Raw genomic sequence first — 56,664 nt, 5'->3', positions numbered from 1 at the left:
CTGCACGACCGGCGACTTGAGAACTTGGTCGCCCGCTGATGGACCGGCATCCGCGCCCCTGTGATTCAGTAGTGGTCTCGCGCCTGCAGTATGACGATGTGGTCATCGGTCACGTAATAGACGAGTCGGTTCTTCTCGTCGATGCGACGAGACCAGGCGCCGGAAAGAACGTGACGGAGCGGTTCGGGTTTCCCGATGCCGTCGAACGGATCACGAACGACATCCGCGATCAGCAGGTTGATCCGCTTCAGCGTCTTGCGGTCCTGTGTCTGCCAGTAGACGTAGTCCTCCCACCCGTTCGGGTCGAAGGCAAGCGATCGCGTCACGCGTCAAGGAGGTCGTGCTGCTGAAACTCGCCGCGGCGTGCGCGCTCGACAGCCTCGAGCAGTCGCTCCGCGTTCGCAGGGTTGCGCAGGAGGTAGGCCGTCTCGGTCAGTGCGTCGAAGTCGTCCTTGGACATGATCACAGCGTTGCCGCGGCGGGAGACGACTTCAACGGTCGTGTGGTCCTCGTTGACCTGCTGAATGAGCCCGAACAGGCTCTTTCGCGCTTCGGTCGCGGTGATCGCGGACATGGTGGCACACCCCTCGTTGAGTAGTACGTAAAACGGTACCACTCTACGACCGGTCGAGGACCGACAAGCGTGCGCGACCTGTGGACTCTCGCTCGGCGGCAGAAAGCATTTGTGCCCGGTCGGCTCGGTACCCTTCAGCCATGCGATCTCGCTCGTCACACCCTAATGAGTATTTCGCCGTCGACCCCCGAGTGCCGCTACCTGCTACTTGGCCGACCGTCGGGATCGTTGGACGCATCGGACGCGGCGAATTTGCTGGCCATTGGGTTTACGTGGACCCATATTGGGAGGATGCGGTGGGCGAGGGGCTGCCTGTCGGATACGCGCTCGAGCTTCCCGCCGGTCGACTGCGCGACGTCGCCGGCAGACCGCTACTCGACGACGGCACATACGACTCCTTTCGTTCGGCCGGACAGGGAGGATTCATCGACATGCTGACGACCGCCCTGGAAGTCGTCTGGTTCACCGATCCAGAGACCATCGCGGATGTCATGGCAACCATGCGCGGATGATGAGTGACGTCGCACGCTGAGCCACCGCCATGCGGTCACGTACTCCCCACCCGAAGGCCGGACTGATCTGGTCCGCAGTCGGTAGCCTGAGGAGAGAGAAGCGATCCAGGCAGAGTGGAGACCCCGGGTGACAGGTACGTCGATCATGAGCCGAGCCGGCTTCACGTCCGATCCTTTTGCGACTTGGGACTCCGACCGTGAGGAGTATCTCGCAGACTACTTCGTGCCTCCGCCCTACTTTCCGAGCGTGCTTGGCGACCCGACGGCTCCGGAACCGACGATCGTCTTTTCGCCGCGCGGCACCGGTAAGTCCGCGCTTCGACGAATGCTCGAGGTGAAGTCAGTTAGCGATTCGGTACCGTACCTGGCGATCGCGTACATGGACTTTGAGTGGGCGGGCAGCGGGACCCCATCGGTTGAAGAGCATCACGTTGAGATCGCTCGACTCGTTGCGCTGGCCATCCTGTCCGAGATCGAGGCGGAGCCGACGGAAGCGTCGTTCCATATCAACGATTACGACCGGGGTGTCCTTAAGACTGCAACGACCGCGCTCCTGTCCACGCTGACTGCAACCCAGTTTCGCGCCGCGATGGGATCGATCAAGAATCGTCACGACAAGGCCAACGATTGGGACTGCTGCACGGATAGGTGACATCTGATCTGGCTTGCCCGCAGGGTGGGCCTGGAAGGATGTTGCTGTGCCCAAGCCCTACCCGTCCGAGTTCCGTGACGACGTCGTGCGTGTCGCGAGGAACCGCGAGCCCGGAGTCACGATCGAGCAGATCGCGAAAGACTTCGGGGTCCACCCCATGACGCTGCAGAAGTGGATGCGTCGCGCCGACATCGACGAAGGTGCCAAGCCCGGTCAGTCGCGGACCGAGGCCGCGGAGATCCGTGAGCTGAAGAAGCGGAACCGGCTCCTCGAGCAGGAGAACGAGGTCCTCCGTCGTGCGGCGGCGTATCTGTCGCAGGCGAACCTGCCGGGAAAAGGTTCTACCCGCTCGTGACAGAGCTCGCCGCCGCAGGGATCCCTGTGACGGTGACGTGCCGGGTGCTCAAGCTCTCCCGTCAGCCCTACTACCGGTGGCTGGCGAACCCCATCACCCCGAGTGAGGTGGTGGAGGCGTATCGCGCGAACGCGCTGTTCGACGCGCACCGTGACGACCCGGAGTTCGGGCACAGGCTGCTGGCGGACGAGGCCCGCGACGCGGGTGAGGCGATGTCGGACCGCACCGCGTGGCGGATCGCGTCGAGCAACGGCTGGTGGTCCGCGTTCGGGAAGAAGCGGGGCCGTAACGGCAAGAAGCCGGGACCGCCGGTCCACGACGACCTGTGCGCGGTCGTCGACGAGGACGGCCGAACCCGGCACGTCTTCGCCGCCGATGCCCCGAACCAGCTCTGGCTCGTCGACATCACGGAGCACAAAACCGCTGAAGGCAAGCTCTACTGCTGCGCAATCAAAGACGCGTGCTCCGGCAAGATCGTGGGGTACTCGATCGACTCGAGGATGAAGTCCCGGTTGGCAGTTCAGGCGCTCGAGAACGCTGTCGCGATGCGCGGCGACGTCGCCGGCTGCGTGGTCCACAGCGACAGGGGCAGTCAAGGCGGATTCAACTGGTCGTCGCAACACCTCGTGATCGCGGAGGTGTCAGATGGTTCGTCGTCAGCAGGCAGCAGATCGGGCGGAGCGGCCGAAGCTTCGGTCGCCTGGGCATCCGAAGTTCCAGCGGCATGTCGAGGCAGCGTTCTGGGCCGAGATCGCCAAGGGGTTGCTGCCCATCGAGGCTGCTGCCGTGGTCGGCGTGGCGCAAGCGGTCGGTCAGCGGTGGTTCCGCAACGCTGGCGGCATGCCGCCGTTCGACCTGAAGTTCACGCCAACCGGACGCTACCTGTCGTTCGCTGAGCGTGAGGAGATCGCGCTCCTGCGTGCTCAGGGAAGCGGGGTGCGCGAGATCGCCCGAACTATAGGCCGTGACCCGGGGACGATCTCCCGTGAGCTGCGCCGGAATGCGGCCGTCCGCTACGGAAGTCGCGGGTATCGAGCATCGGTCGCGCAGTGGAAGGCTGACATGGCCGCGAAGCGTCCGAAGGCGGCGAAGCTGGTCACGAACGCCCGGTTGCATGCCTACGTCCACGAGCGGCTATCCGGGCAGATCACCACACCTGATGGCAAGATCATCGTCGGTCCCGAGCCGCCGCGGTTCACGGGGATCAACAAGCCGCACCGCAAGCATCGCGGGTGGTCGACGGCGTGGAGTCCGGAGCAGATCAGCAACCGACTCAAGGTCGACTTCCCCGATGATGAGTCCATGCGCATCAGCCACGAAGCGATCTACCAGTCGCTCTACATTCAGGGCCGTGGCGCGCTCAAACGCGAGCTCGTCTGGTGTCTGCGCACGGGCCGGGCGCTTCGCGCACCGCGGGAACGCTCACGTCGTAAGACGTGGGCGCACGTCACTCCCGGAACCCTGATCAGCGAACGCCCTCCTGAAGCTGAGGACCGCGCTGTTCCCGGCCATTGGGAAGGCGATCTGCTGATCGGGCTGGAGCGTTCCGCGATCGGCACCGTCGTCGACCGCATGACCAGGTTCACGATGCTCGTCCACCTCCCACGCGAGGAGGGATACCGGCACAAGGAGACACCCAAGAATGGTCCCGCCCTGGCTGGCTATGGCGCGATCACGATGAAGAACGCGCTGGCGAACACGATGTCGACACTCCCCACCCAACTGGCACGGTCGTTGACCTGGGATCGCGGCAAGGAGATGTCCGCTCACGCAACGTTCACGGTCGAGACCGGCATCCCGGTGTTCTTCGCCGATCCGCAGTCGCCCTGGCAGCGCGGCACCAACGAGAACACCAACGGCCTGCTACGCCAGTACTTTCCCAAGGGCACCGACCTGGCCCGGTGGAGCGCGGAAGACATCGAAGCCGTCGCTCACGCCCTCAACACCAGGCCCCGCAAGTCACTCGGATGGAAGACCCCCGCCGAAGCCTTCAACGAGCAGCTACTGTTGCTCCAACAAGCCGGTGTTGCAACGACCGGTTGAACCCGGTCAATTTCGCAGTCGGAAGTTCCTGCGTGCGCTGGCCCGTCATCACCTGGTCGGATCCATGGGCCGGGTCGGGTCGAGCGGGGACAACGCGGCCATGGAAAGCTTCTTCGCGCTGCTGCAGAAGAACGTCCTCGACCGGCGCTCCTGGACCACTCGCGAGCAGCTGCGCATCGCGATCGTCACCTGGATCGAACGGACCTACCACCGCCGACGCCGTCAGGCACGCCTGGGCCGTTTGACGCCCATCGAGTTCGAGACCATCATGAACACGACCGTCGCACTGGCGGCGTGACTAGGAACCGTCACCTATCCGTGCAGCAGTCCCGATGCTCGACCTCCTACCCTGACCTCCCGCCGGCTGCGACATCACACCGGTGTCACCCGGGAGCGGTTGGAACACCACCGTCCCTCAATGCGCGTTGCCCGCAGCGGGATCCTGTGACCACTCACGGTGCATGCCGCTCTTTTGCCACCGACTAGGTGAACGAAAGGTTCCAACCGTGATCCCGAGCAATGAATGTCGCATCATCGACTCCGGCTACAGCCGCGGCCACACCGGTCGGGAGCGGAGGGCTCGGATTCTGTGCCGGACAGTGCATGAAACGCCGGCGATATTCGCCCGCCTAAGCCTCGATCCACCGATGAGCCGTAGTTGCGCCGGGGCGGCATGATCGGTGCGCGGTGACGTGTCGAGGGCAGGGTTGAGTTCCGGGCGTCGCATCCCGGTCGTCCACGTGGTCCTCGGTCGTGCCGCGTTGCGGCGATGGTCAGGTGGTTACCGTTGGCGGTGGTGCGTGCGTGATCTTGAAGAGTTGTGTGAACGCGTGCTCCCAGGGCCAGGCCTCGGGCAGGTGGAGCGTGATCCGGCGCGCGGAGCGTGCCAGCCGTGCGGGGACGTTGATCAGGGTGCGGCGGATCGTCGCGGTCGTTGCTCTCGCGAGCCGTCCCACCCGGTCGGCGATGACCCCAGCGGTCCGGGTGAGGTTGAACGCGATCACGGCGAGCACCAGCCAGGCGCTGTTCGCGGTGAACACCCCGGAGGGCAGGTGCGCGAGCGGCCCCGCTTTGAGGTCGGCGTGGACTTGCTCGATGATCGCGTGACCGCGGTGCGTCTTGTCCGCGGCCACCGTGTCCATCACGTCCTTCGCTGTGGTGGTGAAGAACGCGTGATGCCGCCAGACGTCGAACAGCGTCGGCTGCTGCACCTGTCGCGGGTTCAGGTCGGGGACCCGGCGCACCACCAACCGTCCTGCGACCTGTTCGGCCTTCTTCCTCGATCGGAACGCAGTGAACGGGACCTCGGCGACTTCGGCTTTGGAGATCAGCTGCCCGGTGGTCTCGTCACGGATCGAGTCGGTGTACTCGATCATCGTCCACGCGTCATCGGGGATGGTCGCGATCGCGGCCTTCACTGCGGGGTCCATCCTGACGGTCACCGACACGTCGGCGCCGGCTGTGATCGCGGTGCCGACGGTCGCGTGTCCGTAGAACGCGGAGTCCGCCCGCAGCAGCGGCCGAGTCCCTGCGGCGACACCGGTGCGGCGCAGGGTCGCCAGAGCATCGCCGACGATCCGTGCGGCCCCCTTCGGGGACCCGGTCTTCCCTTGCCGCAGCCGCTGCCCGAGGATTACCGGCGCCGACGAGGTGGTCGATGCCGTGGCGAGGAGGGCGTTCAGGCCGCGGACGCCGGAGTATCCGAAACCGGCGCCCTGCTTCTGGTATCCGTGGACCTCGATGATCGTGTCGTCAAGATCGACCATCACCCGCTCGCCATCGCCTGCTCGGAGCAGCGGCGCGTTGACAGCGAGATTCGCGAACACCCGGGAGGCGACGGCGTCGAGCTGGCGGACGTGTCCGAACCGGAACTCCCGCAGGAACGACCCGAGCGTCGACGGCGCATACGTCCGGTCGAACAACCGGCCAATTCCGCCATGGCGGAGCAGGTTCATGTCGTCGATCGAGTCCGCCCCGGCGAGCATGCCCGCGACCAGTGCCATCACCTTCGCACCCGCGTTGGCGCCCTTGTCCGCCGGGACGCTCAACCGCTCACGCGCGAGCTCGTCCAGCCCCGCGGAACGCGCCAGACGGAGCATCGGCACCAGCCCCGCGGCCGACACGAGATTCGGATCGTCGAACACCGCGGACACCCCAGCAGGAGCGTGCTTGAATTGCATCTACGAGATGCCTCTCGGATCGGGTGAATAGGGGCCTTAGACAAGCTCTATTCTTCCTGATCAGAGGGGCATTTCTACGTCACGACGCTCGCTCAGCGCCCCCGCCCATCGGTGGATCGAGGCTAAGCCTCGATCCACCGATGAGCCGTGGGTTGGTCGGGCCGGCGTGATTGGCGTGATCGGCGCGCGGTGACGTGTCGAGGGCAGGGCTGGGTTCCGGGCGTCGCATCCCGGTCGTCCACTGGCTCCTTGGTCGTGCCGCGGTTGCGGCGATGGTCAGGTGGTCGTGACTGGTGGCGGTGCGTGTGTGGCGGTGAACAGCCGGTGGAGGGCGTTCTGCCAGGGCCACGCCTCCGGGAGGTGCAGGATGATGCGGCGGGCGGAGCGAGCCAGCCGTGCCGGGACGTGGATGAGGGTGCGGCGGATCGTCGCGGTCGTGGCTCTCGCGAGCCGACCGGCCTTGTCGGCGATGACTCCAGCGGTGCGGGTGAGGTTGAACGCGATCACGGCGAGCACGAGCCAGGCGCTGTTCGCCGTGAACACACCAGAGGGCAGGTGCGCGAGCGGCCCGTTCTTGAGGTCGGCGTGGACTTGCTCGATGATCGCGTGAGCGCGGTGCGTCTTGTCCGCGACCACCGTGTCCATCACCTTCTTGTCGGTGGTGGTGAAGAACGCATGGTGCCGGTAGACGTCGAACAGCGTCGGCTGCTCCACCTTGTTCGGGTTCAGGTCGGGGATCCGCCGCACCACCAGCCGCCCAGCGACCTGTTCCGCCTTCTTCCGTGAGCGGAACGCGGTGAACGGGATCTCGGCGACCTCGGCTTTGGAGATCAACTGTCCGGTGGTCTCGTCACGGATCGAGTCGGTGTACTCGATCATCTCCCACGCATCATCCGGGATGGTCGCGATCGCGGCCTTCACCGCAGGGTCCATCCTGACCGTCACCGACACGTCGGCGCCGGCGTTGATCGCGGTGCCGATGGCGGCGTGCCCGTAGAACGCGGAATCCGCCCGCAGCAACGGCCGAGTCCCGGCCGCGGCGCCAGTGCGGCGCAGGGTCGCGAGCGTGTCACCGACGATCCGTGCCGCGCCTTTCGGGGACCCGGTCTTCCCCTGCCGCAACCGCTGCCCGAGGATCACCGGCGCCGACGATGAGGTTGATGCCGTCGCGATCAGCGCGTTCAGGCCGCGGACGCCGGAGTACCCGAACGAGGCGCCCTGCTTCTGATACCCGTGGACCTCGATGATCGTGTCGTCCAGATCGACCATCACCCGCTCACCGTCTCGCACCTGCAGCAGTGGCGTGTCGGCGGTGAGGTTCTGAAGGACGCGGGAGGCGACGGCGTCGAGCTGGCGGACATGGCCGAACCGAAACCCACGCAGGAACGATCCCAGCGTCGACGGCGCATACGTCCGGGCGAACAGGCGGCCCATGCCGCCGTGGCGGAGAAGGTTCATGTCGTCGATCGAGTCCGCCCCGGCGAGCATCCCCGCGACCAGCGACATCACCTTCGCACCCGCGTTCGCGCCCTTGTCCGTCGGGACACTCAACCGGTCGTGAGCCAGCTCCGCCAGACCGGCCCGCTGCGCGAGCCTGAGCATCGGCACCAGCCCTGCCGTCGACACGAGACTCGGATCATCGAATGCCGCAGATACCGCGGTCGGAGCGTGCTTGAATTGCATCTACGAGATGCCTCTCGGATCAGTTGAACAGTTGCCCTAGACAAGCTCTATTCTTCCTGATCAGAGAGGCATTTCTACGTCGCGACGCTCGCTCAGCACCCACGCTCATCGGTGGATCGAGGCTAAGATGCTCGCATGAGGAGCAGTCCCTATGGTCAGGCGCTGAGATCGCCGCGGGGGCTTGGCGCAGTGTGCGGTGCTGCCAGCGTTCTCGCGGTCGCCCTCACTCTCGGTGGCTGCGCATCGGAGGTGGCGAATCTCGGTGTAGCGAGTGCCTCCCCTTCGCCGACATGCGCGGTTGCTGAGCAGCCGGGCATCGAACCGGCGCCTGGCTGCGTCGCCTACGACGCGGAGAAGAACATGGCGAGCAACGAGCTCTACCGTCAACGTATGGAGCAGCCGCAAGATGGACGAGAAGCAGGATCGCACCTCATCGCGCCCGTGACCGCGGCACTCGAGGCCGTGCGCGTCTCGAGCGCTGGGATCAGCGAAACCGCCGTGCGCGCCGCACTGGTCGAGGCGGGCGTGACCGAAGCGAACATCCAAGGCTACGAGCGCAATGGTGACGTGCCGTTCGGCGTGGCCGTCGTCGGTGGCGGATGCCTCTTCGGCGCCGTGACACCCGAAGGGGTGCAGGTCGAGGTCGGCGGATTCATCATGGACGGCGGGTGCCTGCCGGCTCCGGGCCACTAGCTACCCTGACCTCAACGGGTCCACCCCTCCCACGTGCCCACGTCGCCGCTTCGAGGATTGAAGCGCCGCACCGCCCTCGTGCATTCATGCCCCGATGAACCCGGGCATCCTCGAAGACGCACCCACCGCCCCCGCCGCGCGATGCCCGCTGACTGTCTCACGGCATCGCTTCTACGCCGATACCGCTGTAGGCAACGCCGAGGCGGAACATTGCCCACATAAGACCCATGACGGCCGAGGCGATCAGCGCGAGGCCGACATCGGGCTGGAACACCAGGATCGTCCCGAGCGGCGCGCCCAGCAGGTTCGGCATGATCCAGAGGAGCACGGCAGCGGCGGCGATCGTGGTGGCGAGCGGGAACCAGAGGCTGAAGAGGCCGAATCCGCGCCGCTTCGCGCGCAGCGCGGTGCGATGCCGCCACGCCCAGACCATGCTCACCGCATACGCGATCGGCAGGAGAACAAGTCCGAGGAACAGTGCCTGTTGCGCCCACCGCGACCCGATCTCGGGCTCGGGCGTGCCGAGGGCTGTGGCAATCACGCGATCACGCAGCTGCGTCGTCTCCCCGAACCCCAGACCGCTGCCGCCGTTGACGAACACGAGCGCGGCTCGACCCTCGTCGGGCGACAGTGCTGCGAGGGTCTCGACGCCGGGCGTCGACCCCGAATGCCAGACGGTCCCGGCACTCGTATCGATGAACCAGCCGAGTCCGTAGAACGGCGAAGCCTCGCTTGCGGGGCGCATCATCGTCGCTTTCGCCTCGGCGCTGAGGACGTCATCCTCTCCGTTGATCATCACCTGAAGGTAGAGAGCGAGGTCGGTGGCGGTCGCGACGACGCCGCCCTGCGCTGCGGTTTCGCGTGAGGTCGTGCGGTCGTCGATCGGGCGCTTGGTCCAGAACCACGAGGTGTGGCCGACGGCCATATCTTCGTGCACGGCGCCGTCGGAGACGAAGCTGTCGTCCATGCCGACCGGTTCGAGGATGTGCTCTTCGACGTAGGTGGCGAAGTCGTCACCGCTTTCCGCTTCGATGAGGCGTCCGAGGATCTGATAGTTCGTGTTGGAGTATTCCCATATCTCGCCGGGCCTGTTCGCGGGGGCGTCTGAGGGTGCGGCCGGTGAGCTGTTGCCCTGGAGTGTCGAGTACCCACTTGTATGACTCAGCAGCTGCCGCACGGTGACATCCGCGCCCGGGCCGCCGGCGAAGTCGTCGAGGTGCGCCGAGATCGGGTCGTCAAGGCCGACGGCTCCCGCTTCGACCAGCTGCATCACCGCGAGGGCGGTGAAGCTCTTCGAAATGGATCCGGTGAGAAACGGGGTGTCGGGGGTGACCGGCAGATCAGTGCCCGCTTCGCGCACTCCGCGCGCGCCCGTCGTCACGGTATCGCCGTCGACGATCGCGTAGGCGAGCCCGGGTACCCCGGACGCCGGCATCTCTTCATCGATGATCTGCTCGACGGATGCCGCAGCGTGGCTGCCCGGCGAGAGCGCTGCACCGAGCAGCAGGACGGTGGTGAGGAACGTACGCATGAGGCACCTTTCGGTGTGAAGGCCCGCCGCGGGTCACTGGAGGACGGGCACGCGAGGCTCTTCGCGTGTGGTTGCGCTGGATCGGCGGCCGGAGAGAAGCAGCCAGATCGTGAAGGTGAGTTCGGCGACGATAGAGGGAATCGCGACGATGCCGAGCATGACGCTCGAGATGGCCGCGTAATCGGTGACGAGAATGTGCGCCAGGGTGTCGACCGCGTAGGCGGCCCCGGCGACGATGAGGATGCCGCCGATAAGGCGCGGCGCGAGACCCGATCGGATGATCAACACGCCGAGCAGCACAAGGTGACCGCCGAAGGCGATCAGGCCGACGAACCACGCGAAATCGAACGCTTCGAACATCAACAGCGCAGCGTCGGCGCCCAACGAGGTCGTGCCATTGGCGACCTGCAGGCCGAGGAACATGAAGACGGCGCCGACACCGAGGAAGACCGTGTAGATCAGGCGGAACCACGCCACGAGGAGGGAGCGGGTGCGACCGGCCGGGGCGAACAGGACGTAGAGCGCCCACGCGACGGCAATGTCGATGAGGAAGACGACCACGAAAGCGGCGAGCCCGACGCGGAACAGCCCCTCCTGCGCCTGGATGTTCGCCACGGTCGTCTCGGCGCTCGACGCATCGATGAGGCCCTGTTTGACGACGAAGTTCGCGAAGATCGCCAGCACGAACAGGCCGAGGTATCCGGCGCCCGCGACGCGGGCGGCGGTGCGGCGGGTGGTGTCGATCGGGGTGATGGTGGACATCGTGGATTCTCCTTGGATGAAGGCGTCAGCGAGGGTTGTGGATTCAGGCGGCGACGCGGATCACGGCTTTGCCGCGGACGCGTCCATCCGTGAGGTCGGCGATCGCCTGACGGACCTCGGCGAGCGGGCGCATCGTGGTCGCGGTCGAGCGGAGAGCCCCGGTCTCGACAAGGCGTGCGAGCTCCGGAAGGTCGGCGCGTGTCTCGGAGGAGATGAAGAACCCCAGACGCCGCCGCGTGAAGGCGGAGCGGAGCCGGGCGCCGAACTGGCGCTCGATGCCTCCGGTCAACCGACCCCCGTTCTCGCCACCGACGATGACGAGGGCGCCGGCGGGTGTGAGGATGCGGACGAGGCGACCCAGCGGCAGCCGACCGTTCACGTCGACGATGAGGTCGTACCGGTCGGGCAGATCTGTCACGACGGTTGTGCCGTAGTCGATCGACCGGCCGGCCCCGAGTGAGCGGACGAAATCAGCCTTGACGCCGCTGGCGACCCCTGTCACGTCGGCACCGGCCGCTGCGGCCAGCTGCACGGCGTAACCGCCGACTCCACCCGACGCTCCGGTCACGAGCACACGCTGTCCAGGCTGCACGCCGCCGTGGGTGTGCACGGCCTCGAACGCGGTGAGTCCCGACACCGGCAGCGCTGCCGCATCCTCGAAGCTCACCCCATCGGGCAGGTGGGTGATAGAAGTCGTGGTCGCAACGGCGTACTCCGCGAAACTCCCGGCCGCGATGCCGAAGACACGGTCGCCGACAGAGAAGCCCTCAGCCCCAGGGCCGAGCGCGACGACCGTGCCGGCGACGTCGAGACCGGGGATCGGCTGCCGCGGAGTGCTCATCCCGAACATGGGTCGGACCAGGTAGGGCAGCCCGGCCATGAGGTGCCACACTCCGCGGTCGAGGCCGGCCGCCGCGACCCGGAGGAGAACCTGACCGGCGTCAGGCGCGGGAACCTCGATCTCCTCTCGGTGGAGCACCTCGGGACCGCCGTAGCCGCGCTGGACGATTGCGGTCATGGTAGCGGGGACCGTCTCGGCATCCGCTGATGGGGTCGTGCTCAGCTGTTCAGTCATCGATCTCTTCTTCGGCTAGATGGTTGCGGGGCGCCGTACTTAGTACGGCAATTAGGAGTACCGTATGCGTACTTAGTACGATTCGTCAAGGCACTCGAAGAAAAGGAGGCAGGATGTCGCCGTCAGATCCGCCGTCGCGGGGATCGCTCAGTCGCGACCACATCATCGACGGGGCGATGGCTCTCGCCGACGAGATCGGTCTCGAGCCCCTCACGATCCGCCGCCTGGCCGACCATCTCGGCGTGCGACCGATGACGATCTACCACTACGTGAAGAACAAGGACGACATCGTCGACGGGATGGTGGGCCGCGTCTTCGACGAGGTCGAGCGCCCCGCGGCAGACACGCTGTGGAAGGACGCCATCGCGAGTCGCGCACGCTCACTGCGCGACGCCCTCCGCCGGCACCCGTGGGCTATCCCCATCATGGAGTCGCGACGCACCCCCGGTGCTGACATCCTCGATCACCACGAAGCGCTCGTGACGACCTGGCTCAGCACCGGCTTCTCGCTTGCCGTCGTCGCACATGGACTCGCGGTCGTCGACGCCTTCGTCTACGGCTTCGCGCTGCAGGAGGCGGCACTCCCGCTCGGTGACGCCGGCGGCGACCTGACCGAGGCCGGCGATCAGATCATCGCGCCGCTCTCGCCCGAGGCATACCCTTCGCTGGTGCGCTTCACGAGCGAGCACGTCATGCAGCCCGGATACGATTTCCGCGACTCGTTCGAAGCGGGACTCGAGATCGTGCTCGACGGCATCGAGCGTCGCGGCCGCAACGAGTGACCGCCGGGACGGCCGGCTCGGTTCACTCCACGTCGACGCGCCGCTCCTCCCTGCCCGCAACGGGATGGCTGTTTTCGGACGGTCGCTGTCGCACCGGGCTGTGTCGGGGGTCCCCACGCGCCCGCAGGATGTATGCATGCGCATCGCGGACTTCACTGTGCCCGACACACTGGCGGCACGCGGTGCCCTCGAGCTCGCCACGCAGTACCAATCCCCCGCGATCACCGCTCACGCACTGCGCTCGTGGCTCTGGGCCGAGGCCTTCGCGCGGGTCGACGGCATCACCGACATCGACCACGAGCTGCTGTATGTGTCTGCCGTGCTGCACGACATCGGCATCGCGACGGAGTTCGATAACCACACAATCTCCTACGAGCACGCCGGCGGGCACGTCGGTGTCGCGCTCACCGCGGGAGCAGGCTGGCCGGCGCACCGGCGCAATCGGGTGCTCGAGGTGATCGTGCGCCACAACTGGCCGGGTGTCGATCCGGCGTTGGACGCCGAGGGCCACCTGCTCGAGATCGCCACGGGTCTGGACATCTCCGGCGCGAGGCCGGATGCTCTGTTGGAAGTCTTCCGACGCGAAGTGCTTGCCGCCCACCCGCGAGGAACGCTCGCCGCGGAGTTCGGCTCATGCCTGAGCGACCAGGCATCACGAAAACCCGATACAGCCGCGAAACGACTCGTCGACGGCGGCCTCATCGTCAAGCTCGCGGCCAACCCCCTCGAACGTCTGGGCTGACTCGACCAGCGACGGAACAAGACGGTTGATGGCGTCATCACGGGCGGTGGCGAGCGGGTCGGGGGGATGAGGCGACCGACGGTCGGTGGCCTGTCACCTCGGGCACATAGAGTGTCCGAGTGGCGCAAGCGGCGACCGCGCAGGCGCGGACAAGATCGATGACGAGCGTGGCGCTCGCCTCAGCCGCGGTGCTCGCGGCGAGCCTGGTGCTCGGCGGCGCGACGGCGTTCGCGCAGGCGTTCCTGCCCGAGTGGTTCGTGTCGTTCGCGAACTCGGCGAGCGGCTGGACCGTCATCACCGCCGCGCTGGTCTACGGGGCTCGAGTGCCCTGGTGGCTGTCCGCCGCGCTCGGGGCGGTGAGCTTCGTGCTGCTCACCGTCGGGTACGCGATCGTGTCGACGATGCGCGGCTACGCGTATGACCCGCTGATGTTCTCGGTGATCGGCCTCGTCGTCGGACCGTTCGTCGGCGTCGCCGCGTGCTGGCTGCGCGCGCGCGGGCTGCGCGCCGCGCTCGGTACGGCCGCGCTCGCGGGAGTCGGAATGGGCGAGGCTGCCTATGGACTCACGGTGGTCGGCGAGACCACGAGCCCGGTGTACTGGATCGTCATCGGGATCATCGGAGTGGTGTTGCTCGGGGTGATGCTGTGGGGTCGTATCCGTGGAGCCCTACCCGTCGTGGTCGCGGTCGGCGGCACGGCGGTCGTGGCGGTCGCCTTCGTGGCGGCGTACAGCATGGTGGGGCTGATCTGACAGCGGCGTTCGCGGTTCCAACGGCGTTCGCCGCTCAGCGCGGCATGCCGCGTCCCCGCGAGGATCACGACGTGCTTCTGCGCTACAGCAGAGCGGCGGCGGTTTGGAGGCTCTGCGCATCGGATGACGCCCATCGAGCCACGATCCGTCTGGCGCGATCGGCCTCAGCGCCCCGAAGCCGAGCGAGCAGCGGACGCACCACATCGACCGTGAGCGGCTCGATGAGGTCGGCGACGCGCGCATCGCGAAGGAACCCCTCGATGCGGGTGAGGTCGTTGCCGGTGAGCGACTCGACGTATCGCTGCAGCAGCACGATCGTTGCCAGCCGGCGCTCGAGGACGGGCACCGACCACAGTTCAGACGCGACGGCAGTCACCTCATCATGCTGCAGGTCGCCGTATCGGCGGAGCGCGTCACGAACGGTGCCGCGCACCGCCCCCACCGATGCGCCGTAGACGCGCAGCCCGCCGACCGACGCGTCGCCGTCCGCCCACGTGCGCCACTCCGTCGCCTCGGCCCGCAGCGTGCGGTCGATGAAGTCGGCGGGCGAATCCATCCCTCCATTCTCGCCTTCGCCCCGCCGCATCTGTCGAGCGCAAGGGGTTCTGAACGACTGCGGCGCAAGGCACCATGACGACATGACCCTCATCACCACTCTCCACGGCGACATCACCGCGCAGCAGGTCGACGCAGTCGTGAACGCCGCCAACCGCGCCATGCGCGGAGGCGGCGGCGTCGACGGAGCGATCCACCGCGCCGGCGGTCGGGCGATCCTCGACGACTGCATCGCCCGCTTCCCACGCGGTCTCGACACCGGGGATGCGGGATGGACGACCGCCGGCGACCTTCCTGCGCGATGGGTCATTCATACCGTCGGACCCAACCACGCCGCCGGGGAGCGCGACCGGCGCCTTCTGGAGTCCTGCTATCGACGATCCCTCGAGGTCGCCGAAGAACTCGGCGCCACGAGCATCGCCTTCCCGCTGATCAGCGCCGGCATCTATGCGTGGCCACTGGATGATGCCATCGACGCCGCCGTCGAGACCATCTCTCGCGCCGACACCGGCCTGGAGGAGATTCGGCTGGTGTCGTTCGCCGCAGCCACACACGAGCGGGTACGGGCACGAGTGGAGCGATAGCTGCGACTCACGGCTCAGACCGATCTCATTTCGAGCGCGCTGCGTGAACTGCACCAACCGATACTTTCGAAGCAATGTCCGAGGTCGGTGAGACGATGACGTCATGACCGAAACAGCCACCGCACCCGACCAGGTCGCCGCCGCGCGACTGGCGCCGGTGGTCACCGAGGTCGTCGACATCCGGCGTCAGATCGCCCAGCTCCAGGCGCGCGAGGCCCGTGCGCTCGCACACGCGGGCGAGATCGCAGACGCGTGGGCGGCCGCAGAAGAGAACATGTCCACCGCCGACCTCCCCCGGCGCTCCGTCGCCGCTGAACTCGCGACCGCCCTTCGGGTGTCCGACCGCACCGTGCAGCGTCAGATCGGCGAGGCCGCGCGGATGGTCGAGATGTTCCCCGAGACGGTGCGCTCACTCGGGGCCGGCCGCATCTCGCTCGCACACGCGCGCGTCATCGTCGAGGCGGGCGACCGCATCGAGCACCCCGAGCTCGCCGCCGAGTACGAGAACAGCGTGCTCGGATACGCCGAGGCCGAGTCCGCGTCACGCCTGCGGCCGATCGCCAGGCGACGAGCGCAGTGGTTCCTCAACGAGACGATCCGCGAGCGCCACGCGAAAGCCGCCGCGACCCGCTCGGTTCAGGTCCACGATCTCGACGACGGCATGGCCGAACTGCAGGTGACGGGGCCGGCCGTGATCATCCACGGCGTCCACGACCGCCTCACCCGCATGGCTCGCGATGTCGCCGAGGCCGATGCCGAGGCCATCCGCAATGCCCGTGACGCCGTGCAGGCCGCAGTGAAGGCCGAGCGCGCGGAATCGAGAAATGGGGCCGAGCCGACGGGATCGGGAGCGAAAACCGAGCGGAACGAACAGAGCGCGGTCGACCGGGCGGAGGCCCACCTCGACGAGCTCCTCGCCGCCCGCCGTGTGCTCGACGCCATCCGGGTCGATCTTCTCGCCGACATGCTCCTCACGGCAGCCCCCGACGCACACATCGGCACGACCGCGACCGGACTGGGCGCGATCCAGGCGCACGTGCGGGTCACCATCCCCGTGCTCACGCTCCTCGACTCCCCGGCTGACGACCCGTTCGAAGCCGTCACTCTCGCCGGACACGGTCCGATCGACCCGAATACGGCCAGGGAGCTCGCAAGAAACGCTCCCGGATGGGACCGAATTCTCACACATCCCATCTCCGGCGAAGTGCTCGGCGTCGACCGATACCAGGCGTCCAGTCAAATGCGCCGCACCCTCGACGTTCGAGATCAGCACTGTCGATTCCCCGGGTGTCGACTGCCTGCCGCGGTCTGCGACCTCGACCACACGCTGGACTGGCAATTCGGGGGCACGACCACCGTGTCGAATCTCAGTCATCTCTGCCGACGACATCACACCCTGAAACATCAGACGCCGTGGACGGTCGTGCAGAAGCCGGGCGGCGTTCTGGAATGGACAAGCCCCACCGGACGGGTCTACCCCGACCACCCCGTGTCCAGCGTGCAGTTCGTCACCGATGCCGAGTTCGATCCGGCGCCGTTCTGACCCGCCGAAGCGGTCCCCTTCGGGAAAGTTCGGGAAAGATAACGCTTTCCTTGACCTTGCCTTCGGGTGGCGTGACAATGGATGAACCGCGTCAGCAAACGCTTTCCCGCAGGTGCGGCGTGGGGAGGAGCACCGACGCTCCTCCGGAAGTCACCGTTTCGAAGGAGATTCAGTGCCCGATCCACGTCGCCCCAGACGACTGAGAACAACCATCGCCGCCGTCGCCGGAGGTGCGATCGTCGCCTCCGGCGCCCTCGCGGCTTCCCCCGCATCCGCCGCCGACGAGATCGACCTGCGCTTCGACTTCGGTGGGTCCTCCTCGCCCACTCCGGAGGGCTGGATTGCGATCCACCCGGGCTCGGCATACGACGCTGACACGGGTTACGGCTTCACCGCGGCTCCGGGAGCGTTCCGCGACCGCGGCGGCGACGACCTGGTCGCCCGCGACTTCACCATCGGAGACGGTTCGGCCTTCGCCGTAGACGTTCCCAACGGCACCTATGAAGTCACGACGTGGGCCGGCGACCTCATCGCCGGCAACCGCACCAGCTTCGATATCGAGGGCACGGCATTCTCGGGTCCGCGCACCTCGAGCGGCGACGTGCACGAGGAGTTCTTCCCCGCGATCGAGGTCTCCGACGGACAGCTGAACATCTCCGCCTCCGGCGATGCGCGCATCAACGGCATCACCGTGCAGACTCCGCTCGCCGCCCCCTCGACCCTCGCCTCGTCGGTCGACGCCGACGAGTTGAATGTCGCCCTCGGTTGGCAGCCCGTCGAGGGCGCCACCGGCTACACCCTCTATCGCTCGGCACCCGGCGGCGACCTGAGCGAGATCGGCACGGTCAGCGCCCCGGCCGATCCCGCGGAATCGCCGACATTCGTCGACTCCGACGTCGAGCTCGGCGAGACCTACGACTACGCCGTCGCCACGGTCAAGGGCGAGCGCACGTCACGCCCCGGCGAGCGCCTCGCCGTGTCGGTGATCGACGAGTCCGTCGCACCGCCCGCCGCACCTACCGGACTGACGACCGAATCCATCGACCGCAGCCAGGTCACGCTCACGTGGGATGCCGCCGACGACGTCGCGCTCTACAAGGTGTTCCGCTCGACGCGCGACGACATCCCCTTCGAAGAGATCGGTCAGGTCTCGGAGCCCGCCTACACCGACGACGACGTGCTGACCACCCGGCCCTACCTCTACAAGGTCGTCGCACTGAACGCCGGTGGCGCCTCGGAGGAGTCGGAGGTGCTCTCGACCGAGATCGCCACGACACTCGTGCGCGACGTCGAGTACCTCGACCGCTCCCCCGTCGCCGTGTCCACCGACGACGGCGTCTACCTCGGCTGGCGCCTGCTCGGCCTCGACGATCGCGCGATGGGCTTCGACGTCTACCGCGACGGCGCGAAGATCACGGATGCGCCCCTCACCGACACGACGAACTTCGTCGATGTCGAGGGCACAGCCGACTCGACCTACCTCGTCACAACCCAGGTCGACGACCGCGAGGTCTCGGTCACCGACGAGTTCGGCGTCTGGGCATCGGACTACCTCGACGTCCCGCTCGACAAGCCGGCCGACCAGACCATGCCCGACGGCAGCACCGCCACGTACGCGCCGGGCGACGGCACCGTGGGCGACGTCGACGGAGATGGCGAGTACGAGCTGGTCTTCCTGTGGAACCCGTCGAACGCGCAGGACAACTCGCGACCGGGATACACCGGCAACGTCTATATCGAGGCGGTCGAGTTCGACGGCACGAGCCTGTGGCGCATCGACCTCGGGCGCAACATCCGCGCTGGCGCGCACTACACGCAGCTCGAGGTCTTCGACTACGACAGCGACGGACGAGCGGAAGTCGCCGTGAAGACGGCCGACGGCACGGTCGACGGCGAGGGCACGGTCATCGGCGACGCCGACGCCGACTATCGCAACAGCAGCGGCTACATACTCTCCGGCCCGGAGTTCCTCACGGTCTTCGACGGGCAGACCGGCGCCGCGATCGACACCGTCGACTACCTTCCGGGCCGCGGGAACGTCGGCTCATGGGGCGACACCTACGGCAACCGCGTCGACCGCTTCCTCGGCGGCGTCGCCTACCTCGACGGCGAGAACCCATCGCTGGTGATGAGCCGCGGCTACTACACACGCACGGTGATCGTCGCGTGGGATCTCGTGGACGGCAAGCTCGTCGAGCGCTGGACCTTCGACTCCGACGAAGCCGGCTCGGAATACGAGGGGCAGGGCAACCACCAGTTCACCGTCGCCGACGTCGACCGTGACGGCCTCGACGAGATCGTCTTCGGCGCACTGACCATCGACCACGACGGCATGCCGCTGTACAACTCGCGCCTGTTCCACGGCGACGCGCTTCACGTGAGCGACTTCGTGATCGACCGGCCCGGCCAGGAGATCTACAGCGTCTTCGAGTCGCCCAGTGGCAACGGCAACATCATCGCCGCGATGCGCGACGCCGAGACCGGCGAGATCCTCTGGTCGAACGAGGGCACCGTCGACACCGGTCGCGGCGCCGCCGCCGACATCGACCCCACCTCCCCGGGAGCGGAAGCGTGGAACGTCGGCGGGAACGCCGCGTGGGACTCCCCCGTCGGCACGCTGAACGCCTCGACCGGTGAGGTGCTGTCCACCGACATCCCCGCGGCGAACTTCGTCACGTGGTGGAACGGCGACGTCGTGCGCGAGATCACCGATCACGACTACGACGAAGACACCATGACGGGCGTGCCGACGATCTCCACGTGGGATCCGGCGGCACAGGAAGAGGTCGAGATCAAGCGCCTCGAGGGCACGTCGACCAACAACACCACCAAGGGCAACCCCGTGATCCAGGCCGACCTGTTCGGCGACTGGCGCGAGGAGCTCGCGGTGCGGCTGGAGGACGGCACCGGCATCCGCATCTACACGACGACGGACGTCACCGACACGCGCATCCCCACCCTGATGCACGACTCGCAGTATCGCCTGGCGGTCGCCAATCAGAACTCCGCCTACAACCAGCCCCCGCACCCGTCGTACTTCATCGGCGCCGGGATGGGCGAGCCACCCGTACCGTCGATCTCGTACGTCGGCGCGCCCGACACCGACGAGTCGGCGCCGGTGATCAGCGGGTTGCCCTCGGGCGTGGTCTCGGTGGACGAGCCCTTCGAACTCGCGATCACCGCCGATGACCCCGAGAGCGGCGTGCGGTCCGTGACGGTGACCATCGACGGGGTCGATGTGCCGGCATCCGGCGACGTCGTGCTCGCCGACCTCGGGATCTCCGGCGACGGGCAGGAAGCCGAGGTCGTCGCCACGGCGACCAACAACGACGGCTTCGTCTCGACCGAGACCAGCACGGTGCTGCTCGTCTCCGGCGACGAATACGACGCGGCGCCCGGACGCGGCACGCTGTCCAACACCAGCGGGTGGGCCTACGGGCTGCACGACGGCACCTACGACGTCGTGATGAACCTCTGGTGGGGTGTTCCCGGCACGGTGTTCCGCCTGTTCGAGACCCGCGTGCTCGAGCCGACGCAGGGCATGTCGCAGACCACGGGGGTGAGCTTCGAGGGCAAGCCGAACGGCACCTACGAGTACACCGCCGAGCTCGTCAACAGCCACGGCATCACCGAGACGAGCTCGACAACGGTCGTGGTAAACGCTGCGGCACCCGGCACACCGGTCGTGTCCCACGACAACTGGGACCGCGACGGGGAGTTCACCGTCACGGCGAACCTGCGGTGGGGCACCAACGCCGACGCGTACGACATCCTCCTCGACGGCGAGGTGGTCGACTCCGGCGAGCTCGCCGCGTCGACCCCCGACGCCCAGCGGGCACAGGTCGAGCTGGAGGGAGTGGAGCCCGGCGACCACGAGCTGATCGCCGTGTTCCGCAACGCCAACGGCGAGACCGCATCGAAGCCGGTCACGGTCACGGTGCGATAGCACGCCACACCGTGAATCCTCCCCGGCGCGCGCGTCGGGGAGGATTCACGGTCGCACCCACCGCTCGAGAGCGTCGATGCTCTCCCGCAGCGCGAGGCCGCGATCGGTCAGCGCATAAGCCCGGGTCTTGTGCCGGAGCGGCAGGCGGGTCAGCACGCCCGCCTGTTCGAGTTCGCGCAGTCGGGTGGCGAGGATGTTGGTGGGCACTCCGAGGTCACGCTGCAGATCACCGTAGCGCTGTGGTCCGTCGAGGAGCCGGCCCACGATGAGCAGGGCCCACCGGGCGCCGACGACATCGAGGGCGGCGGCGAGGTCGCTCACTCCTGCGGACCGGCCTCCGGCTTCATCCAGAACGGCGAATAGTGATATCCGTCGGGGTCGTCGAACTGGCGCTGATACATGAACGGGTAGTCGTCGGTGTCCCCGACCCGCCCGCCCGCGGCGCCGGCGCGCTCGGTGAGTTCGTCGACCGCCTCACGGCTGCCGAGGTCGAACGAGACGGTCACTTTCGACGGTGTCTCGGCCCCGCCGATCAGGTCGTCGGTGCCGCCCACACTCGCGTACATCTCTCGACTGCCGAGCACGACGTACTGCCCTGGCGCGACCGCGAAGCACGACACGTTGTGGTCGGACATGTCAGGATCCATGGTCCACCCGAGGGCGGTGTAGAAGGCGGTCGAGCGTTCGACGCTCTCGACGGGGCACGTGATGAAGAGGCTCATACGCAAACACTTGCAAAAAGCAAGTATGCCGTCAAGATCACGGCGTCTGCGAGCCCACGGGCGACCTACGCTGGAAGACCGCGCGGCGCAATCGCGCCGAGACGGCCGACGAGAGCGAGACACCATGCGCGCAGCAATCCACCGCACCTTCGGAGCCCCGGAGGAGGTGCTCGCCATCGATGAGATCGACCGGCCCGAACCGGGCCCGGAAGAGGTGCGGGTGCGCATCGTGCTCGCCGCCATCCACAATCACGACCTCATGACCGTGCGCGGGCAGTACGGCGTCCTGCCTGATCTTCCGGCTCGCGCGGGAACCGAGGCGATGGGTCTGATCGATGCCGTCGGTGCCGACGTCGGAGACCGACAGGTGGGTCAGCGTGTCACCGCGAGCGGCCACGGCGTCTGGGCCGAGGAGGTCGTCCTGCCCGCCCGTGCGACGGTTCCCGTCGACGACGAGATCCCCGATGAGGTCGCCGCGCAGATGTTCGCGATGCCCATGTCGGCGCTCACGCTCCTCGACGACCTCTCGCTCGAGGCAGGCGAGTGGATGGTGCAGAACGCCGCCAACGGCGCCGTCGGACGACTGGTGGCGAGCCTGGCACCGAGTCGCGGCATCCGCGTGATCAACCTCGTGCGCCGGGCCGAGGCCGTCGACGAACTTGCCGCGGCCGGCATCCACGACGTCGTCGCCACTGATGACCACGACTGGCGCGAGCGCGTCGCCGCGCTGCTCGACGGCGCCAGCCCGCGCGCCGGCGTCGATTCCGTGGGAGGGAGCGCGGCGGGCGACGTGCTGTCGCTGCTCGGCGAGGGCGGCGAGCTCGTGGTCTTCGGAGCGATGGCTTCGCCCCGGCTCGATCTCGCCGTCGGTGACGTGCTGTTCCGCCGGACCAGGGTGCGGGGATTCTGGGGCGCCCGTCCCCGCGTCACCCCCGCGCGCCGCGGTGAACTCGCCGCGGAACTGCGCGCACGTCTGGCCGACGGCACGATCAACCTGCCGGTGTCATCCGTCCACGCTCTCGACGACATCACCGACGCGGTGCGCGCGAGCGGTGAGGCCGGCCGTGTGGGCAAGGTGCTCCTTCGCCCGTGAGCGCGGGTGAGGGATGCTGCTGCAACCCCACGTCCGCGGCAGCATCCCTCCGCTCAGACCTCCAGCCCCACAGCCGCCGAGCATCGGGAGAGCTCGTCGTCGCTCAGCTGCAGGTCGGCCGCCCGGGCACTGTCGGTGATGGACGCGGGTCGACGGGCGCCCGGGATCGGGATGACCACGTCCGCCAGCGACAGCTCCCACGCGAGCACGACCTGCTGGGGGCTGACGCCATGATCATCGGCGATCGCCGCGAAGGCGCCGAACCGCTCTCCGACGTCACGCGCCCCGCCGCCGGTGCCGCCGAGCGGGCTCCACGGCAGGAACGCTATGCCGTGTTCGGCGCAGTGCTGCAACTCGTCGTAGCTGCCGGGATGCTTCGGGGAGAACTCGTTCTGCACACTGACGAGCACTCCCTCGCCGAGCACCTGCCGGGCGATGTCGATCTCTTCCACGCTCGCGTTCGAGATGCCGATCTGCTGCACTTTGCCCTCCTCACGGAGGGTCTTGAGGTTGTCCATGATGTCGCCATAGACCATCCACCGATCCGGCCGGTGGTACTGGTACAGGTCGATCGCATCGATGCCGAGGTTCCGCAGCGACTTCTCCACCGCAGACCGCAGGTACGGCAGCGACCCGTCGCGACCGACACCGCCGTCCGCCTGGCGGACGATACCGCCCTTGGTGGCGACGACGATGCCGTCGGTGTCGCCGCCCCACGAGGCGAGGGCGTCGCGCACGATCTGTTCGTTGTGGCCCATCTCGGCATCGGCGGGCGCGTAGATGTCGGCGGTGTCGATCAGCGTCACCCCGGCGTCGAGGGCAGCATGGATCATCGCGATCGCATCATCGCGCGCGGGGTAGGTGTTGTCGCGATTCATCGACACCGGCATCGCACCGAGGCCGATCGCCGAGACGGTGTACGGGCCGAGCGTTCGATTCTTCATGGTTCTCCTTCGTCTCGCTCTCTCGAAAGAGGGATGCATCGCTCAGCCTCGCAGGTCGCTCAGCGGTGCGGAGGGGGTTGACGCGTTAACGTGGACCGGGGCGGAACCCGACCCGCCCTCCCGCCACACGAGGGCACCACGCGCACGGTCACGCCTCTCCTCCGGCCGGATGCCTCCCGAGAAAGACGCCATGCCGAACCGACGCTCCCCCTTCACCCGCCGCGCCGCGGCCGTCGCTCTGGCGACGGGGCTTCTCCTCACCGCGTGCACTGCGACCGTCGAAGACGACGCCGCGCCGACACCCACTCCCACGGCATCCCCTGATGCATCCGAGGGAAGCGCAGCGCCGCTCCCTGAAGCCTCCGCGACACCGACTCCCACGGCGACGACCACGCCGACGCCGTCACCCGAGGAGGATGTCACGACGCCGTGGACGCGTCCGTCCGCGCCCTACGGGGGAAGTCGCACGGTGCCGGCTCAGAGCGTCGACACCCACGAGGCAAGCGGATCCTCGCGCGACAACGGCTCCGGTTCGCCGTCGACCGGCGATGTCGACCCTGCACCCGAGCCCGTTCCCGCACCCGAACCCGATACGGATCCCGAGCTGTCGAAGACCCACGACGACACCGTCGAGATCCGCAGCGACCTGGGTGAGATCTCGTTCGCGTACGACGGCGCATCGTCCGGCGAGGACTTCGCCTACCAGGGACAGAGCTGGGACAGCGGCGACAATCGTCTGACCCTCGATGTGCAGGGAACGCACGACGGTGAGGACTCCGTCGCATCCTGGTACAACGGCCAGACCGGGGGCGCCGCCGTGCACACCGACATCGACACGAACGACGAGCCGCAGGAGCTCCACTACGCTTTCTGCGGCACGCTGACGTTCCTCGACTACGGCTCCGCATCCGTCGAGACCTGCTTCGGGCAGGGTGACAGCGGTCTGGAGAACAACTGGTGGATGGGCGGAGCGGACTTCGGGCGAGTCGGTGGCATCTGCCACGTCGATGCCCATGCCGCCGACGCCCAGGCCACGAGTCTCGTGGCCTGCCTGGACTCCGACGGCCTGTCCTCGAACGAGTTCGAGGTGAGCATGGGCGATGCGCACGCAAACTACTTCTCGCTCTACAGCCTCTCCGACCTGCCGCCGCTTGCTCTGGCCCCGCTCGGAACGGCGATCACGAACTTCGTCGACAGCGATCCGCCGAACCTCACCACGGCTGAAGCGATCGCGCTGAAGGCGTTCGCCGCCAAGCTCGCCGACGCGAGCCTCGAGCTGCCGACCTCGTGGTCGGTGTCGTGCGACGGATGCGCATGGTCGATCACCGACAACCAACTGTGGGCGGGAGTGCACGACACGACCTCCTACGCCGGAGTTGCGTGGAACACGTTCCTGCACAATTACGAGGTCAACAACTACAGCGTCAACGTCACAGCGAGCCGCGAAGCCAGCTCGGGCGTCGCTGAGTGGTTCGACGGGCAGGTCGGATCGGACGGCACCATGATCGGTGCGGGCGTCAACCAGGGAACGACATCCCCCGGCGAGCTGAATTTCGCGTTCTGCGGCGAGCTGGCCGCGCACGGCGGCACGCTGTCGGGCAGCATACCGCTGTGCCTGGGCCAAGGGTCGAACCACGACGACGGCGAATCCAACAACTGGTGGGTCGGCGGAACGGGCTGGCAGGCGCCGCACGTGGACTCCGACGCCGCCGTCGAGATGCTCGCCGCCGCGATTCCCGGGGCGGATCCGGAGATGTTCCTCGGCACCGAAGTGCGGATGATGATCCATCCCGAGCACGCGACGGCCGTCTTCGTGCTCAGTGGCACAGCGGCTCTCGGCGCCGCGGTCGACGGATTCGGCTTCGTGGTCGGGCTCGGTTGACCACGATTCACCGGAGCACGTGACGCGAAGGCCACGCCATCCTCTCCCGTGTGCCGCGCGGATGCGGCCGTGCTCAGAGACCGACCAGCTCGGCGCTGCGGTCCCAGAGGGCGCGCGCGAGCGCCGGATCCTCCGCGTCACGATGCGGCCGGGCGAGGCGATTGTTCACGTAGTACCCGCCGCGCTCCCAGTCGAAGCCGGGCTTTCCCATCGCCATCCACGTCAGCTTCGACCCTCCGACGTCCGTGCCGTCGAGGATGCGGTTGAACAGGTCGTTCTGATAGAGCATCCGCCACGGACCCCGCGCGGCAGCCGCGAAGCCGGTCGCCACCGCGCCCGGGTGGAACGACACCGCCGACACTCCCGCCTCCCCGAACCGACGATGCAGCTCCTTCGTGAACAGCACGTTCGCGAGCTTGCTGTTGCCGTACGCGCGCCCCGCCGAGTAGCGCCGGCGCGCCTGCAGATCGTCGATCGCGAACCGAGAGAAGCGCTGGGCCTGGCTCGATGTCTGGATCACCGACGCCTGTGAGGTGCGAAGCCGCTCCACGAGCAGATTCGTGAGCAGGAACGGCGCGAGATGGTTCACCTGGAAGGTGAGCTCGTATCCGTCCCGGGTCTCCGTGCGCTCGCCGAACACGCCTCCGGCGTTGTTGGCCAGCACGTCGATGCGCGGATACTGCTGCAGGAGCGTCTCCGCCAGATCACGCACCTGCGCCAGATCGGCGAAGTCCGCGACGTGCGACGGCACATCCAGCCGCTTCGCGACGGCCGCGGTCTTGTCGGGATCGCGGCCGACCACGATCACCTGCTCCCCCGCCTCGTGAAGCTGGCGCGCCGATGCCGCGCCGATTCCGTCGCTCGCCCCGGTGATGATGATCGTGCGTGTCATGATTCTCCGCTCGTTCTCGACTCGCGGCCATGCTTCGCGAGCGCGGCGACGGTGGCAAGGCCTCCCTCCCGGCCCCAGCGATGCGCTATGGCGCGGTGCCGCCGACGGACACCGCGCCATGGCGACGGTCAGGAACCTGTCTGCTCGCGACGAGCGCGGCGGAGGGAGGCGACGACGAGGGCGCCTCCGAGAGCCAGCAGTCCGAGCGCACCCGCCAGCGCACCCGTCATGCTCGGGGCTCCGGTCTGCGCGATCTCGCCGGAGGGCGATCCCGAGACCCCACCTTCCGCTTCCTCGTCGGTGCCGTCGCCGCTCGAACCGTCGGTGTCGCCGCCGGTTGCGTCTGCGTCGGAACCGCCCGACCCGCCGTCGGATCCGCCCGAGTCGCCGTCACCCGTATCCGTTGCAACGAGCGTGAAGGCGTCGAGGTAGCCCCAGTCACCGTCATCCCCGAGACCGCGGACGCCCACCGTGACCGTCGCGGCCTCGTCGAGCACGATCTGAAGCGTGGGTCGGTCCCACGTCGGCCAGCCGCTCAGGGTGAACGCCTGCGTCTGCTCCACACCGCCGACGCTCGCGACGAGGTCGATCTGAGCCGGATCGCCCACGTCGCTGCCACCCATCGCCGCGGCGGACAGCTCGTAGGTGCCCGCAGGCAGGTCGACATCCTGGAGCGCGGTGAACGCGTACGGCTGCCCGTCGACGTAGTAGTTCAAGGCGTATTCACCCTCATCGCCGTCGGAACCCGCCGACGCGGTGACCCAGAAGGAGCCCTCGTCTTCCGGCCAGGGGTCCGCTTCGATCGTCCACGGCGTGACGTCGTCGATACCCTTCTCGAACCCGCCGTTGGCGATCTCGTTGCGCGCCGTCACGACGATCTCGGCCCGAGCCGTCCAGCCGTTCTCGGTGACACCGGTCACGGTGTACGTGCCGGGACCGGCGATCGCGTCCAGTCCGTCGTTCCAGGTCACCGCCTCGGTGGTCGTCGAATCGTCGTAGGCGACCACGGTGACCTCGTCGGGAAGGTCGATCGGCTCGCCGTCCACGACGGTCAGTTCGACGGTGCGCACGGTCGGATCGGGGATGCTTCCGTCTCCGGCTTCGAGGTCGTCGATGGCCGTGCGCAGGGCCGCGGCCGCAGCATCCACGGATGCCTGGCTCGGCGACGACGCGTCGAGGATCACCTCGGCGCGGGTCATGGCCCGGTCGAAGGCCAGCAGCGAGGCCGCCGTCCACCCGTCGCGGTCGATGGCCGCGCCCTCCGTGTACACCGCCTCCAGAGCTGACGTGTCGGCTTCGACCACGGGGGTCACCTCGACGAGCTCGAACTCGTCGATCGTGCCCCAAGCGCCGTCCTTGAGGGAGAACGTCGCGGAGACCGTGACGCTCTGCCCCTCGGCGACCGTGACGATCGGCGTGCGCGGGTTCTGCCACCCCTCGTAGCCGCTCAGCGTGAACGGCGCCGACGCGCTCTCGATGCCCGAAGCCAGCGAGATCGAGGTCGCCTCGCCGGCGACCGCGGCGCGTCCCTGCGCCTGCGCCGAGAGGCGGTAATCGCCGGCGGAGACACCGGTGATCTCCTGAGAGATCGTGAACGAGAAGTCGCCGCCGGCGCGATACCAGTGCGTCGAACGCGTACCCGCGAACGGGTCGTCGGTCGCGCTGATCGTGTAGCCCGTGCCCGTTCCCGTCCACGGAGCGACGCCGTCTTCGAACCCGGGGTTCGCGAGGAGATTCTGCCCGTCGGCGTCGCCGTCGAGAACGGTCACCGTCAGCGTCGACTCGAGGCCCGCATCCGTCGTTCCCGGCACCTCGTAGGTGCCCGCGCCGACGAACCAGGACTCGTGCCCCTGCCAGGTCACATCCTGCTGCTCGGTCGTGCCGTCGGTGTACGACACCGCGACCGTCTCGGGGAGCGACCACGACTGGCCATCGACGACAGTGATCTCCGGCGAGGCGACGGTATCGACATCGCGCGGGCCGACGGTGCCGTAGCGCACGTAGTCCCATACCCGCAGCGACTCCAGCGGTCGACCCTCGAAGTCGAACATCGCCTGGTTGTCCCAGCCGGACCCGCCGTAGTTCGCCGCCGCGTCGGCGCTGTAGTCGGCGGCGTGAGACGAGGCCCAGCCCGATCCGAATTCCTCCCACAGCAGCCGGTTCTGCTCGATCTCCTCCGGCGGACCGACGGGGAGCCACGCCGGCTCCCAATAGAAGACGCCGAGACCGGCATCCCCGACCTTCGCGACCGCTTCGATGACATCGCGCACCGCGAGAGCCTGGCCCTGCACCGACGTGGAGTACTGGTCGTACGCGGTGCGGATGTTGTTGGGGTACCCGTCGCCGTCTTCGAGCGTGTACGCCCACGAGGTCTCGGCGACGATCACGTCCTTGCCATAGGTCTCGGCGACACCGGCCAGCTGGCTCGTGAGGTTCTCCAGCGTTCCGTGCCAGTACGCGTAGTAAGACGACGCGAACACGTCGTAGTCGATGGGCTGCACGCCCTCGGTGGCCGGATCGGTGTCGTACGTGGCGAGACTGTCCGCGAGGGAGCCGTAGTTGCCGCGCTCGGGGTTGGTGAAGTGGATCGCGATCTTCACGTCGTCGCCGAGCGCATCCCGCACACCCCGCGAAGCGGCGTCGAAGAGCTGCCCGGATTCCGGCCACGCCGTCTCGGCGAGCAGCAGACCGGAATTCTCGTTCCCGATCTGAACCATCCCGACATCGACGCCGGCGTCGTCCATGCGGCTGAGGGTGTCGACGGTGTAGTCGTACATCGCGTCGGCGCGCTCGGCGGTCGTCATGCCCTCCCACGCCTTGGGCAGCGGCTGCTGCCCGGGATGTGCCCAGAAGTCGGAGTAATGGAAGTCGACGAACACGCGCATCCCGGCAGCGGTCGAACGCAGCCCGATCTCGGTCGCGCGCTCGGCGTCGACGGTGCCGCCGCCGTAGCCGTGCCGTCGGCGTCGTAGGGGTCGTTCCAGACGCGGATGCGGGAGTAGTTCACGCCCGCATCCGCGAAGACGTCGAACACGTCGGCCTCTTCGCCGTCGAAGTCCCGGAAGGTCACCCCCGACTCCTCGAGCGACAGGATCGACGAGGCGTCCACCCCGTTCATGAAGTCCGCGCTCAGGCCCTCGACCACCGGGACCGTGATCCCGGCTTCGACCGGCTCGTCCGCCGCCGCGGTGGCCGCGGTGGCGAAGGCGCTCACCGTTCCCGCTATCGCCGCTGCCGCGACCAGGCGTGCTCGCTGACGTGTGACCATGAAGGTTCCTCTCGATCGTCGTTGATCCGGCAAGCCGCGCAGCGCGCGGGTCAGGTCGATGGCGGCATCTCGGCTCCCGGCGTGACCGGCGCCGTCGACACGTGACTGTGAGCGGTCACAGGATTGGGGGCACGAATGCCTGTGACCGGTCACAGTCAAACACACGCGATGCGCGATGCCAAGGGTGAATTCGGGATGCGCGACCAGAAGCGTGCTCGTGCTCGGCATCGTCTGTCTGCAGGTGTGCGCCGTCTGCATCCTGATCCTTCTCACACGGGTACGTCGCGGATCGGTCTTCCGCCCCTCGTCGTTCCGCTACGTGGACGCGATCGCGTGGTCCGTCTTCGCGGCGGCGCTCGTCAGCGCTGCCGTCGCCGCGCTGCTCGCCCCCGGCGGCATCGCGCCCGGCGTCGTCGCTCTCATCTGCGGCGTCGCGCTCGTGCTCGGCGGTGTCGCCTCATCGTCGTGATCATGAAAGCCCTGCTCCGGCAGGCGACGCAGCAGGAGGTCGATCTCGGAGTGCTCCGCGCCCAGCTCGACGAGGTCGTCTGATGCCGATCGTCATCGACATCGACGTCATGCTCGCGCGCCGCAAGATGGCCGTCGGCGTGCTCGCCGAACGCGTCGGCATCACGCCGGCGAACCTGGCTGTGCTGAAGAACGGACGAGCCAAGGCGGTGCGCTTCTCCACCCTCGACGCCCTGTGCGATGTCTTGGAGTGTCAACCGGGTGACCTGCTGCAGTGGGTCCCGCCCGAGCAGGCGGCATCACCGGCAGAGACGTCGTCGGCCGATGCAGCCGCTCCCGTCAGCCTTTGAGGTATACCGTCGCGGTCTCGGTGAAGAAGTCCCGTGCGGCGGCACTGTTGAAACACATGAAGGCCCCGGGATCCGCACGCCGTGACGCGGGATTCCGGGGCCTCCTCGAGGTGACAACGGTTGTGGAGATGGGGGGAATCGAATGAGGCTTGGGGCATGTGAACGACCCGCATTCGGCGCCGAAAACCGCTGAATCCTGCGGCTGTCGAGGGCATGCGCCGACAGGAACATGCAAGAAGAATCGCCCACATTCATGGCAAATGCGGGCGATATGTGGGCGATCCGACGGAGGAGATTTCTCAACATCGAATCGATGGAGATCGGGGAGTTGACCAAGGCCGCAAACGCCGCCGCGTGGCTGATCCCCGGCTTCAGTCAAGGCTACGCCGCTCGCGCTCGCGAATCCATCCGAGTCGCAGCGACGCGGGAATCACATGCCGATCGAGGGGCCGGAACGCGAGGGGCTCGAGCCCGGCACCCGGTGTGGCCCCGTCATCCGTCGCTGCTCGTCCTGCTGCATGCGGTTGTAGGTCTCACGGGTGATCAGATCTGCAGCCAGCCCCTGCTGGCGCGCCCGAGCCATCATCCGGGTCGCAGTGCTGACGCTCACGTTGAGGTAGTCCGAGACGAACTTGAGCGGAGCGAGATTGATGGTGGATGCAATCCGGTACAGGACGATCGCCTGGTCGCGAGCCTCGGTCGGCGTGCGATCGCTGTGTGCCCTCACGTCTGCGAGATAGGACGACAGCGGCTGGAACTCGCCGCCCTCTCGTGCGACCGTGACAATCCGGAACGCGGATGCCGCGACGAGCCACTGGACCCGCGCTTCGCGCAGCACCTGCGCCGTGACCTCATCGCCCTCGCCGACGCGGTCGACACGAACTGTCGCGGCTACCGCGCGACGCAGGGCGTGGTCGTATTCGCCGTGGAGTCGGATGGCGCCAGGCACGCCGGGCTCACCCGTCACGATGACGTCCCAGGCAGTCGGGATGCTGATGCCATCGCCTACCTCGACTCGCTCGGGCGCGATCGACTCGACGACAAGTTCGGTCATGCGGCGAGTCTGCCATGCGCATTTCTGGAGGGCAATGCGTGACGTGAAGAATTCATGTCGCGCATTGCTCACTTCGGGTGTACGGTGTGCGCAAGTGCTGTCACGCACTGCGCAAACACCATGGGAGATGGAACGATGAACCAGACATCGACGTCGCTCGCGTTGACGATGAAGGCTGCTGCAGAACTCGTCGGCGTGGACTACCGCACGATCAAGCTCGGCATCGACAGCGGGACGATCCCGACTGTCCAGCTGGGTCCCCGGCGAATGATCCCGAGGGCTGCATTGCTGAGGATCTTCGGCGTCGAGCCCTGACTACTCGGGTCAGCCTTCGCCGGCGAGCATGCTCACGAGAAGAGCGATCATCAGTTCCTTCTCTTTCGGGTCGCTCATCGCGACCATGAGCGTGATCGCTGCCAGCGCGTTGTTGGAGATCCGCGCCACGCCGCGCGCGTCATCGAGCACCTGGTTACGGGCGAGGAAGTGCACGAACAGCGCCGCCGCGCTGCGCTTGTTCCCGTCGGTGAGCGGGTGGTCCTTCACGACGAGGTAGAGCAGATTCGCCGCCTTCTCCTGCACCGTCGGGTACAGATCCACTCCCCCGAATCCCTGATAGATCGTCGCCACCACACCGCGCAGCGCGTCGCCCCGTTCGCCGCCGAACAGCGCGTCGACCGGAAACTCCGCCCCGACTTCGTCAATCACCGCCCGCGCCTCGTCATAAGTCAGCGTCCAGGTCGGCACATCGCCGTCAACAACCGGGATCTCGCCCTCGTCGTAGTCGCGGAGCGCGCGCAGGCTCGGCAGATATCTGGCGACGACTTCGGCTACCCCGGCAACGAGCTGATCAGTCGACCGCGACAGAACCTTCACAAGCGAGTCGAGCTCCAGGAGCCGGCGCTCGTTGGTCGCGACTCCCTTCAGCATGTATCTCTTGAGCACATCGGTCGACCAGCGGCGGAACTCCACAGCGCGGGCGGAGTTTGCGCGATACCCGACTGCGAGGACGACGTCGAGGCTGTAGAACGTCACCGGCCTGGCGACCCCAGCAATATGCACTTTTTGCATATTGCTCTCGGAGTCCACCTCATCCGACCGCAGGATGTTGCGGATGTGGCGCGAGACGCCCGACTGATCGATCCCGAACAGCTGCTCGATGTCAGCCTGCGACGCCCACACGGCCTCACCCTCCGTGCGCAGCTCGAGGGACACCACACCATCCATGGACTCGAAGATCTCGATCGCCGACGTCATTCGCCTAGGGCGTGTTGATCAAGAAGGTGCGGGGTGGCCAGCCGCCGTGAGTTGCGCGGGAGAATGGGCGTGTGAAGATCCAGGTGCTGCATATCGAGGATTGCCCGAATTGGCAGGAGGCGGGCGATCGAGTACGGCTGGTGCTCGACTCGATCGGACGGGGCGATGTTCCGGTGGAGTTCGTGTTGATCCGCACCGAGGCTGAGGCGGTGAGCTCTGGTTTCGCGGGCTCGCCCACGATTCTTCTGGACGGTCAGGACTTGTTCCCGTCCCAGGGGAACACTGCCGACTTGGCGTGCAGGGTCTATCTGACCGAGCGCGGCTTTGCGGGTGCGCCGACGGTGGGACAGCTTGAGCGCACGCTGCAGGAGCGCGAAGCGCTCAGCGGAGATCGGTCTTGATCCAGATCAGCGCCGCGGCGAGGCTGACGGCGGCTCGGTAGTTGCGGGCGAGTTTGTCCGAGCGCATCGCGATGCCGCGCCACTGCTTGAGACGGTTGAAGCAGCGTTCTACGACGTTGCGTCCCTTGTAGCGTTCCTTCTGCTTGTCGCCGAAAGCGATCGGCCGGCCCGGCTTCTTGCGGCGGTGCGCGATCTGGTCGTCCCGCTCGGGGATGGTCGCCGCGATCCTCCGGTCGCGGAGCCAGGCGCGGTTCGCCCTTGAGGGGTACCCCTTGTCGGCGAGCACCCGGTCGGGGCGGGTGCGGGGGCGGCCCTTCCCGTCGCGGGGAACGCGGATGTTCTCCAGCACCGCGCTCATCATCGTGGTGTCGTTGATGTTCCCGGCGGTGATCATCATGCTCAGCGGCCGGCCGCGGCCGTCGCAGACCAGGTGCAGTTTGGTCGTCAGCCCGCCGCGGGAGCGTCCGATCCCGTGATCAGGCGGCTCGGACCACGGATTCTTGTGATTCGGCACAGCCCCCTGTGTCCCGGGCGAGGGTCGCGCCGTGCTGATGCACGCGCGCGATCGTGGAGTCGATCGAGACGACCCAGTCGATTTCCCCAGCGGCGTCGGCCTGCTTCTGCACCTCGGTGAGCAGCTTCTGCCAGGTGCCGTCCCCGGCCCACCGGTTGAACCGCTTGTAGATCGAGTTCCACTTCCCGAACCGTTCCGGAACGTCACGCCACGGCGCACCGGTCCGGTACTTCCACGCCATCCCCTCGATAGCGAGCCGGTGATCCGTCCACGGCCGCGACCGACCGGTCACCGTCGGCATCAACGGCTCCATCACGGCCCACACCTCGTCAGAGATCTCCTGTCGCGTCACCGTTCAAGACTCACCCACCGAGGAGCGGAACCTCTTGATCAACACGCCCTAGTTCACCATGAGCGGCCGACAACGGAGCGCGATCGCACCGGGTCTGTTGCTCCGACGTCTTTCGCGCGGGCGATGGCATCGGTACGCGAGTCAGGACTGCCTCCGTCAGATCGACATCCCACGCCCCGCGCTCGGCGCAACGTGAGGCCCGCGGGTGAAGGCCTCGTGTCGATCTCGAACCTGCGCAGCCCGCTGCATCTCTGCCTGGGCTGCGCGCACGGCGTCCTGCATCGTCAGCTCCGTGGTGCCGCGCAGCATGCAAGTCGCGACGTTCGCGCGCGCGGCGCGGCCGGTGGGTGCGACAGTGACCACCTCGTTGTGCTCGCGTCCACGGGTGAGGCCGACGTAGAGGCCGGCGGCGTCCACGTCAGGGCCGACGATCGAGGCATCCACCGTCTCGCCCTGGATGCCGTGCACGGTCGACGCGTACGCGAGTTGCACGTGCTCGAGCGCGTAGACGCGTGTGACCTTCCGCACGTCGCCGCTGTCGTTGACGGATCGCAGCAGCAGCGAGTCTTCGGCGATCTTGCTGACGACCCAGGTGGCGCGATTCTCCACCCCCACACGACGATCGTTGCGGCGCGTCTGAACGGTGTCGCCGACGAGGATGCGCTGCTCCCCCATGCCCCACGCGAGAACGGTCGGGTCCAGTTCCCCGCGATCGACCCGCCGCTGCTGGATCTCGTCGTTGAGTGCGCCGGCGTCGCTATTGGCGCCGGTGACGAGCGCGACACGCTTGCCGCGCGCCTGCCATGCGAAGTAGGCGTCGATCATGTGCCGATGGGCATCCTCCGCATGGTCGACTCGTGTCAGGTGCCCGCGTTCGTCCAGTCGGCTCGCGATACGCGCCGCGTGCTCGGCATCGTCGGGATGCCGCAGCTCGAGCGTGAGGGCCGCGTACTCGGCATCCGCAAATCGGTGCACCGCGTCCAGCTCGACCGCGGCGCAAGCGTGCCGGACGGCGGCAGCCATGGCACCCACGTGTCCGACGGGGAGGGCTTGATAAGGGTCGCCGACCATGGCGACGCCGACACCGCGCTCGTGGGCGAGTTCTGCGAGCGCGTTCGCGACCTGCAGGTCGACCATGCCGGCCTCGTCGACGACAATGCGGTCCCGCGCGCGCAGGACGAAGCTCGTCGGGCCGTCGTAGATCGCTCCGGTAGCAGCATCCACGTCGCCGATCGACAGTCGATGCCAGGTCGTGGCACCCGCGGCATCCGTGCCCCACCGGAATCCGTGATCCGCGAGGAGCGCGTGGATGCTGGTTGCGGCCGCGCCGACCTCGCGCGCTGCAACCGAAGCCGCCTTGCGCGTGGGCGCGACGATGAGCATGCGTCGGCGTTGCGCGCTCAGCGCGCGAAAGACGACCCGCAGCATGGTCGTCTTGCCTGCACCGGCCGGCCCGGTGACGGCGACCAGGCCGTCGCTTCCGGCGATCGCGGCTGCGGCGACGAATTGCGCCGAGTCCAGTTGGCCGCACTCCCCACCGGCCTGCTTTCGCAGTTCGGTGGGGAGGAGGGAGCGTCCGGGCGTTGCGATTCGGTCGAGCCGGTGCGAGAGGAAGATCTTCGACCTCATCGTTTCGGTCGCCATGAAGACCTTGACGTGCGCGGGGGCGTCGGCCCCGCCTCCGAGGTCGACCGACTCGCGCAGCGCTCGTGCGGTGACGTCGTCGATCACCTGATCGAGGTCGGCACGCGCGGCGACGATTCCACTGCGTGAGAGCGCGCGGATGGCGCCGGCGCGCACGTCGAAAGCACTGAATCGCCCACTGGAGCCCACAGAGCGCCCGTCCGCGTCGACGATCGCCATCGCCGCGAGCAGGTCACGATCGAGCACCGCAGGATCGACGTGATCGAGTTCGACCGTGGCGCGCTCCTGGCGCAGGGTCTGATCGATCTCGGCGATCTCGTCGCGCACGACTGCTTCCCACGAGCCTTCATCGAGGCCCTGGGGCTTGTTCGGCCTCGACACCGCCCACGCGCGCCGATCGATCTGCGTCAGCGCGTCCATGCTGGGCGCGGACCCGCCGTGAGCAGACGTCCATTCAGCGATCAGGCGTGCACGGTTGGCTTCGATCTGCGCGGACCGACGAGACAGCGGGCGCACGGTAGCGGCCAGCTCAGCGATCTCGCCGTCGATCCCGATCGTGTAGCCGTGGCGGGCCAGCGCTGCGATCCACTCAGGATCGGTGCGCGCAGCAAGCTCACCTTCGGCATTCACAACGGTGTGCAGCTTCATCGCGACTCGGGAGTCGACGTTCGACCACCTGCCGTCGGCGCCGAGCACCTTCACGTTGAGCCACAGATGACGATGGATGTGCGGGTCAAGCGCGCGCGAACGGCGGTGCTGCAACTCGACAACCTCGAGCCGGGTGATGTCTTCGCGGATGAGCCCGTTGTGTCCACGTCGGGCATTGAGTTGCCGCTGCCAGGTGAGGAGCACTTGGTCTCTCAGCCGGTCCTGCAGCGCTTCGAACTCTCGTGCGAGCCCAGGATGCAGAAGCGCGGCGATGCTGTAGGACTTCGGGTGATTGATCGTCCCGTCGAGCACCAAGTCAGCGTCGGGACTCAACCGCTGACGGCCTCGTTCCTCCCCCGTGATCGGATCGTGGCCGGTCAGCCATACGCGGAGTCCACCGGCGGTCAACTCGTCGCTCGAGATGGCACCGTTCTCCACGATGAATCTCGATACGGTCGCACCTGAGACATCGCTGTAGTTCTCGAGCGCTTCGACACCGTAAAGGTGCGGGAGGTGAGCATCGCAGGTGCCCTCCATCGCGTACGCGATCGCGTGGCGGACCCCGCGCGAATTAGCACCCCGTTTCCAACGCTCCAGGCCACCTCTCATGGCGCCAGGGTACGACCGGTTTTCTCGATTATCCAGGGATTTTTCCGAAGTGTAGCCAAGTGGCGGCGGATGCAGATTTGTGCATGCGGACCGGCCGCGGTCATCCCGTGATGCCTGCGTGCATCGTCATTCGCCAGGTGATCAGTTCGATGCTCGTCTTCGCCGTTCGGTCACCTCGTCGCGGCACTGCGTCGCGATGTGTCGGAGCCCCCTGTCTCGCAGCGGCGAGTCCGTTCGGAAGCCTAGAGCGATCATCTCGCGGTCGCGTTTCGGTAGCTCGGCAGCGGGGAGGCCCACTCGTTGCTCCAGCGAGGTGCCCGCAGTCGCCCGGAGCAGGGCGGGCACTCCATCGGCCGGGCAATAGCAACGCGGCACTGGGACGACGCGGCGACGGTGTCGCGGCGGATCTGGCGACCGAAGTCGCCCATCGCCGGCATGCCCTTGCCGACCCCCTCCACGCGCCCGGTCAAGGACCCTCCACTAGTTCAACGCACGGATGGGTAACACTGCCTAGCAGCAGTCCTGGTCACACAGTTCAGGCGGGCAGCTGAAGGGCTCGCAACAGTAACTAATCACGACACCTCCTCTGCTTCGAATTCTTGATCGCCGTCGTCGTTCTGGAGCAATTCGAACGGTGATTCGATGTCGCCGCGCCAGGCCTCGATTCCCTCGCGCATCGCGAGCGCAGCGATGATTAGTGCGGCGATCGAGTCGGCCCACGTCCAGCCGAAGAGCGAGTTCAGCAGCAGGCCGATCAGCACGGTGCCGGACAGGTAGATGCACAGCAGCAGTTGCTTGGCGTCTGCCTGGACGCTCTTGGACCCGAGTTCGCGGCCGGTCCGGAATTGGAACCACGCGAGTGCGGGCATGACGACAAGGCTCGCGACCGCGATACCGATGCCAAGCGGGCTGTGCTCAACCGGTTCGACGCCGGCGAGGGCGATGATCGCGTCGACGGTGACGTACACGGCAAGCGCGAAGAACGCGATGCCGATCGCCCGGACGGTCGGCTTCTCCCACCGTTCGGGATTCTTCCGGGTGAACTGCCATGCCACCGCCACGGCCGAGAGGACCTCGATGAATGAGTCCAGACCGAACCCGATCAGCGCAGCCGACGACGCGGCCGCACCCGCAGCGACCGCGATAATGCCCTCGAGGATGTTGTAGGTGATCGTGAACGCGACGATCAGTCGCACCCGCCGGTGCAGCGTCACGCGGCGATCAGCCGTGATCGCCGCGCTCATTGGACATCCTGCACACAGCAGCCAGGAACGGTACAGGCCGGGTCGATACACGGTGCGCTCTCGTCCACCGCGAGCGTCACTTCGAGCAACGAGGTCAGCGCGTGGGAAAGATGCGGATCGGCGAGGTCAAGTCCCGTGGCGTGGTGTCACTTCGGTTGTTCCTGATGGGTGGGGTCAGGCGGTGAGGTAGAGCTCGGCGCGGGGTGTCTCGGTGTGCTCGTGGAGGGTGTGGATGAGCTTGCGCATGGAGATGTCGGAGAAGTAGCGGCGTTCGCCGTACTGCCATTCCTCGTGCTGCTCTTGCAGGACGGCGCCGATGAGCCGGGTGACGCTGTCGCGGTCGGGGAAGATCTGGACGACGTCGGCGCGACGTTTGATCTCGCGGTTCAGTCGCTCGATGGGGTTGTTCGACCAGATCTTCTGCCAATGCTCGCGTGGCATGACCGCGAACCCGGTGAGGTCTGCCTCGGCGGCGGCGAGCATGTCGGCGATCTCGGGGAACGACGAGCGGAGCCCGTCGGTCACGGCCCGGTATTGCGCGGTGACGGCTTCGGGGGTGGTTTGCGCGAAGATCGTGGTGATCATCGCGTTGACCGGCTTCGAGCGGGCCGATCCGAGTTTCTGGGTCACGTTTCGCGCGAAGTGGACGCGGCAACGCTGCCACCCGGACCCGGGCAGGATCGCCTTGACCGCGGCTTTCAGGCCGGCGTGCGCGTCGGATGTGACCAAGGCGACGCCGAGCGGGTCCGCGTCGGTCGCGACCTTCAACCCCCGGTCGCGCAGGCCGCGGAGGAACTCGGTCCAGAAGTCCGTGGTCTCCGCGTCGCCGAGCGCCATCCCGAGGATCTCCCGGCGGCCGTCACCGCTGACGCCGGTCGCGACGACGAGGGCTTGCGAGACGACGCGGCCGCGGACCCGGACGTCGAGGTAGGTGGCGTCGAGGAACAGATAGGGGAACCAGGTGTGATCGATGCGACGGTGCAGGAACTCCTGCACGGCCTCGTCGATCTCCCCGCAGATCCGGGACACCGTCGACCTCGAGATGCCGGTGTCGTTGCCCAACGCTCGGATCAGCTGGTCGACCTTCCGTGTGGAGACCCCATCGATCCAGGCCTGGCAGATCACCGCGTAGAGCGCTTTGTCGACCCGGCGGCGCGGGTGCAGCAAGCTGGGGAAGAACGACCCCTCCCGCAGCTTCGGGATCGCAAGGTCGACTTCCCCGGCCGGCGTCGCGAGGGTCTTCGGGCGGGTCCCGTTGCGGCGGGTGGTGCGCTCCGGGGTGCGCTCGTGCGGGGCCGCGCCGATCTTCATCGTCGCTTCCGCGTCGATCAGGTCTTGCAGGCCGGCCTGCAGCATCCGACGGAACACGTCCGAGTGGGCGAGGTCGGGATCGGCGAGGACTTCGCCGATCAAGGTCGTCAAGGCAGACTGGTACTGGGTCATCGTGGGATCACTTTCAGGGTTCTTGGCGGAACAACTGGTCTCCCACGATGGCCCTCACTTCGTCAACGACGACGAGGACCCTGTGGGAAGTGACACCACGCTATGGGACTCACCCATCGGCGATCTCGTACCGGGTCTGCCGGCCCTCAGGCTCGGCGACCACGATGCCACAGTCACGCAAACACGCCAGGTGGTTGGACACATTTGACCGGGTCAGCTCAAGCTCCCGCGCAAGCACAGCCGTGTAGCTTGGCCCATTCAGCAGAGTGAATCGGCTGCACTTTCGTTCCGTTCTTCAAGCAAGGATGGAACTCGATGAACAGGAAGTACTCGCCGGAGATGCGTGAGCGTGCGTTGCGGGTGTTCGCGGAGGCGCGGCCGGAGCACCCGAACATGATGAGCGCGGTCCGTCATGTCGCCGGTCTGCTCGGGATGAGCCCGGAGACGCTGCGCCTCTGGCGGCGCCGCTACGAGGTCGACGCCGGCACCAAGCCAGGCGTCTCGACCGACGCCGCTCAACGGATCAAGCAGCTGGAGAAGGAAGTCTCGGAGTTGCGGAAGGCGAACGAGATCCTCAAGGCTGCGAGCGTGTTTTTCGCGAAGGAGCTCGACCGCCCCTGACCGAGATGATCCGGTTCATCGACGAGTACCGGGATCGCTTCGGGTCGAGCTCATCTGCCGTGTCCTGCGACCGGCAGTGCAGGGCTTCCTCACCTCCCGCGGCTACCGCGCGGCGCGAAAGACCGCGCCCCGTCGGCCCGACAGCTGAAGGACGAACTGCTGGTGCCGGAGGTCGCGAGGCTGCATGCGGAGAACTACGGCGTCTATGGGCGCCGTTCACCACGCGGTCCGACAAGACGACGCCGCTGCCGAGTGATCTCGTGAACCGAGGGTCCAGACACCTCCGTCTCCAGCTCTTCCCAAACTCTTCCCAAGCGGCCGCTGGAACAGCAAGAACTGCGGAATCTCGCGGGAGAGCTCCCGATTGAGAAGCGCGATCCCTTCGTCTTTGAAATCTCAAACGGCCAGATTAGCGCTAGTTTCCGTCGTCGAGCGTGACCGAGCAATGCTCTGAAATGTCGGAAAGGGCTTTCATGGCGGAGACGGAGGGATTTGAACTCTGAAGGTTCGACATTTCCAACATTTCGACGGCCACAGTCCCGCATGATTCCGCGGAATCACTGCATTCCACGCTGTGCTCAGTGACGGTCGTTTGCGGTCGATTCTTCCCAAACGTTTCCCACGTGCCGGAGCCGTTCGGGCGAGCGATCCCGGGGATGTGCGGCCAGGCTACCACCCGCGTCGATCACGTCTCCGGCCACTCAGTGTTAGCCCGTGCGCGGCCGCAGGTCGGGACGTTCGTCCCGACCTGCGCCGTCCGTATCGGACGTAGGGTGGACGTGTCCTCGATACCCACTCAGGGTATGCGCGAGGTCATCGCAGGTCTTGGTGACCTGTCCAGAAGGAGTGGTGTTCTGATGATGTGGGATGACGGCGACGGCGGCTACGACATGGGCTTCGGGATGGGCATGGGCTGGGGCTGGGGTTGGCTGTGGGTCATCCTCATCCTGATCGGGATCGGGCTGCTGGTGTTCGTGGCGATCCGGCTGAGCACGCGCACGAACGCGGCCCCGCCCGCCGCCGCACCTCCCGCGGTCGGCACGCCGGCCCCAGGGGCTGAGGTGTCGTCGGCGCGGCGGATCCTCGAGGAGCGGTACGCGCGCGGTGAGATCGACACGGATGAGTTCAACGAACGTATGCGTACTCTCAACGGCGCATGAGCGGGGGGATCACACGCCGGCAGGCTCTGACGATCGGCGCTCTCGGTGTGGGCGCGCTCGGCATCGGCGCGACCGGGTTGGTGTGGACGACGGTCGGATCGCAGACCTCCGGGAGCGGAACGGCGACCGCGACGTCGGGGGCGGCCGGGTGGGTCGAGCCGTCGGTGCTGGAGTCGGTCGACGGTGTGCTCGATGTCACGTTGCAGGCGGCCGAGCGGGAGGTGGAGGTCGGTGGCGCGTCGGTGCGGATGCTGACCTACAACGGCACCGTTCCCGGACCCACGCTTCACCTCCGTCCCGGTGATCTCCTGCGGGTGCGGCTGCAGAACGACCTCACCGACCCGACGAATCTGCACACGCACGGTCTGCTGGTGTCGGCATCCGACAACAGCGACAACCCGTTCCTGCGCATCGGTGCCGGGGAGAGCTTCGACTACGAGATCCAGCTCCCGGACGATCACCCGGCCGGAGTGTTCTGGTACCACCCGCATCATCACGAGCTGGTCGCCGATCAGGTGTTCGCAGGCCTGTACGGGGCGATCGTCGTGGACGAGGAGGACTGGACGGTCACGCCCCCGCGGGTCGTGGTCGTCTCGGACGTGACCGTCTCAGGCGGCGCTGTCGCATCGGTGTCGGGAGTCGAGCGGATGCTGGGACGCACCGGCGAGGTGCTGCTGGTCAACGGCCAGCCCTCCCCGACGCTTCCCGCGCCCGCGGAATCGGAGCAGCGACTCCTGATCGTCAACGCGTGCACGAGCCGCTACCTCGACCTGCGACTGGGCGATCTGGACGCCCGGGTGCGCGGTATCGACTCACACCGCCGCACCCCGCAGTCCGCGGATCGGCTGGTCCTCGCCCCGGGGAACCGCGCCGATGTCGTGATCACCACTCCCACAGCGGCGACGGACCTGATCGCCGCCGCCTACGACCGAGGGCAGGCGGGGATGGGGATGATGGGCGGTGGTTCCACGACGTCTTCCGAGGCTGTCGTGCTCACCGTGGTCCCGGATGCCGGAGCGACGCCCCCCGTGGTCGCCGACCCGGTCGTCAGTGCCCGCCGCGACCTTCGCGAGACCGCGGTCGACGGCACGCGGACGCTCACGATGAGCATGGGCATGGGCGGCGGCGCGGGCATGCGGTTCCTGATCGACGGGCGCGCGTTCGATGCGGGCCGGACCGATCAGAGTGTGACGATCGGGACCGTCGAGGACTGGACGATCGTGAACGTGTCGCCGATGGACCACCCGTTCCACCTGCATGTCTGGCCGATGCAGGTCCTCCGCACGGGAGGCGCCGACGTTACCGGTCTCGACGTCCGAGACGTCGTCGACGTGCCCGCGGGGACGTCGGTCACGGTGCGGATCGCGTTCGACCGGTTCCCCGGCCAGACGGTCTACCACTGCCACATCCTCGACCACGAAGACCTCGGCATGATGGGCGTCGTCGACGCCGCGTAACCCCGCGCTCGCCCCGCGGGCTCGCCCGCCGGCCGAGCGCGGTTACGATGGCTGGGTGCCGAAGGGGCAGCGGATGAACGAGTGGTCGAACGCAGCGGGTGGCGGCAGCGCCTACCGCCGGTGGTTCGCCGTGATCGTGGTGTCGCTGCTGATGGCCGGGCTGGTCGGCATGCACGCATTGTGGACCGGGTCCTCGACAGCACACGCCGGAACGACGTCGACGCTGATCGCGGTCGACTCGACCGGGGGAGACCACGACGCCGCTGCCACGTCGGCATCCGTGGCCGCGTCGGCACCGTTGTCGGCGCCCGCCGATCTCAGCGCCGACTGCGCGGGGTGTGCGACGGTCGGCAGCCATGATGTCGCGGCGATGTGCGTGACCGCGCTGATCCTCATCGTTCTGCTCGCCGTTCGAGCTCTGCCCAGAGAGGTGCGCATCGAAGTCGCTGCGATGGCCCTCAGCCGGCTGCGGGGCGCGATGCGCGCGAGTGCGCGCCCCTCCTCGCCGGATCTGACGGCGCTTTCGATCAGCCGCACGTGAGGGGAGTGCCCGACGTGTCGGGCCCACCCGGTCTTCGCCGTTTCGGCGCCACCCCTTCACATTGATAGAGAGAAACCCCATGCACTTCCGCGTTCGCGCGGCGGCGGCTCTTGCCGCTGTCGCCACCCTCACCCTCACCGCCTGCACCGCACAGACCACGACCGCGGGCGACTCCCACTCGTCCGCCCTGTCCACACACATCCACGCGATCATCACCGACCCGGCCACCGGCACCACGATCCTCGGCACCCACGACGGTCTCCTCCCGGTCGATGCCGACGGCGGCGTCGGGGACCCGATCGGCGGGTACGAATTCGACGCGATGGGGCTCGCCGTCACCGGCGACGCCTTCGTCGCGTCCGGCCACCCCGGCGCGAACACCCCCGCAGAGTGGGGATCCCCGCACCTCGGCATCATCCGCAGCGACGACGCCGGCCAGACCTGGTCCCCCATCGCGTACACGAGCGAGAAGGACTTCCACGCCCTGACCGCCGGACCCGACGGCACCCTGTACGGGCTCTCCACCGACGAGCCGGCTGTGCTGACCAGCACAGACGGCGGTTCGACCTGGACAGCGGCAGGCGCGAACATCTCCGCCTACGCGCTCACCGTCGACGACACCGGCACCGTCTACGCCACCACCCCCGGCGGGGTTCTGTTCAGCGTTGACGGCGCAGCCACCTTCGCGCCCATCGCGGATGCGCCGGCACTGTATCTGCTCTCGGCAGCCCCCGACCACTCGACACTGGTCGGCGTCGACGTCGAGGGCACGATCTGGACCAGCGCGGACGCCGCCGCATCGTGGGTCGAAGCGGGCAGTGCGGACGGTCAGGCGCAGGCGGTCGCTCTCACCTCGTCGGGAGAGATCGCCGTGGCCGACGACAGCGGGCTCCGGCTCCTCGGCGGCGACCAGTAATCCGGAACCTGCGAATCGGGAGGCGCACGTGAGCGAGCAGGACACGAAGATCAGCCTCGTCGGCTCGGTGGCGCTCGGCACGGGAGTGATGATCGGCGCGGGCATCTTCGCGCTCGTCGGACAGGTCGCCGGACTCGCCGGCGACTGGTTCCCGGTGGCGTTCATCGCCGGCGCCGCCGTCGCCGGTGTCAGCTCGTACGCCTACGCACGGTACTCGAGCGTGAACCCGTCGGCGGGCGGCATCGCGATGCTGCTGAAAGACGCCTACGGACCGGGCGTGGTCGCCGGGTCGTTCTCGCTGTTCATGTACGTGTCGATGGTGGTCGCCGAGAGCCTCCTCGCCCGCACCTTCGGCACCTACCTGCTGCGACCCTTCGGGCTCCAGGACTCCGTCGTGCTGGTGCCGCTGCTGGGCATCGTCGCGATCGCGGCCGCCGCGGCGGTCAACCTCGTCGGCAACCAGCTCGTCGAACGCTCCGCACTCGTCACCGCCGTCCTGAAGATCGTCGGCATCGCGGTGCTCGCAGCGGCCGGTCTCATCGGTGCAGCAGCGACCGGGGCGGGGTTCTTCTCGCACAGCTCGGACAGCGGCGACGGCATGCTCGGGGTGGTGGCCGCCGTCGCGCTGTGTGTGCTGGCGTACAAGGGCTTCACCACGATCACCAACCAGGGCGATGACCTGAAGGACGCCAAACGGAATATCGCCCGGTCCATCACGATCTCGATCGCGATCTGCGCCGTGCTGTACCTGCTGATCACCCTGTCGGTCGGGGCGAGCATCGGAGCATCCGGCGCGATCGACGCCCGCGACTACGCCCTCGCCGAAGCAGCCGACCCGCTGTTCGGCGCGTGGGGCGTCGGCATCACCGTGGCCGTCGCGGTGATCGCGACCCTCTCCGGACTGCTCGCCAGCCTGTTCTCCGTGTCGCGCCTGTACGGGATGCTGCAGGACATGAAGCAGGCACCCGCGCTGCCCGCGCGGGTGCCCCACCAGCCCCTGCTGATCACCGCCGCGGCCGCGATCGTCCTCACCGCGGTGTTCGACCTGGGCCGCATCGCAGCGCTGGGCGTGTTCCTCTACCTCACGATGGACATCGCCGTGCAATGGGGAGTGCTCCGTCGCCTGCGCGACAAGATCGACGCGCACCGCTGGCTGCCCATCGCCACCATCGTGCTGGACGTCGCGATCCTCGCCGCGTTCACGATCAGCAAGGTGCAGTCCGACCTGCTCACCGTCGGCGTCGCGGCAGGCCTCGCCGCCGTGATCTTCGCCGCACAGGCGTGGGTCGTCACCCGTCGGCACCGAACCGAGACGAGCGACCGATGACCCGACGCACACCGACGACACTGCGGCGTCTCACCGCCGCCAGCGTTGCCCTCGTCCTCACAGCCTCCCTGGCATCCTGCTCCGACAACCCCCTCTCCGACCAGTACCGGGCGGGCGACAACAAGGGGTTCATCGCCGCCGACGGCTTCCGAGTCGTCGAGATCCCCACAGCAGACCGCAGTCGACCCGTCACGTTCCAGGGAGTGCTCGACACCGGCGACACCGTCACCAGCGACGAGTACGCCGGCGATGTCGTGGTCGTGAACTTCTGGTACGCCGCATGCGCGCCGTGCCGTGTCGAGGCGCCGGAGCTCGAAGCCGCGCACGAGGCGTTCGCAGACGATGACGTGTCCTTCCTCGGCGTGAACATCTACGACAGCGCCGCCGCCGCGACCGCGTTCGCCGACACCTACGGCATCACCTACCCCAGCGCCCTCGCGACCGTGGATGGGTCCGTGAAACTCGCATTCGCGGAAGAGACACCGTTGAACGCCGTCCCGACGACGATCGTGCTGGACCGCAAGGGCAGGGTCGCCGCCCGCATCATCGGCCAGCTCAGCAGCGCCTCGATCCTCAAAACACTCATCTCCGAGACACTGGACGAATCGTGACCCTCGTCGACTCCGTCGCCGGCGGATCCCTGCTCGTCGCCATCCCGATCGCCGTGCTCGCCGGGCTGGTGTCCTTCCTCTCCCCCTGCGTCCTTCCCCTGGTGCCCGGCTACCTCGGCTACATCGGCGCCGCCGCAGCACCCCGCACGACACACACACCCGCGCCTCGAGCACACCTCGACGAGCCGGACAGCACCACCGACGCGGAGTGCCACGACCCGACCGCGGCCGCCCCGGTATCCGCCGCTCCGACCCCGACCGCGACTCTCACGACCGGTCGGCACCGTGTTGTGATCGGCGTGGTGCTGTTCATCGCCGGATTCACCGTCGTGTTCATCAGCGTGGCTATGCTCGGCGGCACCGCCGGAAGGCTCCTCCTGGAATACGCCGACCCGATCACCCGCGTCCTCGGCGCGTTCATCATCATCATGGGCGTGGTCTTCATCGGCGGCCTCCGGTTCGCGCAACGCACCATGCGGCCACGCGTGCGCGGAAGGATCGGATTGGCGGGAGCCCCCCTGCTGGGCATCGCTCTCGGCATAGGTTGGACACCCTGCATCGGCCCCACCCTCGCCGTCATCCTCGGGATGTCCTTCGATCAGGCATCCGCTGCACGCGGCGCGCTCCTCGGCCTCGCATACTCGCTCGGTCTCGGCATCCCGTTCATCCTCCTCGCCTTCGGATTCGGCTGGGCGACCCGATCCGTCGGAGTGATGCGCCGCCACATCCGCCTGATCAACATCATCGGCGGCACACTCCTCATCGCGCTCGGCACGCTCATGGTCACGGGCCTGTGGACCGCGCTGATGTCGAACCTGCAAGGCGTGTTCTTGAGCGTCCCCCTCCCCATCTGACGACACAGCAGTCCCCGCACCCGACGTGGATCCCCTCCCGAGGGAATACCCCTAGGGGGTATCGTGGTTGGGGTGAGCAAGTCTTGTGAGGGACGAGTGGGCATCACCCATCCCACTCCAAAGCGAGGGAGCACACCATGACCGACCCACACGCGCACCACCACCACGCGCGCACCACCACCGACCACCCAGACCCGGCGGCCAAGCCGACCGACGCGGCCGTCCACGACGAGCACGCCCGACACGGCGGCCATGAGGCGCACGCCGACCACGGTGCGCACGCCGACCACGGTGCGCACGCCGACCACGACGCGCACGCCGACCACGGTGCACATGACAGCCACGGGGAGCATGCCGGTCATGACAGCCACGCCGACCACGGGGAGCATGCGGGCCATGGCGGGCACGCCGGACATGGCGCACATCATGTCGCCCAGTTCCGGCGGCTGTTCTGGATCAACCTGATCCTCGCCGTCCCGGTCGTGGCGTTCTCCGGCATGTTCGGGATGGTCCTGGGCTACTCGGTTCCCTCGTTCCCCGGAGCACAGCTGATCTCTCCCGTGCTGGGCACCGTGATGTACTTCTGGGGCGGCTGGCCGTTCCTCAGCGGCGCGGTCAGCGAACTCCGAGCCCGCAAACCCGCGATGATGCTCCTCATCGGTCTCGCGATCACCGTCGCATTCTTCGCATCCTGGGGCGCCACCCTCGGACTCCTCCACCGTGAGCTCGAGTTCTGGTGGGAGCTCGCGCTGCTGATCGTGATCATGCTGCTCGGCCACTGGATCGAGATGCGGTCCCTCGCGCAGACCACCTCCGCACTGGACTCCCTCGCCGCGCTCCTGCCCGACGAAGCGGAACGCGTCGAAGGCGACCAGGTCGTCACCGTCTCCCCCGCCGACCTCCGACTCGGCGATGTGGTCGTCGTCCGCCCCGGCGGCAGCGTCCCCGCGGACGGCAGGGTCGTGGAGGGCCGCGCCGACATGGACGAATCCATGGTCACCGGCGAATCCCGCCCCGTCAGCCGGACCGCGGGCGACACGGTGACCGCCGGAACCGTCGCAACAGATTCAGGCTTGCGGGTCGAGGTCACCGCTACGGGCGATGACACCACCCTCGCCGGCATCCAGCGGTTGGTCGCCGACGCGCAGAACTCGACCTCGAGGGCGCAGCGGATCGCCGACCGCGCCGCCGGCTGGCTGTTCTGGTTCGCGCTGGGTGCCGCCGCACTCACCGCGCTCGTCTGGACGCTCGTCGGAGACCCGGACACCGCGGTGATCCGGACGATCACCGTGCTGGTGATCGCGTGCCCCCACGCGCTGGGTCTGGCCATCCCCCTGGTCGTGTCGATCGCCACCGAGCGCGCAGCCCGCGGCGGTGTTCTCGTCAAGGACCGCCTCGCCCTGGAGAGCATGCGGACCATCGACGCGGTCCTGTTCGACAAGACCGGCACCCTCACCAAGGGCGAGCCGACCGTCACCGGCATCTCCACCGCCGATTCCGACTCCGCCGAGACCGTTCTGGCACTCGCGGCCGCCGCCGAAGCCGACAGCGAACACCCCCTCGCCAAGGCCATCGTGCGAGCTGCCCGCGAGAAGGATCTGACCATCCCGTCCGCTGCCGGCTTCACCTCGTCCCCCGCGGTCGGGGTGACCGCGACCGTCGAGAACCATGAAGTCCGCGTCGGCGGCCCCGCTCTCCTCGAAGAGCTCGGCCTCAACGAGATCGAGGATGCCGACGCGTGGCGAGCGGAAGGCGCGATCATCCTCCACGTCGTCCGAGACGGTCGGGCCATCGGCGGCCTCAAGCTCGCCGACGAGGTCCGTCCCGAGTCGCGCGATGCCGTCGACGCGCTCCATGCCCTCGGCATCGAGGTCGTGATGATCACCGGCGACGCCGAAGCCGTCGCCCACGCGGTCGGCGAGGACCTCGGCGTCGACCGGGTGTTCGCGCGCGTGCGCCCCGAGGACAAGTCCGCCAAGATCGCCGAGCTGCAGGCCGAAGGCAAGCGCGTCGCGATGGTCGGAGACGGCGTCAACGACGCGCCCGCCCTCGCCCGAGCGGACGTCGGCATCGCGATCGGCGCCGGCACCGACGTCGCCATCGCCTCCGCGGGCGTGATCCTCGCCAGCGACGATCCCCGGTCCGTGCTGTCTGTGATCGAGCTGTCCCGAGCGAGCTACCGGAAGATGAAGCAGAACCTGTGGTGGGCGGCCGGCTACAACCTCATCTCCGTGCCCCTCGCCGCCGGCGTCCTCGCTCCCATCGGATTCGTCCTCCCCGTGTCCGTCGGGGCGATCCTGATGTCGCTGTCCACGGTGGTGGTCGCCCTCAACGCGCAGCTGCTGCGGCGCCTCGACCTCACCCCGGCGAACAGCGCCCGCACGATCCTCGGCCGCTGACGCCACCCGGCGAATCACCACGCAGACGGCAACGGCGCTCCCCTCAGGCAAAGATCCCGAGGGGAGCGCCGTTCGTCGAGTCAGCCCGTGGTCGCCATCACTGAACAGCCCGCGGAGTCACCCCGTTGCTGTGGAGACCGCATCACCGACCCGTGCTCATGACGTGGACGCAAGGCTGTACCCGGCCTCCTCGACCGCATGCCGCACCTGCACCGCATCCACCGGCGCCGTGCTGGTCACGGTCACCGTCGATACGCCGCCCGCCTTCAGATCGACGTCGACACCGGAGACACCATCGATCGCGGACACCTCCTCGGTGACGCTGCGCACGCAGTGCGAGCAGGTCATGCCCTCGACCAGGAACTGAGCCGACGCCTCGTCGCCCTCGATCGGCTCCGCAACGAGGGCGGCCGCGTCCTTGGTCGCAGTGCTGTGGGAGGTGGGGCTGCAGCACGCGCAGCCGCCACCGTTGGTCGACCGCAGTCCGAGGTCCCGCAATCCCTGTCCGGCCATGATGTGCTCCCTTCGCGAGCGTTGAGTGAATGTGAGATGCGCGCTTCTATGAGCGCACCAGGCGCGCGATGGCCGCGTTCGCCTCACGCAGCTTCTCCTGCGCGACCGGCCCGCCTTCGCCGACGGCTTCCGCGACGCAATGTCCGAGGTGGTCTTCCAGCAGAGTCAGCGCAACCGACTCCAACGCCTACGTGACCGCGGAGACCTGGGTGAGGACGTCGATACAGTAGGCCTCCTCGTCGACCATTCGCGCGATCCCGCGCACCTGGCCCTCGGCCCGACGCAACCTCATCAGCAGCGCCTGCTTGTCGCCCGAATATCCGTGTGCCATCCCGCACCTCCGTCGCACCATCCAATGTACCCGCTAGGGGTATGGGGTATAAAGAGGCGCGACTGGGCGGATCCGAGTCAGAGCCTGTTGTCGACGGAAACAGCCATTGCCGCATCCCACCCACGATGTGGGTATATCTAGATAGGTAGATATACTTATGCCCTTGAGGAGCACACTGTGACGATGAAGACGACGCCCGTTCGCGGGAACGAGCCGATGGCGGCGGGCCAGGCGTCCGCCCTGGCCGAGTTCCTGCGCACCCTGGGCGACGCGACCCGGTTGCGGATCCTGACCGCCTTGGACGGCGTGTGCGTGCCGGTCACCGCGATCGTCGAGGCCACCGGGGAACGCCAGCCGACCGTGTCTCACCACCTGCGCATCCTGCGCGACCGCGGTCTCGTGGTCGGGGAGCGGCGCGGCGGATACGTCTACTACTGCCTCGCGACCGAGGGCATCCGCGACGCTCTTGACGTCCTCCAAGGTCTGGCCGGCGGCGAGCCAGCCGAGTGATCTCGATCTCCCCCACCGCCGACCCCGAACACCAGCCGAAAGGGAACCATCCGATGACCGCCCAGATCTCGCCGACTGCTCTCACCGTCGACGGAGGCGTCGACCTGCTCCTCCCCCGTGAGACACCGCTGGAGGTACTGGACGCGTTCGTGGCCTCGTGCAACGTCGGCGCGTGCGGGTGCGGCGACACCTTCGTCTCGCGCATCACCAATGTGGAACTGCACGACGAACCCGGACGCCGCAGGGTTCGGATCAGCGGCGACATCACCCCCGACGAGGTCCTCAGCGAGCTTGCCACCACCTCGCTGTCGCAACAGTCCTGACGACCCGACTGCGACTCGAGACCACCCCTCAGAAGCAACCCACGAGGCCCCCCTTGTTCGACTACGCCCAGCCTCCCCGCACAACAGGCGCCTCCCCCGCCGCATCCCGCTCCGCAGCTGACTGCTCGCCCATCATGGCGGACTCCGCGCGCCGAGCACCCAGCGGGAAGCCCGCGGGCAGACGAGTGCCGCGACGAATCGCATGACCGCCGCTACGCCGCCGCCGCGCCTCGGATTGCGGGAGAACGCTCCGCAGTTCGCGCTGCTCGTCGCCGTGAACGCACTCGTCGGGGGCATGGTCGGTCAAGAGCAGACCGTCCTGCCGTTGCTCGCGCGCGACGTGTTCGGGATCACCGGATACACCATGGTGCTCAGCTACGTCGCCGTGTTCGGAGTCACCAAGGCGATCTCGAACTGGTTCGCCGGCACCCTCTCGGACAGATTCGGACGCAAACCGGTGCTCCTGGCCGGGTGGCTCGTCGCAGTGCCCGTCCCGCTGATGCTGATCTGGGCACCCGACTGGGGATGGGTCGTCGCCGCGAACGCGCTCCTCGGGGTGAGCCAGGGCCTGACCTGGTCCACGACCGTGGTCATGAAGATCGACCTCGTCGGCCCCCGCCAGCGCGGTCTCGCGATGGGACTGAACGAAGCCGCCGGCTACGGCGCCGTCGCCGTCTCCTCCCTCCTGGCCGGGTACCTCGCCAGCGAGTACGGGCTGCGTCCCGCACCGTTCCTGCTCGGCATCGCCTACACCGCCCTCGCGCTCATCATCACGGGCATCTTCGTCCGGGAGACCCACGGGCACGCTCGCGCCGAGGCCGCACAGCTCGCACCCGCCACCAGCCGGCCCCGCCAGGACGCGGACCTGACGCACCGGCGAATCTGGTTCCTCGCGAGCATCCGCGAACCCGCCCTCGCCTCCGCGAGCGCCGCCGGGCTCGTGAACAACCTGAACTTCGGCCTCTCATGGGGGCTGTTTCCGCTGCTGTTCGCCACCCGCGACCTCTCCACCGCGCAGATCGCGCTCCTGTTCGCGCTGTACCCGGGCGTGTGGGGCATCGGGCAGCTGTTCACCGGCGCCCTGTCGGACCGCATCGGCCGCAAGCACCTCGTCACCGGCGGCATGGCCCTCCAGGCCATCGCCCTGATCATCATCGGCGCGGGCAGCGGGCTCGGCGCCTGGGCCACCGGGACGATCCTTCTCGGCCTGGGCACGGCGATGGTCTACCCGACCCTCCTCGCCGTCGTCGGCGACGTCGCGCACCCCGCGTGGCGCGCACGCGCCGTCGGCGTCTACCGCGTCTGGCGGGACCTCGGCTACGCCGTCGGCGCAGTCATCGGCGGAATCGTCGCCGACCTCCTCAGCCTGCAGGCCGCACTGTGGGTCGCCGCAGCGATCTCCGCGGTCGTCGCCGCGATCGTCGCCGGGAGGATGTACGAGACTCTCTCCACACAACACCGCAACGGAGCATCGGCCACCTGAGCCCTCTGCGGTGCTCCCAACGCGCCCTCTCCGACGCCGATCCGAGCGCGCACGACGGAGCCTCAATCGTGCACCATCCTGGCCGTACCCCACCCACCTCTTCCGGGCCACTACCCGAGGTCACCGGTCGCCCATCATGCAAATACCGACAGTTGTCCGCAAGACACGCTGGTGCAGCTCGAGCGCACCCGCCAGCGTCCGCGGTCGGCGCTACCCTGACCCCGAGGTCACCCATGGGAAGCATCACGGCGTACGAGATCGCGGCGGGCAAGCGCTACCGCGTGCGCTGGCGCGATGACCAGCAGAAGCAGGTCGAGAAGAAGGGCTTCCGCACCAAGAAGGACGCCGAGCTCTACCTCGCGCACACCGAGGTCTCGCGCTCGAACGGCTCCTATACCGACCCCGGTGAGGCGCGTATCACTGTCGGAGCGCTGGGCGTCGAGTGGCTGCGCAACAAGAAGCACGCACTCAAGGCTTCCTCGTTCAGCTCCTTGAACACGTCGTGGCGGGTGTATGTCCTCCCCCGCTGGGGCGACGTTCGGATCGGAGACATTCGCGCGTCGCACGTGGAGCAGTGGATCCGAGAGCTGTCGGAGGGCACCGCGACGACGACGCGGACGAAGAGCGCGAAGGCCGGCGCAAGCCCCCGGTCTGCAAGCGTCGTCTATCGCGCGCTCGGCGTGCTCGCCGGCATCCTTGACACAGCTGTGCGCGACGGACGCATCCCTCGAAACGTCGCTCGCGGCGCTCAGAATCTGCCCCCGAAACAGTCCCAGAAGCCGCGTCGCTACCTGACCCACAGCGAGGTCGTTCGCCTCGCCGAGGCGACCAACAACGACACGCATAGGACGCTGATCCTTCTGCTCTCGTACTGCGGCCTCCGGTGGAGCGAAGCGATCGGCATGCACGTGAGCGACATCATCTTCCCGAGACACCGAATTCAGGTGCAGCGAGCGGCGGTCGAGGTCGAAGGCAAGATCGTGCTCGGCACACCGAAGAACTGGGAGCGCCGGCTGGTGCCATTCCCGGCCTTCCTGGAAGAGCCGCTGGAGCAGCTGTGTCGCGGCAAGCGCGCCGACGATCTGGTCTTCACCGATCTGCAGGGCAAGCATCTGCGCCGCGCGAAGACGCAGCACGGCGTGAACTCGTGGTTCACCACGGCGCTCGACCTCGCCGACATCGAGCGGCTGACTCCGCACGACCTGCGTCACACCGCCGCGAGCCTCGCGATCTCGTCGGGTGCGAACGTCAAGGCCGTGCAGCGGATGCTGGGACACAAGTCGGCGGCGATGACGCTCGACACCTACGCCGACCTCTTCGACGACGACCTCGCCGACGTGGCCGAACGGATGAATCAGGGTGGGCTCAACGCGAACGTCGCGCGGCTCTGGGAGACCTGACGGGGCGTTTCGTCTCGCTGCGCTCGCTCAACGACCGACGGCGCATGAACTGCAACTAGCGGCTTTCGGACACGCTTTTCGACCTATATGCGCCAGAAGCTTGTGGGCGATTTGTGGGCGACTCGGTATCGCGCCGCTCATCCACGGGCGAAGAAAAGCCCCGCGATCCCTACTCTCGTAAGGGATCGCGGGGCTTCAACTCCGTGACAGCGGCAGTGGAGATGGGGGGAATCGAACCCCCGTCCATCGCTGGGTCGCTGCGGCTTCTCCGGGCGCAGTCTGTGCAGACGTTCTGCTCGGCCCCGACCTTTGTCACAGACACCTAAGTCGACGGGCCCAGCCTGGAAAGAGTCCCGCGTGACGTCCAGACGCCGTCACGCAGCAAGATCCCTAGATGACGCCAGTACCCGTGACGGGATCACGCACGGACTGACGGACTATCGGGCTCGCTTACGCAGCGAGGGCGAAGTCAGACTGCTTCTTATCGGCAGTTATTGGTTTGCAGGGGGCGTTCACGAGATAACCCTGCATCCTCGGCCCGCTTCACGCAGTTACGCAGACGATGTCGAAACCGATCATCCCCGTGCGTTCCTTCGTGCGAAGGACCGTTGTCACACTGTGGAGTTGCCAAGCTCGGATCCGATGGAATCCGAGCACATCAGAATACAACGGATGCGCGGCATCCGCCATTCCCGCACGTCACACCGATTCGAGCTCGCCGCGCACGATCGAGTCGCCCGAATGCGTGGGATCACCGTCGAGAGGCTCCTCGGAGATGTCCACGAGCACGTACTCGTCGATATCGACGTCGTCAGGAATCGCGAAGGTGCCTTCCGATCCCTCTAGCACACCGAGGCTCACGATCGCCGACGCGTCGGCGGTGATCAGCCACACCTCGCGGTAGGCGTCGGTGCCGGCGGCATCCGCGTCGAGTTCGACCGTGATCCGACGCTCACCATCCGGGTCCTCGACGACGACCGCGGTGCCGGCAGCACCAGGGTGACCCGGGAACGCGTCGAGAGCGGCCGCGGCAAGCTCCGTGGGCGCCGGGCGGAGGATCGAGGTGACCCCGACCACGACCAGAACGGCGGCCACCGACGCGGCCAGCGCGAAGACGACCTTCGTCCAGCGTCGCGTTCCCCGCTTCGGTTCGGGCGTCTCGTCTGAATCCGACGCCGCCGGGCCGTCGACGATGTCCGCCGCGGGCGCCACATCGATCGTGGCGCTGTCGGTGTCGACGTCGGGCGCCGAGGCGGCCGCCATTCCGACCTCGGCGGCGATGCGCTCCCACACGCGAGCCGGCGGCGCCTCGAGGTCGCCGACGGTGAGCGTCGAGCGTCCCACCAGCACGGCACGGCTGAGCTCGGTGAACTCCGTCGCGCACAGGCTGCACTCCTGCAGATGAGCCGACTCATCGGGATCGGCGTCTTCGCCCAGCGCGATCAGCGCCAGCCTCTCGGCATCAAGATGCGACATGACTCACCTCCAGTCGTTCTCGCAGTCGCTTCAGACTTCGCCTGATATGGCTCTTCACGGTACCCAACGGCATGTCCAGCCGATGGGAGATCTGGTCGTGCGTGAGGTCGTCGTAGAACGCCAGCCTCACGACTTTCTGCGCGTCCGGTTCCAGTCGGTCCAGTTCGTCCGCCAGCAGGAGCCTGTCGGCCAGGTCGATCTCCGACCCCACCAGGCTGTCGGGATCGGTGTAGTGCTGCATCTCCTCCTGGAGCCGCCTCACCCGCGCTCGCGCCTCATGCGTGTCGGCGATCCGCCGCCGGCAGATCGTCACCAGCCATGTCGACAGCTTCGCCTTGTCGGGGTCGTATCTCTCCCGCGATGTCCAGGCCGAGACGAAGGTCTTCTGGGTGACATCCTCCGCATCGCCTCGATCACCGAGCGAGCGCAGCGCGAGGGTGAAGACGACCGCCGACCAGCGGCGGTAGACCTCTTCGAGCGCGCGGTCCTCACCTCTGCGGAACCGCTCGCACAGGTCGCGTTCGTCGGGATCCACAACGCCACCCCCTGCCTCTCGGGTCACCACCTCGATCGTCTCAGGCGGGTGCGGCGATCGCCACCACATTGTCCTGGTACCGGCCGGTGGCGGAGTCGAACGCCCCGCCGCAGGTGATGAGCACCAGTGTTCCCTCTCCCTCCCGCGAGAACAGCTCGTTGACGGGCAGCTCCGCCTTCGGGTAGTAGGTGACGCTCTCGAGAACGTACGGATGCACGACTCCGTCGGCGTCCGCGACTTCGATCCGCTCCCCTGCGCCGAGGTCGCGAAGGCGACTGAACGGCCCGATCGGGTAGCCGGGGGCATCCACATGCGCCGAGATGACCGTGTTGCCGGTCTCACTCGTCGGATCGGACCCCCACCGGTACCAGCCGGCGATCGCGGGATCCTCGGGCAGCTCCATGAACCCACCCTCCTCGACGCCGACGTCGACCACGGGCACGTCGACCCCGATCGACGCG

53 protein-coding genes, 1 other RNA gene and 5 pseudogenes (1 of these 59 cut by a window edge) are annotated in these 56,664 nt (G+C 67.6%); 32 read left to right on the top strand and 27 right to left on the bottom strand.

Annotation, left to right across the window (positions count from 1 at the left end; all coding sequences use genetic code 11):
- Nucleotides 1-65 precede the first annotated feature (65 nt).
- On the bottom strand, nt 66-326 hold the full coding sequence (locus IM777_RS06990) for a Txe/YoeB family addiction module toxin (RefSeq protein WP_194385054.1): 261 nt from the start codon (nt 324-326) through the stop codon (nt 66-68).
- Entirely contained in the window at nt 323-574 is a 252-nt protein-coding gene (locus IM777_RS06985; RefSeq protein ID WP_194385053.1) for a type II toxin-antitoxin system Phd/YefM family antitoxin, read from the bottom strand. Before IM777_RS06985 ends, IM777_RS06990 begins: the two co-directional genes overlap by 4 nt.
- Nucleotides 575-846: 272 nt before the next feature.
- Here IM777_RS06985 and IM777_RS06980 point away from each other — a divergent pair, with 272 nt between their 5' ends.
- From IM777_RS06980 to IM777_RS06960, 6 genes and pseudogenes are all read left to right on the top strand, one after another.
- Entirely contained in the window at nt 847-1,086 is a 240-nt protein-coding gene (locus IM777_RS06980) for a hypothetical protein (protein ID WP_194385052.1), read from the top strand.
- A 127-nt stretch (nt 1,087-1,213) separates the two neighbouring features.
- Entirely contained in the window at nt 1,214-1,738 is a 525-nt protein-coding gene (locus tag IM777_RS06975; RefSeq protein ID WP_194385051.1) for an ORC-CDC6 family AAA ATPase, read from the top strand.
- A 46-nt stretch (nt 1,739-1,784) separates the two neighbouring features.
- Complete coding sequence (locus IM777_RS06970) at nt 1,785-2,093, top strand: transposase (protein ID WP_071044140.1); 309 nt, start codon at nt 1,785-1,787, stop codon at nt 2,091-2,093.
- A 212-nt stretch (nt 2,094-2,305) separates the two neighbouring features.
- Nucleotides 2,306-2,677, top strand: a pseudogene (locus IM777_RS17575) (transposase); the annotation flags it as partial.
- A 61-nt stretch (nt 2,678-2,738) separates the two neighbouring features.
- On the top strand, nt 2,739-4,136 hold the full coding sequence (locus IM777_RS06965) for an IS30 family transposase (protein WP_071044142.1): 1,398 nt from the start codon (nt 2,739-2,741) through the stop codon (nt 4,134-4,136).
- A gap of 7 nt (nt 4,137-4,143) precedes the next feature.
- Nucleotides 4,144-4,434, top strand: a pseudogene (locus tag IM777_RS06960) (integrase core domain-containing protein); the annotation flags it as partial.
- Nucleotides 4,435-4,909: 475 nt separating this feature from the next.
- Here IM777_RS06960 and IM777_RS06955 read toward each other — a convergent pair.
- Both IM777_RS06955 and IM777_RS06950 read right to left on the bottom strand, forming a co-directional pair.
- The gene (locus tag IM777_RS06955; RefSeq protein WP_194383877.1) at nt 4,910-6,316 is read right to left on the bottom strand and encodes an IS1380 family transposase; all 1,407 of its coding nucleotides are present in this window, start codon (nt 6,314-6,316) and stop codon (nt 4,910-4,912) included.
- 276 nt (nt 6,317-6,592) lie between these two features.
- Entirely contained in the window at nt 6,593-7,999 is a 1,407-nt protein-coding gene (locus tag IM777_RS06950) for an IS1380 family transposase (protein ID WP_194385050.1), read from the bottom strand.
- Between the two features lie 390 nt (nt 8,000-8,389).
- On the opposite strand from IM777_RS06950, the gene IM777_RS06945 reads away from it, so the two are divergent.
- Nucleotides 8,390-8,692, top strand: a complete 303-nt coding sequence (locus IM777_RS06945; protein ID WP_194385049.1) for a hypothetical protein — start codon at nt 8,390-8,392, stop codon at nt 8,690-8,692.
- Between the two features lie 157 nt (nt 8,693-8,849).
- Here the strand turns inward: IM777_RS06945 and IM777_RS06940 are convergent, their stop codons facing one another.
- Genes IM777_RS06940 through IM777_RS06930 form a run of 3 tightly spaced genes read right to left on the bottom strand, consistent with a single transcriptional unit; the run spans nt 8,850 to nt 12,060 of the window.
- On the bottom strand, nt 8,850-10,223 hold the full coding sequence (locus IM777_RS06940) for a serine hydrolase domain-containing protein (protein ID WP_194385048.1): 1,374 nt from the start codon (nt 10,221-10,223) through the stop codon (nt 8,850-8,852).
- A gap of 33 nt (nt 10,224-10,256) precedes the next feature.
- Nucleotides 10,257-10,985 carry a DUF4386 domain-containing protein gene (locus IM777_RS06935; protein WP_194385047.1) on the bottom strand — a complete coding sequence of 243 codons (729 nt, stop codon included), beginning with the start codon at nt 10,983-10,985 and terminating at the stop codon, nt 10,257-10,259.
- A gap of 43 nt (nt 10,986-11,028) precedes the next feature.
- Nucleotides 11,029-12,060: an NAD(P)-dependent alcohol dehydrogenase gene (locus IM777_RS06930; protein WP_228480989.1), complete on the bottom strand. Its 1,032-nt coding sequence runs from the start codon at nt 12,058-12,060 to the stop codon at nt 11,029-11,031.
- 113 nt (nt 12,061-12,173) lie between these two features.
- On the opposite strand from IM777_RS06930, the gene IM777_RS06925 reads away from it, so the two are divergent.
- From IM777_RS06925 to IM777_RS06915, 3 genes are all read left to right on the top strand, one after another.
- Nucleotides 12,174-12,842: a TetR/AcrR family transcriptional regulator gene (locus IM777_RS06925; RefSeq protein ID WP_071043046.1), complete on the top strand. Its 669-nt coding sequence runs from the start codon at nt 12,174-12,176 to the stop codon at nt 12,840-12,842.
- Nucleotides 12,843-12,978: 136 nt separating this feature from the next.
- On the top strand, nt 12,979-13,584 hold the full coding sequence (locus tag IM777_RS06920; protein WP_194385046.1) for an HD domain-containing protein: 606 nt from the start codon (nt 12,979-12,981) through the stop codon (nt 13,582-13,584).
- Nucleotides 13,585-13,742: 158 nt separating this feature from the next.
- Entirely contained in the window at nt 13,743-14,336 is a 594-nt protein-coding gene (locus IM777_RS06915; protein ID WP_071043043.1) for a DUF6518 family protein, read from the top strand.
- A gap of 82 nt (nt 14,337-14,418) precedes the next feature.
- On the opposite strand, the gene IM777_RS06910 is transcribed toward IM777_RS06915, so the two are convergent.
- Nucleotides 14,419-14,892: a DNA alkylation repair protein gene (locus IM777_RS06910; RefSeq protein ID WP_194385045.1), complete on the bottom strand. Its 474-nt coding sequence runs from the start codon at nt 14,890-14,892 to the stop codon at nt 14,419-14,421.
- An 82-nt stretch (nt 14,893-14,974) separates the two neighbouring features.
- Here IM777_RS06910 and IM777_RS06905 point away from each other — a divergent pair, with 82 nt between their 5' ends.
- The 3 genes from IM777_RS06905 (at nt 14,975) to IM777_RS06895 (ending at nt 20,964) form a co-directional block, all read left to right on the top strand.
- Nucleotides 14,975-15,475: an O-acetyl-ADP-ribose deacetylase gene (locus tag IM777_RS06905; RefSeq protein ID WP_194385044.1), complete on the top strand. Its 501-nt coding sequence runs from the start codon at nt 14,975-14,977 to the stop codon at nt 15,473-15,475.
- Between the two features lie 103 nt (nt 15,476-15,578).
- Nucleotides 15,579-17,018: an HNH endonuclease signature motif containing protein gene (locus IM777_RS06900; RefSeq protein WP_194385043.1), complete on the top strand. Its 1,440-nt coding sequence runs from the start codon at nt 15,579-15,581 to the stop codon at nt 17,016-17,018.
- A gap of 172 nt (nt 17,019-17,190) precedes the next feature.
- Nucleotides 17,191-20,964 carry a rhamnogalacturonan lyase family protein gene (locus IM777_RS06895; RefSeq protein ID WP_194385042.1) on the top strand — a complete coding sequence of 1,258 codons (3,774 nt, stop codon included), beginning with the start codon at nt 17,191-17,193 and terminating at the stop codon, nt 20,962-20,964.
- 45 nt (nt 20,965-21,009) lie between these two features.
- Here the strand turns inward: IM777_RS06895 and IM777_RS06890 are convergent, their stop codons facing one another.
- Nucleotides 21,010-21,285 (bottom strand): winged helix-turn-helix transcriptional regulator, encoded by a 276-nt coding sequence (locus IM777_RS06890; RefSeq protein ID WP_071043035.1) that lies wholly within the window; start codon nt 21,283-21,285, stop codon nt 21,010-21,012.
- Nucleotides 21,282-21,686, bottom strand: coding sequence for a VOC family protein (locus tag IM777_RS06885; RefSeq protein ID WP_194385041.1), 405 nt, complete (start codon nt 21,684-21,686; stop codon nt 21,282-21,284). Before IM777_RS06885 ends, IM777_RS06890 begins: the two co-directional genes overlap by 4 nt.
- Nucleotides 21,687-21,810: 124 nt before the next feature.
- Between IM777_RS06885 and IM777_RS06880 the strand changes: the two genes are divergently transcribed.
- Nucleotides 21,811-22,779, top strand: a complete 969-nt coding sequence (locus tag IM777_RS06880; protein WP_194385040.1) for a zinc-binding dehydrogenase — start codon at nt 21,811-21,813, stop codon at nt 22,777-22,779.
- Nucleotides 22,780-22,832: 53 nt separating this feature from the next.
- Here IM777_RS06880 and IM777_RS06875 read toward each other — a convergent pair whose 3' ends face one another.
- Nucleotides 22,833-23,723 carry an aldo/keto reductase gene (locus IM777_RS06875; protein ID WP_071043030.1) on the bottom strand — a complete coding sequence of 297 codons (891 nt, stop codon included), beginning with the start codon at nt 23,721-23,723 and terminating at the stop codon, nt 22,833-22,835.
- Nucleotides 23,724-23,913: 190 nt separating this feature from the next.
- Between IM777_RS06875 and IM777_RS06870 the strand changes: the two genes are divergently transcribed.
- Nucleotides 23,914-25,605: a hypothetical protein gene (locus tag IM777_RS06870; protein WP_194385039.1), complete on the top strand. Its 1,692-nt coding sequence runs from the start codon at nt 23,914-23,916 to the stop codon at nt 25,603-25,605.
- Between the two features lie 73 nt (nt 25,606-25,678).
- Here the strand turns inward: IM777_RS06870 and IM777_RS06865 are convergent, their stop codons facing one another.
- From IM777_RS06865 to IM777_RS17570, 3 genes and pseudogenes are all read right to left on the bottom strand, one after another.
- Nucleotides 25,679-26,497, bottom strand: a complete 819-nt coding sequence (locus IM777_RS06865; RefSeq protein ID WP_071043026.1) for an SDR family NAD(P)-dependent oxidoreductase — start codon at nt 26,495-26,497, stop codon at nt 25,679-25,681.
- A 128-nt stretch (nt 26,498-26,625) separates the two neighbouring features.
- On the bottom strand, nt 26,626-28,548 hold the full coding sequence (locus IM777_RS17505; protein WP_390178910.1) for an Ig-like domain-containing protein: 1,923 nt from the start codon (nt 28,546-28,548) through the stop codon (nt 26,626-26,628).
- Between the two features lie 18 nt (nt 28,549-28,566).
- Nucleotides 28,567-29,615: pseudogene (locus tag IM777_RS17570) on the bottom strand (glycosyl hydrolase 53 family protein); the annotation flags it as partial.
- A gap of 367 nt (nt 29,616-29,982) precedes the next feature.
- Here IM777_RS17570 and IM777_RS06850 point away from each other — a divergent pair.
- Nucleotides 29,983-30,234 carry a DUF2975 domain-containing protein gene (locus IM777_RS06850; RefSeq protein ID WP_194385036.1) on the top strand — a complete coding sequence of 84 codons (252 nt, stop codon included), beginning with the start codon at nt 29,983-29,985 and terminating at the stop codon, nt 30,232-30,234.
- 82 nt (nt 30,235-30,316) lie between these two features.
- Nucleotides 30,317-30,583, top strand: coding sequence for a helix-turn-helix domain-containing protein (locus tag IM777_RS06845; RefSeq protein ID WP_194385035.1), 267 nt, complete (start codon nt 30,317-30,319; stop codon nt 30,581-30,583).
- Nucleotides 30,584-31,013: 430 nt separating this feature from the next.
- Here the strand turns inward: IM777_RS06845 and IM777_RS06840 are convergent, their stop codons facing one another.
- Nucleotides 31,014-31,637 (bottom strand): hypothetical protein, encoded by a 624-nt coding sequence (locus IM777_RS06840; RefSeq protein ID WP_194385034.1) that lies wholly within the window; start codon nt 31,635-31,637, stop codon nt 31,014-31,016.
- Nucleotides 31,638-31,772: 135 nt separating this feature from the next.
- Here IM777_RS06840 and IM777_RS06835 point away from each other — a divergent pair, with 135 nt between their 5' ends.
- Complete coding sequence (locus IM777_RS06835) at nt 31,773-31,952, top strand: helix-turn-helix domain-containing protein (protein ID WP_228480987.1); 180 nt, start codon at nt 31,773-31,775, stop codon at nt 31,950-31,952.
- A gap of 9 nt (nt 31,953-31,961) precedes the next feature.
- Here the strand turns inward: IM777_RS06835 and rhuM are convergent, their stop codons facing one another.
- Entirely contained in the window at nt 31,962-32,891 is a 930-nt protein-coding gene (gene rhuM / locus IM777_RS06830; RefSeq protein WP_194385033.1) for a type II toxin-antitoxin system death-on-curing family toxin, read from the bottom strand.
- Nucleotides 32,892-32,962: 71 nt separating this feature from the next.
- On the opposite strand from rhuM, the gene IM777_RS06825 reads away from it, so the two are divergent.
- Complete coding sequence (locus IM777_RS06825) at nt 32,963-33,292, top strand: hypothetical protein (RefSeq protein WP_026095586.1); 330 nt, start codon at nt 32,963-32,965, stop codon at nt 33,290-33,292.
- On the opposite strand, the gene IM777_RS06820 is transcribed toward IM777_RS06825, so the two are convergent.
- The 5 genes and pseudogenes from IM777_RS06820 to IM777_RS06800 all read right to left on the bottom strand — a co-directional run.
- A protein-coding gene (locus IM777_RS06820; protein ID WP_233449959.1) for an IS5 family transposase occupies nt 33,273-34,119 on the bottom strand; the annotation gives its coding sequence in 2 pieces (ribosomal slippage) (nt 33,273-33,812 and nt 33,814-34,119; 846 coding nt in all). The two genes, IM777_RS06825 and IM777_RS06820, sit on opposite strands and share 20 nt — an antisense overlap.
- A 195-nt stretch (nt 34,120-34,314) precedes the next feature.
- Entirely contained in the window at nt 34,315-37,059 is a 2,745-nt protein-coding gene (locus IM777_RS06815; RefSeq protein WP_194385032.1) for an AAA family ATPase, read from the bottom strand.
- A 572-nt stretch (nt 37,060-37,631) separates the two neighbouring features.
- Nucleotides 37,632-38,303 (bottom strand): cation efflux transmembrane domain-containing protein, encoded by a 672-nt coding sequence (locus IM777_RS06810; RefSeq protein WP_194385031.1) that lies wholly within the window; start codon nt 38,301-38,303, stop codon nt 37,632-37,634.
- A gap of 174 nt (nt 38,304-38,477) precedes the next feature.
- The gene (locus IM777_RS06805; RefSeq protein WP_194384080.1) at nt 38,478-39,746 is read right to left on the bottom strand and encodes an IS256 family transposase; all 1,269 of its coding nucleotides are present in this window, start codon (nt 39,744-39,746) and stop codon (nt 38,478-38,480) included.
- 115 nt (nt 39,747-39,861) lie between these two features.
- A pseudogene (locus IM777_RS06800) lies at nt 39,862-40,014 on the bottom strand (ArsR/SmtB family transcription factor); the annotation flags it as partial.
- A 47-nt stretch (nt 40,015-40,061) separates the two neighbouring features.
- Between IM777_RS06800 and IM777_RS06795 the strand changes: the two are divergent.
- From IM777_RS06795 to IM777_RS06755, 9 genes are all read left to right on the top strand, one after another.
- Complete coding sequence (locus tag IM777_RS06795; protein ID WP_194385030.1) at nt 40,062-40,367, top strand: transposase; 306 nt, start codon at nt 40,062-40,064, stop codon at nt 40,365-40,367.
- Nucleotides 40,368-41,224: 857 nt separating this feature from the next.
- Complete coding sequence (locus tag IM777_RS06790) at nt 41,225-41,527, top strand: SHOCT domain-containing protein (RefSeq protein WP_228480986.1); 303 nt, start codon at nt 41,225-41,227, stop codon at nt 41,525-41,527.
- Nucleotides 41,524-42,984 (top strand): multicopper oxidase family protein, encoded by a 1,461-nt coding sequence (locus tag IM777_RS06785; RefSeq protein ID WP_194385029.1) that lies wholly within the window; start codon nt 41,524-41,526, stop codon nt 42,982-42,984. Before IM777_RS06790 ends, IM777_RS06785 begins: the two co-directional genes overlap by 4 nt.
- Before the next feature lie 73 nt (nt 42,985-43,057).
- Nucleotides 43,058-43,525: a DUF6153 family protein gene (locus IM777_RS06780; RefSeq protein ID WP_194385028.1), complete on the top strand. Its 468-nt coding sequence runs from the start codon at nt 43,058-43,060 to the stop codon at nt 43,523-43,525.
- Between the two features lie 79 nt (nt 43,526-43,604).
- Entirely contained in the window at nt 43,605-44,441 is an 837-nt protein-coding gene (locus tag IM777_RS06775; RefSeq protein WP_228480985.1) for a F510_1955 family glycosylhydrolase, read from the top strand.
- A 28-nt stretch (nt 44,442-44,469) separates the two neighbouring features.
- On the top strand, nt 44,470-45,768 hold the full coding sequence (locus IM777_RS06770) for an APC family permease (RefSeq protein ID WP_194385027.1): 1,299 nt from the start codon (nt 44,470-44,472) through the stop codon (nt 45,766-45,768).
- Nucleotides 45,765-46,379: a TlpA family protein disulfide reductase gene (locus IM777_RS06765; protein WP_194385026.1), complete on the top strand. Its 615-nt coding sequence runs from the start codon at nt 45,765-45,767 to the stop codon at nt 46,377-46,379. Before IM777_RS06770 ends, IM777_RS06765 begins: the two co-directional genes overlap by 4 nt.
- A gap of 29 nt (nt 46,380-46,408) precedes the next feature.
- The gene (locus IM777_RS06760; protein ID WP_228481064.1) at nt 46,409-47,233 is read left to right on the top strand and encodes a cytochrome c biogenesis CcdA family protein; all 825 of its coding nucleotides are present in this window, start codon (nt 46,409-46,411) and stop codon (nt 47,231-47,233) included.
- 137 nt (nt 47,234-47,370) lie between these two features.
- Nucleotides 47,371-49,632 (top strand): heavy metal translocating P-type ATPase, encoded by a 2,262-nt coding sequence (locus tag IM777_RS06755; protein WP_194385024.1) that lies wholly within the window; start codon nt 47,371-47,373, stop codon nt 49,630-49,632.
- A gap of 156 nt (nt 49,633-49,788) precedes the next feature.
- On the opposite strand, the gene IM777_RS06750 is transcribed toward IM777_RS06755, so the two are convergent.
- A complete protein-coding gene (locus IM777_RS06750) occupies nt 49,789-50,145 on the bottom strand; it encodes a heavy-metal-associated domain-containing protein (RefSeq protein WP_194385023.1) in 357 nt (118 codons plus the stop codon).
- 46 nt (nt 50,146-50,191) lie between these two features.
- Nucleotides 50,192-50,476 (bottom strand): annotated as a pseudogene (locus tag IM777_RS06745) (metal-sensitive transcriptional regulator).
- 183 nt (nt 50,477-50,659) lie between these two features.
- Between IM777_RS06745 and IM777_RS06740 the strand changes: the two are divergent.
- From IM777_RS06740 to IM777_RS06725, 4 genes are all read left to right on the top strand, one after another.
- Nucleotides 50,660-50,986 carry an ArsR/SmtB family transcription factor gene (locus IM777_RS06740; protein ID WP_194385022.1) on the top strand — a complete coding sequence of 109 codons (327 nt, stop codon included), beginning with the start codon at nt 50,660-50,662 and terminating at the stop codon, nt 50,984-50,986.
- 53 nt (nt 50,987-51,039) lie between these two features.
- The gene (locus IM777_RS06735) at nt 51,040-51,309 is read left to right on the top strand and encodes a hypothetical protein (protein WP_194385021.1); all 270 of its coding nucleotides are present in this window, start codon (nt 51,040-51,042) and stop codon (nt 51,307-51,309) included.
- A 202-nt stretch (nt 51,310-51,511) separates the two neighbouring features.
- Entirely contained in the window at nt 51,512-52,792 is a 1,281-nt protein-coding gene (locus tag IM777_RS06730; RefSeq protein ID WP_194385020.1) for an MFS transporter, read from the top strand.
- A 233-nt stretch (nt 52,793-53,025) separates the two neighbouring features.
- A complete protein-coding gene (locus IM777_RS06725) occupies nt 53,026-54,192 on the top strand; it encodes a tyrosine-type recombinase/integrase (RefSeq protein WP_194385019.1) in 1,167 nt (388 codons plus the stop codon).
- 213 nt (nt 54,193-54,405) lie between these two features.
- On the opposite strand, the gene ssrA is transcribed toward IM777_RS06725, so the two are convergent.
- The 4 genes from ssrA to IM777_RS06705 form a co-directional block, all read right to left on the bottom strand.
- Nucleotides 54,406-54,775, bottom strand: a transfer-messenger RNA (tmRNA) gene (gene ssrA / locus IM777_RS06720).
- Between the two features lie 116 nt (nt 54,776-54,891).
- On the bottom strand, nt 54,892-55,668 hold the full coding sequence (locus IM777_RS06715; protein ID WP_194385018.1) for an anti-sigma factor: 777 nt from the start codon (nt 55,666-55,668) through the stop codon (nt 54,892-54,894).
- Nucleotides 55,655-56,230 (bottom strand): RNA polymerase sigma factor, encoded by a 576-nt coding sequence (locus tag IM777_RS06710; RefSeq protein WP_228480984.1) that lies wholly within the window; start codon nt 56,228-56,230, stop codon nt 55,655-55,657. The genes IM777_RS06715 and IM777_RS06710 overlap by 14 nt, the downstream gene beginning before the upstream one ends.
- Nucleotides 56,231-56,243: 13 nt before the next feature.
- A protein-coding gene (locus tag IM777_RS06705; RefSeq protein WP_194385017.1) for a class F sortase crosses the window boundary here: on the bottom strand, nt 56,244-56,664 show its 3' portion. It continues 218 nt past the right edge of the window; 421 of the gene's 639 nt are visible here — the last part of the coding sequence; its start codon lies off the right edge, out of view; its stop codon occupies nt 56,244-56,246.

It is taken from the genome of Microbacterium luteum, assembly GCF_015277875.1.
Classification (GTDB): Bacteria; Actinomycetota; Actinomycetes; order Actinomycetales; family Microbacteriaceae; genus Microbacterium; species Microbacterium luteum.
Note: the sequence above shows the minus strand (reverse complement) of the source record. Positions and strands in the feature narration are given on the sequence as shown.

Bases quoted from the DNA above. Each gene is read 5' to 3' on its own strand.
- IM777_RS06985 (WP_194385053.1), bottom strand. From the start codon at position 574: ATGTCCGCGATCACCGCGACCGAAGCGCGAAAGAGCCTGTTCGGGCTC.
- IM777_RS06965 (WP_071044142.1), top strand. From the start codon at position 2,739: ATGGTTCGTCGTCAGCAGGCAGCAGATCGGGCGGAGCGGCCGAAGCTT.
- IM777_RS06955 (WP_194383877.1), bottom strand. From the start codon at position 6,316: ATGCAATTCAAGCACGCTCCTGCTGGGGTGTCCGCGGTGTTCGACGAT.
- IM777_RS06950 (WP_194385050.1), bottom strand. From the start codon at position 7,999: ATGCAATTCAAGCACGCTCCGACCGCGGTATCTGCGGCATTCGATGAT.
- IM777_RS06945 (WP_194385049.1), top strand. From the start codon at position 8,390: ATGGAGCAGCCGCAAGATGGACGAGAAGCAGGATCGCACCTCATCGCG.
- IM777_RS06940 (WP_194385048.1), bottom strand. From the start codon at position 10,223: ATGCGTACGTTCCTCACCACCGTCCTGCTGCTCGGTGCAGCGCTCTCG.
- IM777_RS06935 (WP_194385047.1), bottom strand. From the start codon at position 10,985: ATGTCCACCATCACCCCGATCGACACCACCCGCCGCACCGCCGCCCGC.
- IM777_RS06930 (WP_228480989.1), bottom strand. From the start codon at position 12,060: ATGACTGAACAGCTGAGCACGACCCCATCAGCGGATGCCGAGACGGTC.
- IM777_RS06925 (WP_071043046.1), top strand. From the start codon at position 12,174: ATGTCGCCGTCAGATCCGCCGTCGCGGGGATCGCTCAGTCGCGACCAC.
- IM777_RS06920 (WP_194385046.1), top strand. From the start codon at position 12,979: ATGCGCATCGCGGACTTCACTGTGCCCGACACACTGGCGGCACGCGGT.
- IM777_RS06915 (WP_071043043.1), top strand. From the start codon at position 13,743: ATGACGAGCGTGGCGCTCGCCTCAGCCGCGGTGCTCGCGGCGAGCCTG.
- IM777_RS06910 (WP_194385045.1), bottom strand. From the start codon at position 14,892: ATGGATTCGCCCGCCGACTTCATCGACCGCACGCTGCGGGCCGAGGCG.
- IM777_RS06905 (WP_194385044.1), top strand. From the start codon at position 14,975: ATGACCCTCATCACCACTCTCCACGGCGACATCACCGCGCAGCAGGTC.
- IM777_RS06900 (WP_194385043.1), top strand. From the start codon at position 15,579: ATGACCGAAACAGCCACCGCACCCGACCAGGTCGCCGCCGCGCGACTG.
- IM777_RS06885 (WP_194385041.1), bottom strand. From the start codon at position 21,686: ATGAGCCTCTTCATCACGTGCCCCGTCGAGAGCGTCGAACGCTCGACC.
- IM777_RS06880 (WP_194385040.1), top strand. From the start codon at position 21,811: ATGCGCGCAGCAATCCACCGCACCTTCGGAGCCCCGGAGGAGGTGCTC.
- IM777_RS06875 (WP_071043030.1), bottom strand. From the start codon at position 23,723: ATGAAGAATCGAACGCTCGGCCCGTACACCGTCTCGGCGATCGGCCTC.
- IM777_RS06870 (WP_194385039.1), top strand. From the start codon at position 23,914: ATGCCGAACCGACGCTCCCCCTTCACCCGCCGCGCCGCGGCCGTCGCT.
- IM777_RS06865 (WP_071043026.1), bottom strand. From the start codon at position 26,497: ATGACACGCACGATCATCATCACCGGGGCGAGCGACGGAATCGGCGCG.
- IM777_RS17505 (WP_390178910.1), bottom strand. From the start codon at position 28,548: ATGTTCGACTTCGAGGGTCGACCGCTGGAGTCGCTGCGGGTATGGGAC.
- IM777_RS06845 (WP_194385035.1), top strand. From the start codon at position 30,317: ATGCCGATCGTCATCGACATCGACGTCATGCTCGCGCGCCGCAAGATG.
- IM777_RS06840 (WP_194385034.1), bottom strand. From the start codon at position 31,637: ATGACCGAACTTGTCGTCGAGTCGATCGCGCCCGAGCGAGTCGAGGTA.
- IM777_RS06835 (WP_228480987.1), top strand. From the start codon at position 31,773: ATGAACCAGACATCGACGTCGCTCGCGTTGACGATGAAGGCTGCTGCA.
- rhuM (WP_194385033.1), bottom strand. From the start codon at position 32,891: ATGACGTCGGCGATCGAGATCTTCGAGTCCATGGATGGTGTGGTGTCC.
- IM777_RS06815 (WP_194385032.1), bottom strand. From the start codon at position 37,059: ATGAGAGGTGGCCTGGAGCGTTGGAAACGGGGTGCTAATTCGCGCGGG.
- IM777_RS06810 (WP_194385031.1), bottom strand. From the start codon at position 38,303: ATGAGCGCGGCGATCACGGCTGATCGCCGCGTGACGCTGCACCGGCGG.
- IM777_RS06805 (WP_194384080.1), bottom strand. From the start codon at position 39,746: ATGACCCAGTACCAGTCTGCCTTGACGACCTTGATCGGCGAAGTCCTC.
- IM777_RS06795 (WP_194385030.1), top strand. From the start codon at position 40,062: ATGAACAGGAAGTACTCGCCGGAGATGCGTGAGCGTGCGTTGCGGGTG.
- IM777_RS06790 (WP_228480986.1), top strand. From the start codon at position 41,225: ATGATGTGGGATGACGGCGACGGCGGCTACGACATGGGCTTCGGGATG.
- IM777_RS06785 (WP_194385029.1), top strand. From the start codon at position 41,524: ATGAGCGGGGGGATCACACGCCGGCAGGCTCTGACGATCGGCGCTCTC.
- IM777_RS06780 (WP_194385028.1), top strand. From the start codon at position 43,058: ATGAACGAGTGGTCGAACGCAGCGGGTGGCGGCAGCGCCTACCGCCGG.
- IM777_RS06775 (WP_228480985.1), top strand. From the start codon at position 43,605: ATGCACTTCCGCGTTCGCGCGGCGGCGGCTCTTGCCGCTGTCGCCACC.
- IM777_RS06765 (WP_194385026.1), top strand. From the start codon at position 45,765: ATGACCCGACGCACACCGACGACACTGCGGCGTCTCACCGCCGCCAGC.
- IM777_RS06755 (WP_194385024.1), top strand. From the start codon at position 47,371: ATGACCGACCCACACGCGCACCACCACCACGCGCGCACCACCACCGAC.
- IM777_RS06750 (WP_194385023.1), bottom strand. From the start codon at position 50,145: ATGGCCGGACAGGGATTGCGGGACCTCGGACTGCGGTCGACCAACGGT.
- IM777_RS06740 (WP_194385022.1), top strand. From the start codon at position 50,660: ATGAAGACGACGCCCGTTCGCGGGAACGAGCCGATGGCGGCGGGCCAG.
- IM777_RS06735 (WP_194385021.1), top strand. From the start codon at position 51,040: ATGACCGCCCAGATCTCGCCGACTGCTCTCACCGTCGACGGAGGCGTC.
- IM777_RS06730 (WP_194385020.1), top strand. From the start codon at position 51,512: ATGACCGCCGCTACGCCGCCGCCGCGCCTCGGATTGCGGGAGAACGCT.
- IM777_RS06725 (WP_194385019.1), top strand. From the start codon at position 53,026: ATGGGAAGCATCACGGCGTACGAGATCGCGGCGGGCAAGCGCTACCGC.
- IM777_RS06715 (WP_194385018.1), bottom strand. From the start codon at position 55,668: ATGTCGCATCTTGATGCCGAGAGGCTGGCGCTGATCGCGCTGGGCGAA.